This is a genomic window from Protofrankia symbiont of Coriaria ruscifolia (genome assembly GCF_900634745.1).
Lineage (GTDB): Bacteria > Actinomycetota > Actinomycetes > Frankiales > Frankiaceae > Protofrankia > Protofrankia californiensis.
Window position 1 is genome coordinate 1 of record NZ_CAAAFR010000169.1, and the last position, 57,671, is coordinate 57,671.

Annotated in this window: 43 protein-coding genes and 2 pseudogenes (1 of these 45 running past the window's edge); 24 read left to right on the forward strand and 21 right to left on the reverse strand. The window is 67.6% G+C overall.

The window, feature by feature from the left end; genetic code table 11:
- Window positions 1-234: pseudogene (locus CV1CTNOD_RS18490) on the forward strand (malic enzyme-like protein); the annotation flags it as partial.
- Between the two features lie 82 nt (window positions 235-316).
- Here CV1CTNOD_RS18490 and CV1CTNOD_RS18495 read toward each other — a convergent pair.
- The 3 genes from CV1CTNOD_RS18495 to CV1CTNOD_RS18505 all read right to left on the reverse strand — a co-directional run bounded on the left by CV1CTNOD_RS18495 (window position 317) and on the right by CV1CTNOD_RS18505 (window position 3,650).
- A complete protein-coding gene (locus tag CV1CTNOD_RS18495; RefSeq protein WP_131787279.1) occupies window positions 317-1,819 on the reverse strand; it encodes a DHA2 family efflux MFS transporter permease subunit in 1,503 nt (500 codons plus the stop codon).
- A 153-nt stretch (window positions 1,820-1,972) separates the two neighbouring features.
- Window positions 1,973-2,461, reverse strand: a complete 489-nt coding sequence (locus tag CV1CTNOD_RS18500) for a MarR family winged helix-turn-helix transcriptional regulator (RefSeq protein ID WP_131787280.1) — start codon at window positions 2,459-2,461, stop codon at window positions 1,973-1,975.
- Window positions 2,462-2,588: 127 nt separating this feature from the next.
- Entirely contained in the window at window positions 2,589-3,650 is a 1,062-nt protein-coding gene (locus tag CV1CTNOD_RS18505) for a substrate-binding domain-containing protein (RefSeq protein WP_165485617.1), read from the reverse strand.
- Window positions 3,651-4,054: 404 nt separating this feature from the next.
- On the opposite strand from CV1CTNOD_RS18505, the gene pstS reads away from it, so the two are divergent.
- Window positions 4,055-5,242, forward strand: a complete 1,188-nt coding sequence (pstS, locus tag CV1CTNOD_RS18510; protein ID WP_165485618.1) for a phosphate ABC transporter substrate-binding protein PstS — start codon at window positions 4,055-4,057, stop codon at window positions 5,240-5,242.
- 74 nt (window positions 5,243-5,316) lie between these two features.
- Here pstS and CV1CTNOD_RS18515 read toward each other — a convergent pair whose 3' ends face one another.
- Window positions 5,317-5,889, reverse strand: a complete 573-nt coding sequence (locus CV1CTNOD_RS18515) for a TetR/AcrR family transcriptional regulator (protein ID WP_131787283.1) — start codon at window positions 5,887-5,889, stop codon at window positions 5,317-5,319.
- 8 nt (window positions 5,890-5,897) lie between these two features.
- On the opposite strand from CV1CTNOD_RS18515, the pseudogene CV1CTNOD_RS27950 reads away from it, so the two are divergent.
- Window positions 5,898-6,189: pseudogene (locus tag CV1CTNOD_RS27950) on the forward strand (DoxX family protein); the annotation flags it as partial.
- A gap of 34 nt (window positions 6,190-6,223) precedes the next feature.
- Here the strand turns inward: CV1CTNOD_RS27950 and CV1CTNOD_RS18525 are convergent.
- Together CV1CTNOD_RS18525 and CV1CTNOD_RS18530 are read right to left on the reverse strand one after the other, a co-directional pair.
- A complete protein-coding gene (locus CV1CTNOD_RS18525; RefSeq protein ID WP_131768173.1) occupies window positions 6,224-6,460 on the reverse strand; it encodes a hypothetical protein in 237 nt (78 codons plus the stop codon).
- A gap of 76 nt (window positions 6,461-6,536) precedes the next feature.
- Window positions 6,537-9,017, reverse strand: a complete 2,481-nt coding sequence (locus CV1CTNOD_RS18530; RefSeq protein WP_131787284.1) for a SpoIIE family protein phosphatase — start codon at window positions 9,015-9,017, stop codon at window positions 6,537-6,539.
- A gap of 252 nt (window positions 9,018-9,269) precedes the next feature.
- On the opposite strand from CV1CTNOD_RS18530, the gene hrpA reads away from it, so the two are divergent.
- From hrpA to CV1CTNOD_RS18595, 13 genes are all read left to right on the forward strand, one after another.
- Window positions 9,270-13,442, forward strand: a complete 4,173-nt coding sequence (gene hrpA / locus CV1CTNOD_RS18535) for an ATP-dependent RNA helicase HrpA (protein WP_431607139.1) — start codon at window positions 9,270-9,272, stop codon at window positions 13,440-13,442.
- Between the two features lie 170 nt (window positions 13,443-13,612).
- Window positions 13,613-14,653: an aldo/keto reductase gene (locus CV1CTNOD_RS18540; protein WP_131787286.1), complete on the forward strand. Its 1,041-nt coding sequence runs from the start codon at window positions 13,613-13,615 to the stop codon at window positions 14,651-14,653.
- Window positions 14,654-14,918: 265 nt separating this feature from the next.
- Entirely contained in the window at window positions 14,919-15,860 is a 942-nt protein-coding gene (locus CV1CTNOD_RS18545; protein ID WP_131787287.1) for an SPFH domain-containing protein, read from the forward strand.
- A 114-nt stretch (window positions 15,861-15,974) separates the two neighbouring features.
- Entirely contained in the window at window positions 15,975-16,295 is a 321-nt protein-coding gene (locus tag CV1CTNOD_RS26950; protein ID WP_242606818.1) for a hypothetical protein, read from the forward strand.
- Between the two features lie 89 nt (window positions 16,296-16,384).
- The gene (locus CV1CTNOD_RS24995; protein WP_165485619.1) at window positions 16,385-16,915 is read left to right on the forward strand and encodes a GOLPH3/VPS74 family protein; all 531 of its coding nucleotides are present in this window, start codon (window positions 16,385-16,387) and stop codon (window positions 16,913-16,915) included.
- A 230-nt stretch (window positions 16,916-17,145) separates the two neighbouring features.
- Window positions 17,146-17,712 carry a metallophosphoesterase family protein gene (locus tag CV1CTNOD_RS18560; protein ID WP_131787289.1) on the forward strand — a complete coding sequence of 189 codons (567 nt, stop codon included), beginning with the start codon at window positions 17,146-17,148 and terminating at the stop codon, window positions 17,710-17,712.
- A 114-nt stretch (window positions 17,713-17,826) separates the two neighbouring features.
- Window positions 17,827-21,414 carry a DEAD/DEAH box helicase family protein gene (locus CV1CTNOD_RS18565; protein ID WP_131787290.1) on the forward strand — a complete coding sequence of 1,196 codons (3,588 nt, stop codon included), beginning with the start codon at window positions 17,827-17,829 and terminating at the stop codon, window positions 21,412-21,414.
- Window positions 21,411-22,838: a restriction endonuclease subunit S gene (locus CV1CTNOD_RS18570; RefSeq protein ID WP_131787291.1), complete on the forward strand. Its 1,428-nt coding sequence runs from the start codon at window positions 21,411-21,413 to the stop codon at window positions 22,836-22,838. The genes CV1CTNOD_RS18565 and CV1CTNOD_RS18570 overlap by 4 nt, the downstream gene beginning before the upstream one ends.
- Window positions 22,835-24,481, forward strand: a complete 1,647-nt coding sequence (locus tag CV1CTNOD_RS18575) for an HsdM family class I SAM-dependent methyltransferase (protein WP_131787292.1) — start codon at window positions 22,835-22,837, stop codon at window positions 24,479-24,481. The genes CV1CTNOD_RS18570 and CV1CTNOD_RS18575 overlap by 4 nt, the downstream gene beginning before the upstream one ends.
- 77 nt (window positions 24,482-24,558) lie before the next feature.
- Window positions 24,559-25,203, forward strand: coding sequence for a hypothetical protein (locus CV1CTNOD_RS18580; protein WP_207386545.1), 645 nt, complete (start codon window positions 24,559-24,561; stop codon window positions 25,201-25,203).
- Window positions 25,204-25,450: 247 nt separating this feature from the next.
- On the forward strand, window positions 25,451-25,681 hold the full coding sequence (locus tag CV1CTNOD_RS18585) for a hypothetical protein (RefSeq protein WP_131787294.1): 231 nt from the start codon (window positions 25,451-25,453) through the stop codon (window positions 25,679-25,681).
- Window positions 25,678-26,796, forward strand: coding sequence for an MBL fold metallo-hydrolase (locus CV1CTNOD_RS18590; protein ID WP_131787295.1), 1,119 nt, complete (start codon window positions 25,678-25,680; stop codon window positions 26,794-26,796). Before CV1CTNOD_RS18585 ends, CV1CTNOD_RS18590 begins: the two co-directional genes overlap by 4 nt.
- A 135-nt stretch (window positions 26,797-26,931) precedes the next feature.
- A complete protein-coding gene (locus CV1CTNOD_RS18595) occupies window positions 26,932-27,126 on the forward strand; it encodes a hypothetical protein (RefSeq protein WP_207386546.1) in 195 nt (64 codons plus the stop codon).
- Window positions 27,127-27,157: 31 nt separating this feature from the next.
- Here the strand turns inward: CV1CTNOD_RS18595 and CV1CTNOD_RS18600 are convergent, their stop codons facing one another.
- The 8 genes from CV1CTNOD_RS18600 to CV1CTNOD_RS18635 form a co-directional block, all read right to left on the reverse strand.
- The gene (locus CV1CTNOD_RS18600; protein ID WP_131787297.1) at window positions 27,158-27,814 is read right to left on the reverse strand and encodes a TIGR03085 family metal-binding protein; all 657 of its coding nucleotides are present in this window, start codon (window positions 27,812-27,814) and stop codon (window positions 27,158-27,160) included.
- Window positions 27,815-27,950: 136 nt separating this feature from the next.
- Window positions 27,951-29,189 carry a PP2C family protein-serine/threonine phosphatase gene (locus CV1CTNOD_RS18605; protein ID WP_131787298.1) on the reverse strand — a complete coding sequence of 413 codons (1,239 nt, stop codon included), beginning with the start codon at window positions 29,187-29,189 and terminating at the stop codon, window positions 27,951-27,953.
- Window positions 29,190-29,398: 209 nt separating this feature from the next.
- Window positions 29,399-30,601 (reverse strand): fatty acid desaturase family protein, encoded by a 1,203-nt coding sequence (locus CV1CTNOD_RS18610; RefSeq protein ID WP_131787299.1) that lies wholly within the window; start codon window positions 30,599-30,601, stop codon window positions 29,399-29,401.
- 70 nt (window positions 30,602-30,671) lie between these two features.
- Window positions 30,672-31,817 carry a ferredoxin reductase gene (locus CV1CTNOD_RS18615; protein ID WP_131787300.1) on the reverse strand — a complete coding sequence of 382 codons (1,146 nt, stop codon included), beginning with the start codon at window positions 31,815-31,817 and terminating at the stop codon, window positions 30,672-30,674.
- 563 nt (window positions 31,818-32,380) lie between these two features.
- Window positions 32,381-32,932 (reverse strand): AMIN-like domain-containing (lipo)protein, encoded by a 552-nt coding sequence (locus CV1CTNOD_RS18620; RefSeq protein ID WP_207386547.1) that lies wholly within the window; start codon window positions 32,930-32,932, stop codon window positions 32,381-32,383.
- 295 nt (window positions 32,933-33,227) lie between these two features.
- A complete protein-coding gene (locus CV1CTNOD_RS18625) occupies window positions 33,228-33,929 on the reverse strand; it encodes a VIT1/CCC1 transporter family protein (protein WP_131787302.1) in 702 nt (233 codons plus the stop codon).
- Window positions 33,930-34,122: 193 nt separating this feature from the next.
- Window positions 34,123-34,644 carry a VOC family protein gene (locus tag CV1CTNOD_RS18630; protein WP_131768188.1) on the reverse strand — a complete coding sequence of 174 codons (522 nt, stop codon included), beginning with the start codon at window positions 34,642-34,644 and terminating at the stop codon, window positions 34,123-34,125.
- Between the two features lie 160 nt (window positions 34,645-34,804).
- On the reverse strand, window positions 34,805-35,914 hold the full coding sequence (locus tag CV1CTNOD_RS18635; RefSeq protein WP_131787303.1) for an amidohydrolase family protein: 1,110 nt from the start codon (window positions 35,912-35,914) through the stop codon (window positions 34,805-34,807).
- A gap of 47 nt (window positions 35,915-35,961) precedes the next feature.
- Between CV1CTNOD_RS18635 and CV1CTNOD_RS18640 the strand changes: the two genes are divergently transcribed.
- Window positions 35,962-36,723, forward strand: a complete 762-nt coding sequence (locus CV1CTNOD_RS18640; protein ID WP_131787304.1) for a sulfite exporter TauE/SafE family protein — start codon at window positions 35,962-35,964, stop codon at window positions 36,721-36,723.
- A gap of 14 nt (window positions 36,724-36,737) precedes the next feature.
- Here the strand turns inward: CV1CTNOD_RS18640 and CV1CTNOD_RS18645 are convergent, their stop codons facing one another.
- Entirely contained in the window at window positions 36,738-37,517 is a 780-nt protein-coding gene (locus CV1CTNOD_RS18645; RefSeq protein ID WP_131787305.1) for an SDR family NAD(P)-dependent oxidoreductase, read from the reverse strand.
- Between the two features lie 141 nt (window positions 37,518-37,658).
- Here CV1CTNOD_RS18645 and CV1CTNOD_RS18650 point away from each other — a divergent pair, with 141 nt between their 5' ends.
- Window positions 37,659-38,075: a J domain-containing protein gene (locus tag CV1CTNOD_RS18650; protein ID WP_347402958.1), complete on the forward strand. Its 417-nt coding sequence runs from the start codon at window positions 37,659-37,661 to the stop codon at window positions 38,073-38,075.
- A gap of 84 nt (window positions 38,076-38,159) precedes the next feature.
- On the opposite strand, the gene CV1CTNOD_RS18655 is transcribed toward CV1CTNOD_RS18650, so the two are convergent.
- The 6 genes from CV1CTNOD_RS18655 to CV1CTNOD_RS18680 all read right to left on the reverse strand — a co-directional run bounded on the left by CV1CTNOD_RS18655 (window position 38,160) and on the right by CV1CTNOD_RS18680 (window position 50,416).
- Window positions 38,160-39,149 carry a ketopantoate reductase family protein gene (locus CV1CTNOD_RS18655; RefSeq protein WP_131787307.1) on the reverse strand — a complete coding sequence of 330 codons (990 nt, stop codon included), beginning with the start codon at window positions 39,147-39,149 and terminating at the stop codon, window positions 38,160-38,162.
- Between the two features lie 192 nt (window positions 39,150-39,341).
- Entirely contained in the window at window positions 39,342-41,291 is a 1,950-nt protein-coding gene (locus CV1CTNOD_RS18660) for a hypothetical protein (RefSeq protein WP_131787308.1), read from the reverse strand.
- A 137-nt stretch (window positions 41,292-41,428) separates the two neighbouring features.
- Window positions 41,429-44,008, reverse strand: coding sequence for a bifunctional SulP family inorganic anion transporter/carbonic anhydrase (locus CV1CTNOD_RS18665; protein WP_131787309.1), 2,580 nt, complete (start codon window positions 44,006-44,008; stop codon window positions 41,429-41,431).
- Between the two features lie 392 nt (window positions 44,009-44,400).
- Window positions 44,401-47,076 (reverse strand): alanine--tRNA ligase, encoded by a 2,676-nt coding sequence (gene alaS, locus CV1CTNOD_RS18670; RefSeq protein ID WP_131787310.1) that lies wholly within the window; start codon window positions 47,074-47,076, stop codon window positions 44,401-44,403.
- Window positions 47,077-47,336: 260 nt separating this feature from the next.
- Window positions 47,337-48,338: a hypothetical protein gene (locus tag CV1CTNOD_RS18675; protein ID WP_131787311.1), complete on the reverse strand. Its 1,002-nt coding sequence runs from the start codon at window positions 48,336-48,338 to the stop codon at window positions 47,337-47,339.
- A gap of 242 nt (window positions 48,339-48,580) precedes the next feature.
- Window positions 48,581-50,416, reverse strand: a complete 1,836-nt coding sequence (locus tag CV1CTNOD_RS18680; protein ID WP_131787312.1) for a polysaccharide biosynthesis tyrosine autokinase — start codon at window positions 50,414-50,416, stop codon at window positions 48,581-48,583.
- Window positions 50,417-50,535: 119 nt separating this feature from the next.
- Between CV1CTNOD_RS18680 and CV1CTNOD_RS18685 the strand changes: the two genes are divergently transcribed.
- The 6 genes from CV1CTNOD_RS18685 to CV1CTNOD_RS18710 all read left to right on the forward strand — a co-directional run.
- Window positions 50,536-52,476 carry a nucleoside-diphosphate sugar epimerase/dehydratase gene (locus CV1CTNOD_RS18685; protein WP_131787313.1) on the forward strand — a complete coding sequence of 647 codons (1,941 nt, stop codon included), beginning with the start codon at window positions 50,536-50,538 and terminating at the stop codon, window positions 52,474-52,476.
- Window positions 52,477-52,593: 117 nt separating this feature from the next.
- The gene (locus CV1CTNOD_RS18690; RefSeq protein ID WP_131787314.1) at window positions 52,594-53,349 is read left to right on the forward strand and encodes a tyrosine-protein phosphatase; all 756 of its coding nucleotides are present in this window, start codon (window positions 52,594-52,596) and stop codon (window positions 53,347-53,349) included.
- 202 nt (window positions 53,350-53,551) lie between these two features.
- A complete protein-coding gene (locus CV1CTNOD_RS18695) occupies window positions 53,552-54,052 on the forward strand; it encodes a lytic transglycosylase domain-containing protein (RefSeq protein WP_431607137.1) in 501 nt (166 codons plus the stop codon).
- 158 nt (window positions 54,053-54,210) lie between these two features.
- Entirely contained in the window at window positions 54,211-55,542 is a 1,332-nt protein-coding gene (locus CV1CTNOD_RS18700; protein WP_431607138.1) for a PucR family transcriptional regulator, read from the forward strand.
- A gap of 290 nt (window positions 55,543-55,832) precedes the next feature.
- On the forward strand, window positions 55,833-56,831 hold the full coding sequence (locus CV1CTNOD_RS18705) for an ACP S-malonyltransferase (RefSeq protein WP_131787315.1): 999 nt from the start codon (window positions 55,833-55,835) through the stop codon (window positions 56,829-56,831).
- On the forward strand, window positions 56,828-57,671 hold the 5' portion of the coding sequence (locus tag CV1CTNOD_RS18710; RefSeq protein ID WP_131768202.1) for a beta-ketoacyl-ACP synthase III. Its footprint extends 95 nt past the window's final position; only the first 844 of its 939 coding nucleotides appear in the window; it begins with the start codon at window positions 56,828-56,830; its stop codon lies off the right edge, out of view. The genes CV1CTNOD_RS18705 and CV1CTNOD_RS18710 overlap by 4 nt, the downstream gene beginning before the upstream one ends.

Below are 57,671 nucleotides of genomic sequence, written 5' to 3' on the forward strand. Positions count from 1 at the left end.
CCACCACCCCTCGCCGCCGCCACGACGGCTCCCCGTCCCCTGCACGCCCTCCCCGGCCTGCTCACCGCGGCGATCGCCACCCAACAGCAGATCACCCCCGCGGCACGCCTGGCCGCCGTGGAAGCGCTGACCGCACACACCCAGCCCGGGGCCCTCCTGCCTCCACTTGACCACCCAGGCCTCACCCCGGCCGTGGCCGCCGCCGCCTCCCGCGCTCTGACCGGGGCTGTATAGCCGCGTAAGAGCGCCCCGGGACAGGGCCTTAATAGAGCTTTTACAGGGCTTTATAGAGGGGACGGGGACCTTCGATCGCTGGCTACTCGGCGGCGGTCACACCCTCGAAGTAGGTGATGTCCGTGGTCGGCGGCTCGCTGGCAACCACGGGTTCGCGTGCTGCCGTGGCCTGCGGGCGCAGCACGGTGACCGCGATGAGGACGGCGACGGCGAGGAAAACGGCAGAGACGCCGAACGCGAGGTGGTAGCCACCGGTCAGGGCCGAGGCGGTGCTGTCTCCATCCGCGACCAGGTGGTCGGTGCGCGATGCCGACAGCGTCGCCAGAATCGCGAGGCCGAGCGCACCGCCGGCCTGGAGCGTCGTGTTGACCAGGCCGGAGGCGAGCCCGGAGTCGGCGGGTGTGGCATCGGACATGGCGAGTGTCATCAGTGCTGGGAAGGACAGGCCGGCGCCGATGCCGAGCAGCAGCATCGCCGGAAGGACGTTCGCGAGGTAGCTACCGTCCACGGGCACACGAGTGATCAACGCGAGCCCGCCCACGCCGAGAGCCAGACCCGGCAACAGTACGGCACGCGCGCCGAAACGCATGTTCAGCCGTGCGGAGAAACCGAGTGAGAGCATCCCGATCCCCAACGAGACCGGCAGGAACGCCAGGCCTGTCTGCACCGGGTCGTAGCCGAGCACCCGCTGCAGGTACAGGGCGCCCAGGAAGAACATCCCGAACATGCCGGCCACCATCAGGATCTGGATGAGGTTGGCCCCCAGGACGTTGCGTGACCGGAAGATGCGCAGCGGCAGGAGGGGGTTACTCGCGTTCGCCTGACGCACGACGAACGCGGCGAGCAGGGCGATCGCGACGGCGCCGAAACCGAGTGTGTGCGCCGAGGCCCAACCGTGGTCGGCCGCCGCGACAATCGTGTAGACACCGAGCATCAGCGCCGAGGTGACGAGAAAGGCGCCCGCGATGTCGGCTCCCGCGCGCAGCCCGATCCCGCGTTCGGCCTCGAGCAGGCGGACGGCCAGCACGGCGGTCACGATCCCCAGGGGTACGTTCACGAAGAAGATCCAGTGCCAGTTGATGGCCTGGGTGAGAACACCGCCGACGAGCAGGCCGATCGAGGCGCCGGCAGAAGCGACGAAGCTGTAGACGCCGATGGCCTTGGCCTGCTCCCGCGGCTCCGGGAACATCGTCACGATCATGCCCAGGATCACGGCGGAGGCCATGGCGCCGCCGACGCCCTGGACGAACCGCGCGACGATCAGCATCTCCCGGCTCCCGGACACGCCGCACAGCAGGGATGCCACGGTGAACATGCTCAGGCCGGCCATGAAGACGCGCTTGCGGCCGATCAGGTCGCCGAGCCGGCCGGCCAGGAGCAACAGGCCCGCGAAGGCGATCAGATAGGCGTTGACGACCCAGGCAAGGCTTGACTGGGAGAAGCCGAGGTCGTTCTGGATGGCCGGCAACGCCACGTTCACGATCGTCCCGTCCAGAATGATCATTAGCATCCCGATACAGAGGACGACAAGCGCCGGCCAGCGCGAGTCGCTGGCCCGGGTGGCCGATGCAGTGGGCTCGGTCATGTGGTCGCCTCCTAGTGACCTGGGGACTTGGGCCTCCGGCAGCGCGCAAAAAGCATGATCGCGCTGCCTTCGACGCGCTGGGCTCGTGAGCATCAGACGCGACCGTACCAGATAGTTTTGTTCGAGAAGATTTATTTCGTAACGAAACCAGGGCTAGGGAACTCGGGGCGCGCGCCGCCGTACCGGCCGCTCACAGTGCACCGGAGTGGACAGCCGGCCCTGGACAAGCCGCACGAGCCCGTCGACGAAGGCCTCGCGCTCACGGGCCGGGAGCGCCGCGAGCACGTCGTCGCAGATGCGGGCCACGATCTCGTGGGCCTGGGCGACCGTCCGCTTACCCTCCTCGGTGACCCAGACGATGCGGGCCCGGCGGTCCGTGCTCGACGGCCGTCGCTGCACGAACCCCGCCTTCTCAAGCTCGTCGATCGTCACGACCATCGTGGTCTTGTCGAGGGCGCACAGCTCGGCCACCTGGCTCTGGGTCAGATCACACGACATCGCCCTGGACAGGACGCAATGGCCGCGCGGTGAGATACCGAGCTCAGTCAGACCGGCTGTCATCTCGGTGGTCAGCGCGTGGCTTGCCTGTGACAGGAGGAAGGCGAGGTCCGCGACAGACGCTGCCCGCGTGCTGGTGGCCATGGAGCAAGCGTAGCAATATACATCCACAACAAGATCATTTTTTTGCTGGAACGGCTGGCCGTGCCGGCCTCACGCCAACCTCACAGCAACCTCCCATCGATCCGCGAGACATGGCCGTCGCATGCGATCATCGAGCGGGTAACGGCATGGAGTTCCAGACCTGGGTGAGCCGGCTGAGGGTGGCACCGTCCGTCGCCGGCAGGAGGTCGGTGACGCCGTCCGGTCGCAACCCGTTGGCGGGGACGAACGGAGCACCCTCGGTCCCCAGACCCGAGCGGAACGCCTGGCTGACCAGCCATGTCTGCGAGTCCGGCTCGCGCAGAAAGCGGAGAAAGCCCGCGGCGGCCGCGCGCGACCCGGCCGGAGCGTCCCCCGGGTGCAACAGCAGGTATGGATGGTCCGACACGGGTGTTCCGTCCGCAGGGTAGACGGCGGTCAGCGGGATCGCCGGTTTGCCCTGGTTGTACCGCCAGACCTCCTGCTCGCTCATGACGAACATCGACGGGTGGCCGACCGCGGCGGAGGACTGATCCGCCTCCCCTGCCCTCGGCAGGCTCTGGAGCAACGACACGGTGTCCGATCCCGTCCGGCTGACTCGTGAGCGTAGCTTCCGCAGGGCGCTCACCACCGACGGCTGGTTCACCACGGCAGCGGGCAGGTAGTCCTCCTGGCCGAGGCCACGGGTGGCGCCTGTCCAGGCGATGAGCGCCTCGAGCGCAGGGGTGGAACGGGCCGGGTCGGCAACCGCGAGCCGTATCGGCCCCCACTCCGGGTGCCCGAAGGCAGCCCACCCCCGATCATCGCCCAGCACATGCAGAACATCCGCCCAACTGAGCGGATGCTGCGACCAGTGGAGAGCATCGACCATGCGGGCAGGCAGGGCGAGGACCAGCGGCGAGTAGGCCAGCGGTGGTCCGGTGCGCGCGGCAACGTCACCGAGCCCGCTATCCGGCCGGGTAGCATCTGGCGGCGCGGCGTCGAGAAGCCGCGACCACAGCGAACTGTCGGGAATCCACACGTCCGGGCGCAGCCCGTAACGTACGCTGTCCCACCCGGCGGCCAGGGCCACGGCTACGGTCGCCGGCTCGCGCGCCTGGACCCGGATGGCCGTGCACCCCCGGCCGGGACCGGCGGCGTAGCGGCTGGCGAGGGTGGAGACCGCCTCGGCGATGTCGCCGGAAGCGACCACGAGGAGCCGATCCGCCGAACACGCCGTATCGGCCGGTTTCGATCGCAGGTTGCCTACCAGCAAACCGCCCAAAGCCACCAGCACGGTAACCAGTGGGACAGCCAGTATTCGATACGAAAGCCGACCGGCCCACTGATGAGCGTGGCGAGTCCCGTCGGTGTGGATCCCTTGAGCGTGGTGAGCGGGTCGGACGCAGTGGGATGATGTGCGCCGCATGCCGCGAACAATAACCGCTCCCGACGACAGCTCCCCACTCAGCCACGTGTACTCCGCTGCGCTTCACTCGCGTTCACTTCCAATTTGCCGGCTGTCCACACGGACGGCGACGTCAGGTTTCCAGACCGCTGCAACCATCCACATTCGCGTATCCCATATACAGGAGAATGAAAGCCGGGGGGCGGGACGTGTCCACAGCGCGGCGCACGCAGCCGCGGCGCACGCAGCGTCGCCTGCCCACGTGCAGACGACGGTCGCCGCTACGGGTGATAGTCGCTCAGTTTCTCGCCGTGGTCTGCCTGAGCCTGGCAGCCTGCTCAGCAGGCGGGCCGGACAATGCCGCCGACATCAGCCCGGACTCGCAGTGCGCCACGGGGAAGCTGACAGGTGCGGGCGCCACCTTCCAGAAGAACCTCCAAGCTCGGTGGATCAATGACTTCACCACCCGCTGCTACGACGCCCATGTGACGTACGACTCGATCGGATCGGGCGAGGGCATTCAACGGTTCATCGCCGGCAGCGTGGATTTCGCCGGTTCCGACACCGTCATGACAGAACAGGAACAACAAACGGCCAACAAACGCTGCACCACGCCGGGAGCGGGCACGGCGGCCGGTTCGGCCCCGCCCGGCCGGGCGTTGCACATTCCCGCCGCGGGCGGCGCTCTCGTGTTCGTCTACAATCTGCCGGACGTGAATACCCTGCGCCTGTCTCCGTCGACGACCGCGGGCATCTTCCAGGGCGAGATAACCAGTTGGAACGACCGGCGGATAGCGGCGGACAATCCCGGCGCCACCCTCCCCGTGATGCCGATACGCCCCGTGCACCGCCAGGACTCCTCAGGATCGACCGACGTCTTCTCCCGGTACCTCAGTGCGGCGGCGGGAGCGTCATGGCACCTCGGGATCGGCAAGGAACTGCCCTGGCCGGGCGGAACCGCAGCCAAGGGCTCGGACGCGGTGACGGCCAGCGTCATGCGCGACCCGGGCAGCATCACCTACGTGGAACTGTCCTTCGCCGCCGAGCAGGGTCTGCCGACGGCGGCGCTGCGGACCACCTCCGGTACATACGTCAAGGCCAACGGCATCAGCGTCGCCGCGGCGCTGGCCTCGGCCACCTCCTCACCGAGGCAACCGGGCTACGGGGACCTTCGACTCCAGATCAACTACACGCCGGACGACCCACTCGCCTACCCGGCATCCGCGGTCACATACACGATCGTCTGCGCGCAGGGGAACGGCAACGCCGAGCTCCTGCGCAGCTACCTCGCCTACACCCTTACCCAGGGGCAGTTGAGCACCCGGACGATCGGCTACGCTCCCCTGCCCGACCTGGTCCTATCGGAGGCCCGTCGGCTCACGGCGGCCCTTGGCTGACCGTGGCTGGCATGCGTCCGCACCGCCGCTGCCCCACCCGGTCGCTCCCACCCGCAACCGGCGCGGGTGTCGGGTCAGCCCGTTTCGAACAGCAGGCGCAGCACGGGCCGGGCTGCTGCCTCGAGGTCATCCCCCACCTCTTCCGGGAGAGCACCGCCGAGCCACAGGGTCGCGAAGCCGTGCGCGATCGACCAGGCCGCCAGTCCTGCCTGGCGGGGAATGTCTCCCGTAGTGGCGCCGGGCAGCATGGCAAGCCCTGATCGCAGGGAGTCACCAGCGTGTTGTCGCGCCTGCAGGAGCCGCGGGTCCGCCGGGTGGTAGAGCTCCGGACGAAACATCACCTCGAAGTAGGCACGGTGGTCGACCGCGAAACGGACATACGCCACACCGATCTCCAACAGGTCCCCGGTACGCCCCTCAGCCGCGACGAGTGCGTCGGCGAGCAGGTCGAAGCCCTCGGTCGCGACAGCTGTGAGCAACCCCGCCTTGTCCCGGAAGTGATGGACGGGCGCTGCGTGGGAGACACCCGCGCGGCGGGCCAGGTCACGCAGGCTCAGCTTCGCCGGCCCGGCCTCCGTCAGCGCCTGCACCGCCGCCGTCAACAGCACCCTGCGCAGATCCCCATGGTGGTAGGGCTTACCAGACATGATCTTCATCTCTGGTCGCGATGGTCCCTCCCACCCTGCCCAGACCCGATCTTCTGGTCACCGTCATCGGAGTGCTCGAGCTGGCCGGCGCCGCGGGACTGCTGATACCGGCCACCGCCCCCCCTGGCGGCCACGGGCCTCGCCCTGCTCATGGTGGCGATGTTCCCGGCCAACCACTCGGCCGCCCGGCGCGGGCTGACCCTCGGCGGAAAGCCGGTCACGCCCCTGCCGCTGCGCACCGTGCTTCAGGTTCTCTTCGTCACCGCCGCGCTCAGCGTCGCCGCCGGCGGGTTCTCCTAGGACGGCCCCGTCCGCAGGCAGGGTTCGTCAGGATTCACCGGCGCCGCCCCGGGTTGTTCACCCACCGGTCGGGGTCGACTCCGCCGAGCCAGCGGTCGATGTCGGCGCGCCACCAGACACGGGTGCCACCCCAGGTCGCGGTACGGTTCACCACCGCGGCCGGAGCAGGCGCGCGAGGGTCGGTCCGTAGCCGATGGTCGACAGCCTGACGGGTCACGCCCAGTGCGGCTGCGATGTCGGAGGAACCCACGAGCTGCGGTGAATCGCACACGGAAACGGACGATAACCCGTCAGGTGGGCCGCGCGACAGAGCCCGGGACCGGGCGCTACAGACCACAACCCATCCGCTAGACGGGAGCGTCCCAGCCGTCGTCCCGGCTCGGAAGGGCCATGCCGAACGAACGCAGGGGCTGCTCAGCCCATATGGTCTTGCCTCTGGGCGTGTACCTGGCACCCCACCGTTGGGTGAACTGCGCCACGAGGAACAGGCCCCGGCCCCCTTCGTCGGTGGTACGGGAGTGCCGCAGGCGCGGAGACGTGCTGCTGCCGTCGGACACCTCGCAGATCAGCGTGCGGTCACGGATGAGGCGCAGCCGGATCGGTTCGGTGGCGTATCGGATCGCGTTCGTGACCAGCTCGCTGACGATGAGTTCAGTGGTCAGCACCTCCTCGTCACAGCCCCATGTGACCAGCTGCCGTGCCGCGTAGGCGCGGGCAAGCGCCACCACGGCCGGATCGACGGGCAGGTCCCAGGAGGCGACCCGCTCCGCCCGCAGGGCATGGGTACGCGCGAGCAGGAAGGCGACGTCGTCCTCGGGACGGTCGGGCAGCAGAGCCTGGATCACCCTGTCCCGGATCTCCTCCAACGGCCGGTCCGCGCGGCCCAGCGCCACACGCAGCCGGCTGAGGCCGGCGTCGACGTCGCTGTCACGGCCCTCGACCAGGCCGTCGGTGTACAAGGCCAGCAGGCTGCCCTCCACCAGTTCCAGCTCGACGGACTCGAACGGCAGGCCGCCCAGGCCCAGCGGCGGGCCCCCGGGCAGGTCGAGGAAGTCCACCGTCCCACCGGGACTGACGACCGCGGGCGGGGGATGGCCGGCCCGGGCCAGTGTGCAGCGCCGGCTGACCGGGTCGTACACCGCGAAGATGCAGGTGGCTCCCAGCACGGCGGCACCGACGTTGCCCGCGGCGCTCTCCTCCTCCTCGTCGGCGAGCCGGATGACCAGATCATCCAGGTGCGCCAGCAACTCGTCGGGAGGAAGATCGAGACCCGCCAGGGTGTGCACGGCGGTACGCAGCCGCCCCATGGTCGCCGCCGCGTGCAGCCCGTGGCCCACGACGTCCCCGACGACCAGGCCCACGCGGGCACCCGACAGCGGGATCACGTCGAACCAGTCCCCGCCCACGCCCGCGCTCTCGTCCGCGGGCCGGTAGTGTGACGCCACCTCCACGGCGGTCTGTCCGGGCAGACTGTGCGGCAGGAGGCTGCGCTGCAAGGCCAGGGCCGCGGCATGTTCCCGGGTGTAGCGGCGGGCGTTGTCGACCCACACTGCGGCCCGGGAGACGAATTCCTCCGCGATCAGCAGGTCGTCCTCCTCGAACGGATCCGGACGCATCTGCCGGACGAACGTGGCCACCCCCATGATGACGCCGCGGGTACGGATCGGAACCACCATCAGCGAGCGGAGCCCGAACTCACGGATCTTCGCGAGACGGAGCTTGTCCTGCGTGATCCACGGGTTCGTCGCGAAATCCAGCACCGGTTCCAGAATGGACTTGCCGTCGATCAGACAGCGAGCGGCGAGAAACGACGGCTGGACGACGTCCCCGGTTTCCGCGATCGACTCCGGGCATCCCGGTGTCACCGACTGCTGCCCCGCCCGTCGAATACGGGACGTGTCGGTGACGGGTTGCGCCGGTTCCTCACCCCACAGAATCGACTCCAGCAGATCGACGACGACGAAGTCGGCGAGGCGCGGCACCGCCACATCCGCCAGGTCCTGAGCGATACGCATGACGTCGAGGCTGCCGCCGATGCGTGCGCTGGCGTCGTTGAGCAGAGCCAGCCGCTGCTGCGCACGCCAGCGGTCGGTGACGTCGACGACGATGTAGCACACCCCCAGGACCTGCCCGGCCGAGTCGTCCAGCCGGAAAAAAGACGTGGAGTAGGCATGCTCCCGATAGGGATCAGCAGCGGTCCGGCCGCGGTACTCGAAATTCATCACCGGTACCCCGGTCTTGAGTACCTCGCGCATCCGTTCTTCGATCCGCTCGGCGGGCAAGCCCGGCAGCAGATCGCTCAGCCGCCGGCCGAGGCGCTTGTCCCGGGGCACGCCGCCGGAACGCGCCAGCGCGTTGTTCAGCCACATGTACCGCAGATCTTCGTCCAGCAGGGCCATGCCGATCGGCGACTGGGCGAGCATGCCTGCCAGCATCGACTGATCCGCCATCCACCAGGGCATCTGCGCATCGTCGGAAGCGAGCACGAGCCAGCTCGAACCGTTGTCCGGGTCGAGCATGGGGCAGATTCGCGCGTGCAGGTCCACGCGGTGACCGTCCGCGTGGACGGTTGGCAGCCGCCCGCCCCAACTGCCGTCGGCACGGCATCGCTCGACCTCGGCACGTACCGCCGCAGCATCCGCCGACCGGTGGAGCAGGGACGTGGCCGGACGGCCGAGCACGTCCCCGGCGGCATAGCCGATCATCAGCTCGGCGACCCGGCTCCACCTGACCACCGTGCCCCGCCGATCGAGGACCGCGCTGGCCACCGGCGGCAGCCCGAACGAGTCGATGCGAGCCGTGACGTCCGTTGTCCCGCGTATATCCATCGCCCGACGTCCTACCCACGCCGGACCGTCTTATTTGGCCCCTCCGGGTGATCCGGGGATGGGGCCTCCGGCAGCGCGTCGACGACGATCGCGCCGCCTTCGGCCCTGCGTGACCAAGCAGCGCCACCGGAACCGATCTGCGTGATAGTAGGTCATGACACCGGGAATGCCCGGCGGCCGGCGGACGCTTGACCTTCCGGCTGGTACCCGTGCCCCCTTGCCCGCTCTCCGTACTCTGTTGGACGCTGCCTTCTGATGCCTCCGCTCGCTGACCTGGCCGAACGCCTGCCCTATCTGATGGTTCGTGACCAGCACCGCCTGCAACGCCGTGTCGACGGCGCGCGCAGGATACCCAATCCCCAGGCTCGTGCGGCGGTGGTCGCCGAGATCGCCGCCGATGTCGAAGCGGCCGCGCTGCGCGTACAGCGGCGGCTCGCGACCATGCCGCAGATCACCTATCCCCCGGACCTGCCGGTCAGTCAGAAGAAGGACGAGATCCTCACCGCGATCCGTGACCACCAGGTCGTGATCCTCGCCGGCGAGACCGGTTCCGGAAAGACGACGCAACTGCCGAAGATCTGCCTGGAGCTCGGCCGGGGTGTGCGCGGGCTGATCGGTCACACCCAACCGCGACGCCTGGCCGCACGCGCGGTGGCCGAACGCATCGCCCAGGAACTCGACGGTCCGGACGGCCGGCCGGGCGCCGCCGTCGGCTACAAGGTGCGGTTCACCGACGAGGTCGGCGGCAACAGCCTGATCAAGCTGATGACGGACGGCATCCTGCTGGCCGAGATCCAGACCGATCGGCTGCTGTGCCAGTACGACACGCTGATCATCGACGAAGCCCACGAACGCAGCCTCAACATCGACTTCATCCTCGGCTACCTGCGACAGCTCCTGCCACGCCGGCCCGACCTGAAGGTGATCATCACCTCGGCGACGATCGACCCACAGCGCTTCTCCCGCCATTTCGGGGACACGCCGGTGATCGAGGTCACTGGCCGCACCTTTCCGGTGGAGGTCCGCTATCGGCCGCTGGTCGTGGAAGCCGGCACCAATCTCGAAGCCGGCATCGACACCGGTCTTGAGACAGGCACCGGGACCGGCACCGACAGCACTCCGGGCACGGTGATCGAACGCGACCTGCCGGAAGCGATCACATCCGCGGTGGACGAGCTGTGTGCGGCGGGGCCCGGCGACATCCTGGTTTTCCTCAGCGGTGAGCGGGAGATCCGGGACACCGCCGACCTCCTGGCGAAGAAGCAACTGCCGGGCACCGAGATCGTGCCGTTGTACGCGCGGCTGTCAGCCGCCGAACAGCACCGGGTGTTCCAGCCCCACACCGGACGCCGAATCGTGCTCGCCACCAACGTCGCAGAGACGTCGTTGACGGTTCCGGGCATCAGGTATGTGGTCGACCCGGGTCTGGCGCGCATTTCCCGTTACAGCAACCGGACAAAGGTCCAGCGGCTGCCGATCGAGGCTGTCTCGCAGGCGTCCGCGAACCAGCGTAAGGGACGTTGCGGGCGGGTCGCCGACGGCATCTGCATCCGGCTGTACTCCGAGGACGACTTCACCGCGCGCCCGGAATTCACCGATCCGGAGATCCTGCGTACCAACCTCGCCTCGGTCATCCTGCAGATGACCGCGCTGGGTCTGGGCGACATAGGGGACTTTCCCTTCATCGACCCCCCCGACTCGCGCAGTGTCTCCGACGGTGTGCTCCTGCTGCAGGAGCTCGGCGCCTTCGAGACGGGACCGCCGGGAAAGACCGGCAAAACCGGTAAGGCGGCCGGGAACGGTAAGGCTGACAGGAACGGTAGGGCAGCCGGGAAGGATGATGCCGACGAGAACGGTGAGAACGGCGCTGGCGGCGGGGCTGGCGGAACCGGTCGGGTCGCCGGACCCGCGCGCACCGATGGGCGTACGTGGCTGACACCGCTGGGACGCAAACTGGCGCAGCTGCCCCTCGACCCCCGGCTGGCTCGCATGGTGCTGGCGGCCGACGGCAACGGGTGCGTCCGCGAGGTCATGGTCATCACGGCCGCGCTGTCCATCCAGGATCCGCGGGAACGTCCCGTCGACGCCCAGCAGGCCGCCGCGGAGAAACACGGGCGCTTCACCGACAAGCAGTCCGACTTCCTCACCTATCTCAACCTGTGGGAATATCTGCGGGAACAGCAGAAGCAGTTGTCGGGCAACCAGTTCCGCAAGCTGTGCCGGGCCGACTTCCTGAACTACCTGCGGGTACGGGAGTGGCAGGACGTCTACAGCCAGTTGCACCAGGTCGTGAAAAGTCTCGGGATATCCGTCAACAGCACACCGGGTGACCCGCGGAACATTCACGTGTCGCTGCTCGCAGGCCTGCTGTCCCACATCGGCCTCAAGGATGCCGACAAGCAGGAGTACCAGGGGGCGCGAAACACCCGGTTCGCGGTCTTCCCGGGGTCGGCGCTGTTCAGGAAGCCGCCGCGCTGGCTGGTGGCCGCCGAGCTCGTCGAAACGTCCCGATTGTGGGCACGGACCGTCGCGCGTATCGAACCGGAATGGGCCGAGGTGCTCGCGCCGCACCTGGTGAAGCGCACCTACAGTGAACCGCACTGGGAGAAGAACCGGGCCGCCGTGGTCGCCTTCGAGAAGGTGACGCTGTACGGGCTGCCGCTGGTGGCCTCCCGCCGGGTCAACTATTCCGCGGTCGACCCCGCCCTGTGCCGGGATCTGTTCATCCGCCACGCCCTGGTGGAGGGCGACTGGCAGACGCACCACGCGTTCTTCCACGACAACCGCAGGCTGCTCGACGACGTCGAGGAACTCGAACACCGGGCGCGTCGGCGCGACATCCTCGTCGACGACGAAACCCTGTTCGATTTCTACGACCAGCGGATCCCGGCCGACGTCGTCTCCGGCCGTCATTTCGACAGCTGGTGGAAGAAGGCCCGCCGGTCCCGGCCGGACCTGCTCGCGTTCTCCGCGTCCATGCTCGTCAAAGCCGGCGCGGACGGTGTCGACGAGCGCGACTACCCCGACGTCTGGCAGCACGGAGAGCTTGCGCTGGCGCTGTCCTACCAGTTCGAGCCCGGCACGGACGCCGACGGTGTGACCGTGCGCATCCCGCTGCCCCTGCTCAACCAGGTGACCGGTGAGGGCTTCGACTGGCAGGTGCCGGGCCTGCGGGCGGAACTGGTGACCGCGCTGATCCGCTCGCTGCCCAAGCAGGTGCGGCGCAGCTTCGTGCCCGCGCCCGACTACGCCGCGCGGGTACTGGAGACGGTGACCCCGGCGGATGGGCCGCTGCTCGCCGTGCTGGAACGCGAACTCGACCATCTCACCGGCGTGGCGGTGCCGCGGGAGTCCTGGCAGCTCGACCGGGTACCCGACCATCTGAAGATCACATTTCGGGTGGTGGACGAGGAGCAGGACACCCTCGCCGAAGGCAAGGACCTGGCCGCGCTCACCCGCCAGCTGGCGCCGACGATGCGCGAGGCGGTCTGCGTCGTGGCCGACGGTGTCGAGCGCGAGGGCCTGCTGACCTGGGACTTCGGGCCGCTCGCGCAGATCGTGGAACAGCAGCGACCGGGCCGGCCGGTACGGGCGTATCCCGCGCTGGTGGACCAGACGCGCAGCGTGGCGATCCGCGTGTTCACCACCGAGGCCGAAGCACGGCACGCCATGTGGCTTGGTACCCGGCGCCTGCTGCTGCTGAACGCGCCGTCCCCGATCAAACAGATCAACGCGCGCCTGAACAACAAGGCCAAGCTGACGCTCAGCCATCACCCGTACCGCGACGTCGCGGATCTGCTCGACGACTGCGTCGCCTGCGCCGCCGACAAGCTGATTTCGCAGTGCGGCGGGCCTGTGTGGGATCCCGACGGGTTCGCCAAGCTGCGTGGAATCGTCCACGCCGACCTGGACGAGACCGCGCTCGACGTGGTGACAAAGGTGGAGCGCATCCTCGCCACGGCGCACACGGTCTCCGGACAGCTGGCCGAACGGCAACCGCAATCCCAATCACGGACAGCGGAACGACGACTGAAGACAACCGCCGGCCTCGCGCTGGTACCGGCGTTGAGCGACATCCGCTCCCAGCTGTCGGGGCTGGTGTATCAGGGCTTCGTCAGCGCCAGCGGCTGGCAGCGGCTACCCGACGTCGCCCGCTATCTCAGCGCGATCGAGCGTCGGCTGGAGAAACTCCCGCTCGATCCGGACCGCGACCGGGAACGCATGCGCCAGGTCGAGCAGGTGACGCTGGAATACCAGCGGATGCTCGACCGGACGCCGCCGGGCAGCCCGCACGGCGAGGAACTCGAGCGGATCCGCTGGATGATCGAGGAACTGCGCGTCGGCCTGTTCGCCCAGACCCTGCGCACGGCGTACCCGGTGTCGGTGGAGCGGATCTTCCGTGCGATGGACCAGCTGACCCTCTGATCGCGGTCGGGCAGGCCAGGAATTACCGACCTACTCGACCGGTTGGCTGCAGATGGGGTGGGGTCTGCCGCGTCCGCAGGACACCGGAGCCGGTGCCGCGAGGGCCGGTGCCGCACCGTCTCGATCTCAGCCGTCCCGATCTCACTCGATCTCACAGGAGAGTGGAGCAAGTGACACTTCGCGCTTTCGGACGGACCGGAGTCCAGGTCAGTCCACTGACGCTCGGGGCCATGATGTTCGGCGCCTGGGGAAATCCCGACCATGACGAGAGCATCGCGATCATTCACCATGCGCTGGACGCGGGCATCAATGTCGTCGATACCGCGGACATCTACTCGCAGGGTGAGTCCGAGGAGATCGTCGGCAAGGCCCTCGCCGGTGGTCTCCGTGACGAGGTGGTGCTCGCGACGAAGTTCCACGCGGCCATGAGCGACAACCCCAACCACCGCGGCAACTCCCGGCGGTGGATCGCCCGCGAGGTCGAAAACAGCCTGCGCCGGCTGCAGACCGACTGGATCGACCTTTACCAGGTCCATCGCCCCGAACCGGGCACCGACTTCGACGAGACCCTCGGCGCTCTCAGCGACCTCGTCCACCAGGGCAAGATCCGCTACATCGGGACGTCGACCTTCGAGCCGTCGGACATCGTCGAAGGGCAGTGGATCGCCGAGCGCCGCGGGCGCGAACGCGTCGTGTCCGAGCAGCCGCCATACTCGATCCTGGCACGGGGTATCGAGCGGGAGGTCCTGCCCGTCGCGCAGCGTTACAACCTGGCGGTGATCCCGTGGAGCCCGCTGGCCGGCGGGTGGCTGTCCGGGCGCTACCGCAAGGGCGCCGAACTGCCGGTGTCGAGCCGCAGCGCCCGCGTTCCAGGCCGGTTCGACCTGGCCCGACCCGTGAACATCGCCAAGCTCGAGGCGGTCGAGCAGCTGACCCTGCTCGCCCAGGAGGCGGGGCTGCCCCTCGTCCACCTGGCCCTCGCCTTCGTCCTCGAGCACCCCGCCATCACCTCGGCGATCATCGGCCCGCGGACCCTCGAGCAGCTCGAGTCACAGCTCGAGGCCGTCAAGGTGACGCTCTCACCGGACGTGCTGGACCGTATCGACGAGATCGTGCCGCCGGGAACAACGATCAATCCCGAGGACGCCGGCTACCAGCCGCCGTCCCTGACCGATCCCACGTTGCGCCGCAGCAGCAGCACGGGCCGCTGACCAACCGCTGAGATCCACCGCCTGCACGACTGCGGGGTGCCGCACGCACTGACAGGTGCTGCCGCGCATGCGGCACCCCGCAGACCCGGATAGATCGTGGCGCAATGTCGATCTCTGGGACTCCGTACCGCACGAACTCCTCCTTCGACGCTGCCGGGTGTCACTTCCCGCCGTCTCCCGTTCTGCGTCTTTCGCAGCCGCAAAAAAGTGATATCACTATGATAGTCTTCACTCCAGCGGTGGACGTATACGAGGGGGATCGGTCATGGTCACTTATGGTTCCGAAGCGGGCGCGGAGACGCCCGCGCCGCAGATCCGGGAGCTGACCAGGAACGGGGCGTCCGGCTGGGCCGCGCTCGGTCTGAGCCTCGCGGCGGTGTTACTTCTCGGGCCCGGCGTCATCGCGGGCGGGGGCCTGCTGGCCGGCTCCGACGCCAATCCCGCCCCGGGCGCGATCCTGATCGTGATCGGCAGCCTGCTCATCCTCGGCGGCCTGGTGGCGCTGGGCGGCCTGACCCCGGTCTCACCCGGTAAGGCGCGCGTGGTGTCACTGTTCGGCCGTTACACCGGGACGATCCGCACGACCGGTCTGCGCTGGGTGAACCCGCTGTCCAGACGGCTCAAGGTCTCGACCAGGATCCGTAACCACGAGACCCAGCCGATCAAGGTCAATGACGCGGATGGCAACCCGATCGAGATCGCGGCCGTGGTGGTCTGGCAGGTGCAGGACACCGCACGAGCCGTTTACGAGGTCGAGGATTTCATCGAGTTCGTCGGCATCCAGACCGAAACCGCGGTGCGGCACATCGCCACCAGCTATCCGTACGACAACCACGGTGACGCCACTCTCTCGCTGCGAGACAACGCCGACGAGATCACGGGAAGGCTCTCCGGTGAGATCGCCGTGAGGGTGGCATCCGCCGGGGTGCGAATCGTCGAGTCGCGCATCACTCGCCTGGCCTACGCCCCCGAGATCGCCCAGGCCATGCTGCGCCGCCAGCAGGCCGGTGCCATGGTGGCCGCCCGTCAGCGAATCGTCGAAGGGGCGGTCGGCATGGTCGAGCTCGCTCTCGCCCGCCTCGAGGCGCAGGACGTCGTGGAGCTGGACGAGGAACGCAAGGCGACCATGGTCAGCAACCTGCTGGTCGTGCTGTGCAGCGAACAATCCACCCAGCCGGTGGTGAACGCAGGCTCGCTCTATCACTAGGGGCCACAGGCGTAGGGGCCTCCGGCGACGCGATGATGTTTCTTTCGCGCCGCCGGAGGCCTAGGCCCTCAGATCACTAAGAGCTGATGTTCGAATGACTGGTGGCGGGAGCACGTGACGGAACGGAAGAAGATCCTGCTGCGGCTGGACCCTGCCGTACACGACGCGCTCGCCCGATGGGCCACCGCCGAGCTACGCAGCACCAACGCCCAGATCGAGTTCCTGCTGCGCCGGGCGCTGTCGGACGCCGGACGGCTGCCCGGAAACGTCGGGCGCATACCGCGCCGCGGGCGACCCTCGAAGCCCGACCAAGCTCCCGGCAACAGGCCCAAGTCCGGTTCCGAACTCAGTCCCGGACCGGATTCCAGACCGGATTTCGCCGGCGGACCCGGCTCCGACCAGCCCGAATCCCCCGATCACGGAATCGATTCCTGAAACCGGCACCGGACGCCGACAATCCACACCGAAATCCGGGGTGTTCACGGCGCGACCGGCGAAGGACGGACCAGACGAAGGACGGACCAGTGGAACTCCCCGAATCCCTGCCGGCACGGCTCTACCTGGTTTCCTATGATCTCGACAGGCAGCGGCCGACCGGTCGCGCCTACCTCTGCTACCTGCTGCGCGCCGCGGCACTCACCGACCTGTTCCTTGCCGGTCACCTCGCCGACGTGAAGGGCAAGGTGCAGGTGAAGAACCCTCCTACGACCCGGACGACCACTCCGACAGCAGCTCGGATGATTCAATCGGTTCCGGCGACGGGTCGCACCCGGGCTATGGATCCGCTGCTCGAAGACGTCCTGAAGCAGATCGCCGGATCGTCACGGCCACGTTCGTGGAAATACTGGGTCCGTAAGAACAGCCGCCCGGCCGTGCGAGCCGTGCGGGATCAGCTGGAGACGGCCGGTTGGATTCGCGTGGAGCCACACCGGATACTCCACCTGTTCCCGGCGGACACAATCACCATACGGGATCCGCGCGTCGTCCCGGATCACGCGACTGACCGAGCTGTGCGGTCCACCGCCAATTGCGCTGCGCAAAATAATCGCCGCTGACGAAGCGTCGGCCGCGTCCTGAAATCTTAGGACGACCGTCAGCGGCCCGTCACGCGTCGCCGGACAACCCATGGTCACGCCGACTGGCGTTCGCTATGATCGACCGATGCCCGGCGAAAACGCCGGTTGCCCACAGCGTACGGCCGGCGGACGGACGACCCGGGGAAACCGCCGGTCCCGGAACAAGGGAATTGACTCCGATAATACAAACAGCATGGAAGAGGAAAGCTGTGACAACGTGGTACACGGCTGATCTCCACTTCGGCCACGCGAACATTCTGACCTACGCCTCCCGCCCCTGGCCTGACGTCGAGGCGATGAACGCCGGCCTCGTGCAACGGTGGAATGCCGTCGTGGCACCCGAGGACACGGTGTGGGTGCTCGGGGACGTCTCCCTGACACCGGCGAAACTCGCCCCGGTCGCCGAGTTGAACGGCCGCAAGATTCTCGTCGCGGGAAATCACGACTCATGCTGGTCCGGGCACCGCCGGCACGCCGGCCAGGTCCAGCGTTACGTCGATGCGGGTTTTGCCCACGTCCACTCCTCCGGAGTCGTGCGGGACCACCGCATCGGCGACCATCTCGTCACGCTGGCACACTTTCCCTACCACGGTGACCACACGGCCCAGGACCGCTACGCCGACCGCCGCCCCGAGGACGACGGCCGACCGTTGCTGTGCGGGCACGTGCACGACGCCTGGCAGGTCCACGACCGGCAGATCAACGTGGGCGTGGACGTCTGGGACTGGACCCCCGTCCCGGAGGAGACCGTCCTGAAACTGGTCGAGGTGCGCTGAACGCACTCCACCCGTTCACTCCACCCGTTCGGGAGGGCTTCGTCCGTCAGACTCCGACGTAGGGCTACATTCTGGGACTACACAGTCACCAGTGGGGGCGGGGCTGACAGGCTGATGGACGCGCGGATCGAAGAGCTGGCACGCCGGTCGGGGAACTTCGGCCTGCTGCTCCCCCACGAACCCCTCCTGGTCTTCTACGGCGCGGGCGCGGAGTCCTACGCCCACTCCGACCCGAACGCGGCACTGGTCAAGACCCGCCAGTTCGGGGAGACGCTGGCGGCTGTCCTGATCGAGCGGGCCGGCCTGCCCGTCCGCGGGGACAGGCAGGTCGACCGCCTCGCCGCGCTCGCCCGCGCCGGGGTACTCGACAGGCGCATCCGCACAGCTTTCGATACCGTCCGCACTGAGGGTAATCGGGCTGTTCACGGCCACTACGGCTCCGTCCGGACGGCGGTGCGTGCTGTCCGCGCCTGCTTCGAGCTGGGCGTGTGGTTCCACCGGCTGTTGACCGATGACCGTACGGTCATCGCCTTCGTCCCACCGCCGGAACCCGACGGCAGCCTGCAGCCGGCTGCCGCGTCCGCGGCTGACAACGCCGAGCTGGCGGCGCTGCGCGACGAGCTGGCCGAGTACCGCAACAAGCTCGCCGAGGCGAAGCTGCGCCTGGACGGCGGCAGCCGACTGGACGCCGAACGCCAGGCCCGGCGCGAGGCTGAGGATGCGCTCACCCGCGCGCTGGCTGATGCGGAAAGTCTGCGCAGCGTCCTGGCGGAACAGGTTGTGGAACAGGTTGTGGAACAGGGTGCGCAGGCCGGGCAGCCGACCGGCCAAGCGGGCAGCAGGCAGCCGGCCGGGCGCCCGACCGAGGGCAGGCGGCCGGCCAGGAAGGTGTCCGCGGCCGAGCGGGAGTCGTTCGTCGCCCGGGCCCACGCCGCCGCCCAGGAGCCTCGTACCGAGCTGGAGGTGCGGCACGAGGTCGACCGGATGCTGGCGGCGGCCGGCTGGTCGGTGCAGAACCCTTCCCGGATCAACCTGTTCGACCGGGCAGGTGTCGCCGTCCGCGAGGCCCGGACCGCCAGTGGCCCCGCCGACTACCTGCTGTACGTCGACCGCAAGATCGTCGGCGTGGTCGAGGCGAAGCGGGAGGGCACCGTCCTCACGCCGGTGGAGTGGCAGTCCGGCCGGTACGCCCGGTCGCTGACCAGGGAGCAGCAGGACCAGGCGTGGACGTGGCCGCTGCCGTTCCGGTACGAGACGACCGCGGCCGAAACACATTTCACGAACACCCTCGACCCTCGCGGGGGCCGCGCCCGGTCGGTGTTCTCCTTTCACCGGCCGGAGACGCTGGCCCGGTGGATGCGGGAAGCCGACGACAACGCCGTCCATCCGACCCTTCGCCACCGTTTACAGCACCTGCCGCCGCTGGCGGCGGGGAATCTCCGGCCGGCACAGCTCGACGCCGTTCGCGGGCTGGAGAAGTCGTTGGCGCAGGACCGGCCGCGTGCTCTGATCCAGATGGCCACCGGGGCGGGAAAGACGTATGCGGCGGTCACCTCGGCGTACCGTCTGCTCGCGCACGCGAAAGCGCATCGCATCCTGTTCCTGGTGGACCGTAACAATCTCGGCCGGCAGGCTCGGGAGGAGTTCTCCACCTACGTCACCGCCGACGACGGCCGCAAGTTCACCGAGCTGTACAACGTGGAGCCGCTGACCGGGGCCGGGCTGCTCGGGTCGACACATGTGGTGATCTCCACGGTCCAGCGGCTGTACGCGATGCTGCGCGGCCAGACCCTGCCCGACCCAGCCGTCGACGACCAGGCGTTCGACGCGGACACGTCCGAGAACGCCGACGGCGACGGCGAGCCGATCGAGATCGCCTACAGCCCGGACATCCCGCCGGAGACGTTCGACCTGATCGTCGTGGACGAATGCCACCGGTCGATCTACGGCCGCTGGCGGGCGGTGCTGGAGTATTTCGACGCCTACCTGCTGGGTCTGACCGCGACCCCGGTGAAGCAGACGTTCGGTTTCTTCCACCAGAACCTGGTCAGCGAGTACACCTATCCGCAGGCGGTCGCCGACGGGGTGAACGTCGACTTCGACGTCTACCGCATCCGCACCGAGCTGACGACGCAGGGCGCGACCATAGATGCCGGGATCACCGTCCCGAAACGGGACCGGCGCACCCGCCGTCAACGCTACGAGGAACTCGACGACGACTTCTCCTGGACGCCGGAGCAGCTCGGCAGATCGGTCGTCAGCCCGAACCAGATCGAAATGGTGCTGCGGACATTCAGGGAACGACTGTTCACGGAGATTTTCCCGGGCCGGACGCACGTCCCCAAGACACTGATTTTCGCGAAGGACGACAACCACGCCGAGGACATCGTGATGAAGGTCCGGGAGGTCTTCGGCCAGGGCAACGAGTTCGCCGCCAAAATCACCTACTCGGTGCGGGACACCGACAGCCTGCTGAAATCTTTTCGCAACAGCGCCGAGCTGCGGATAGTCGTCACCGTCGACATGATCGCGACCGGTACGGACGTCCGGCCGCTGGAGTGCCTGCTGTTCCTGCGCAACCCGAAGAGCGCGGTGCTGTTCGAGCAGATGAAAGGCCGGGGTTCCCGGACGATCGACGCCGACGACTTTCAGGCGGTGACCCCGGACTCGTCCGCCAAGGACCGGTTCGTGCTGGTGGACGCGGTCGGCGTGCTCGACAGCGACCGGGTGGACGCGGCTCCGCTCGGGCAGCACACCGAGCAGCAGATCAGTCTGGAGCAGCTGCTCCGCAAGACCGGGACGTTGACGATCAATGCCGAGGAGGCGTCGACGCTCGCCTCCCGGCTGGCCCGCCTCGGCCAGCAGATCACCGCGGACGAGCGGGCCGAGCTGGAACATCTCGCCGGAGCGCCGCTCGCGTCCATCGTGTCGAGCCTTGCCCGCTGCGCCGATGTGGATGCGCTGGACGCCGTGTGCCAGGCTGGTCCGGCCGCGGAACGGGCGCTGGTGGAGGATGCCGTCCGTCCCCTGGCGGCAAATCCCGGGCTGCGTGCCCGTCTGCTGGAGATCCGCCGCGCCCACGACATCACCTACGACGAGGTCAATCCCGACAGGTTGTTGGAGGCGGCCGGCGTCGACCGCAGGGAGCTGGCGCAGCGCACCGTGAAATCCTGGCGGGCCTACCTCCGGGAACATCAGGAGGAGATCACCACGATCCAGCTCGGCTACGAGCGTGGCACCGGTCAGCAGCCGGTGTACGCGGCGCTCAAGGAACTCGCCGGACGGATCGCCCGGCCACCCCACCAGTGGACGCCGGAACGGCTGTGGGACGCCTACGCTCAGCTCGAGATCGCAGCCGGGGTACCGAAGGTGAAGTACGGTGCGTTGGACCTGATCGGGCTGATCCGCTTCGAGCTGGGCGTGGACGAAACGCCCCGCCCGCACCGGGCTATGGTGCATGAACGCTTCGAGGGCTGGATCGCGCGCCAGCGGCAGGCGAGCAGGCGGGAGTTCACCGCGGACGAGCAGTGGTGGCTGGAGAGGATCAGGGACATCGTCGTGACATCGGCCGCGTTCGCAGTGACCGACCTGGACGGCCCCCCGTTCACCGAACGTGGCGGCACCGACGGCTTCCTCACCGCCTTCGGCGAGGACCGCGCCCCCGTCATCCTCGACGACCTCACCCAAGGCCTCACCGCATGACCGACCTTCCTCCCGGCTGGGTACGAACGACTCTCGGTGAGATTGCGGAGACCTCGCTCGGGAAGATGCTCGATCGAGGAAAATCCTCGGGCAAACATCTCGTCCCCTACCTCAGGAACATCAACGTCCAATGGGGATCAATCAGTCTTCACGATGTTCTGACCATGGATATCACTCCCGAGGATCAGGAATTCTTTCGACTCAGAACTGGCGATCTGCTGATCTGCGAGGGCGGCGAGATCGGCCGATGCGCGATCTGGCATGACACCTCGGAGTACATGGCATTTCAGAAGGCGCTACACCGCGTCCGCCCTTATGGTCAAATTGACTCTCGCTTTCTTTATTACCTGTTCGAGCATCTGCAAAGCGGAGATACCCTCAGCCGACTGGCGACAGGCAGCACGATCAAGCACCTACCACAACAACAGCTACGAAGGATCCCAGTCCCTCTTCCACCACTGGCCGAGCAGCACCGCGTCGTCACCGCCCTCGACGAGTACCTCACTCGGCTGGGTGTCGCCGACCGGCTGATCCAGTCAGCGGTCCGAAGAAGTGAAGCACTTCGGCGACGACTGGCCGAGAGCGTCAGCAGCGGCGGCCTTGACATCGCTACCGACCGAATGGCATTTCCACCACCTCCGGTCGAGGCCATCGATGGAGATCTTCCTGCGATTCCGTCGTCCTGGAGATGGTTCCGACTTGGCGATATAGCCGACGTGGTAGGTGGAGTGACCAAGGACAGTAAGAAACAGAGCGATGGATCGCTGCCCGAGGTCCCATATCTCCGAGTGGCGAATGTCCAGCGTGGCCGACTGGACCTGCGAAACATATCGAGAATCAGAGTTCCCGAAAATACTGTCACAAAACTGTCCTTACAGCCCGGAGATGTACTGCTCAACGAAGGCGGCGACCGCGACAAACTCGGCCGCGGATGGGTCTGGGAGGGTCAGATTCCAGGGTGCATCCATCAGAACCACGTCTTCCGCGCTCGAATCCGAGACGGAGTTCTGGATCCGAAGCTGCTTGCGTGGCATGCCAACGGCTTCGGACAGGGATGGTGCGAAAGAAACGGGAAGCAGAGCGTAAATCTGGCATCCATCAGCCTATCGAAGATCAAAATGATGCCGGTCCCTGTACCACCCGCCGATATACAGGCGCTCATCGTCCAGGAAATCGACGGCTACCTCACAGACCTCGAACATGGCGAGGCCCAGGTACGTCGGGCTCTCGGAAGTGCCTCCCACCTTCGACGGGCTGTCCTGGCGGAGGCTTTTGCGGGGCGGTTGGTGGAGCAGGATCCGGGGGACGAGCCGGCGTCGGTGTTGTTGGAGCGGATCCAGGCGGAGCGGGCAGCCGCCGGGGCGAGTGTTCCGCGGGGCAGAGGTCAGGCCAGGAAGCCGACCAGCGAGGATGTGCTGCTGTGAGTGCCGAGTCGCGGCGGCTGGTCGCCAAGCTGTGGAACTACTGTGACGTCCTGCGGGACGACGGCGTGTCCACGATCGACTATGTCGAGCAGCTGACCTATCTGCTGTTCCTGAAGATGGCGCACGAGAGGGCAAACCGTCCGCTCAACCCCGACACGGCTCTCGCTCATGTCGCCAACCGCTGGCAGGCTCTGCTCGACTACGACGGCGAAACCCTGGAAAAGGAATACCGCCGGACGCTGGAGGACCTGTCCTCCGAGCACGGCACCCTCGGGGTCATCTTCCGCAAGGCCCAGAACAAGATCCAGGATCCGGCGAAGCTGAAGAAGCTGATCGTCGACCTCATCGGCAAGGAGAAATGGTCGGCCTCCGGCGTTGACGTGAAAGGCGACGCCTACGAGGAGCTGCTGGCAAAAAGCGCGGAGGACGTCAAGTCCGGCGCCGGCCAGTACTTCACCCCGCGGGCGCTCATCACCGCGATGGTCGACTGCCTGCGGCCGGGGCCGGACGACACCGTGCACGACCCGGCCTGCGGCACCGGCGGTTTCCTCCTCGCCGCGTACGAGCACATTCAGGCCCGCCACGGCTCCGAGTTGACCCCGGAACAACGCCGGGCGCTGGGCCGCAGCGCCATCACCGGCACGGAACTGGTCGACGGCACCGCCCGGCTCGCCGCCATGAACATGCTGCTGCACGGCATCGGCCAGCCGAACGGGCCGTCCCCGATCGAGGTGCAGGACGCGCTCGCCCGGCCGTCCGGCCTGCACCCGAGCGTGATCCTGGCGAATCCGCCGTTCGGCAAGAAGTCGTCCATAACCGTCATCGCGGACGACGGCCGTACCGGCCGGGACGACATCTCCTACAACCGCCAGGATTTCTGGGTGACGACCACGAACAAGCAGCTCAACTTCGTCCAGCACATCGCCACCGCGCTCGGGATGAACGGGCGGGCCGCGGTCGTCGTCCCCGACAACGTGCTGTTCGAGGGCGGCGCCGGGGAAACCGTGCGGCGGCGGCTGCTGACCCAGTTCGACGTCCATACCCTGCTGCGCCTGCCGACCGGCATCTTCTACGCCGGCGGGGTCAAGGCCAACGTGCTGTTCTTCGACAAGCGGGAGGCCCGGCCGGGCAAACCCTGGACGTCGAACCTGTGGGTGTACGACTTCCGTACCGGCGAGCACTTCACGCTCAAGCAGAATCCGCTGCGCCGTGAACATCTCGACGACTTCGTCGCCTGCTACCGGCCGGGCGAACCCCGCGCGAACCGGGTGGAAACCGAACGGTTCCGACCGTTCAGCTATGCGGAACTCACCGCCCGGGACAAGGCCAACCTCGACATCACCTGGCTGAAGGACCCCGGCCTCGACGACACCGACAGCCTGCTGCCACCCGAGGTCATCGCCCGCGAGATCGTCGAGGACCTCCAGGCCGCCCTCGCCGAGTTCGCCGCCATCGCCGACTCCCTCGCCACCCGCTCACACTCCCCCACCACCGGCCCCGACGACATCCCCGCCACCGACCCTCCGGAGCCCTCGCTCGAGGCAGGATCCCCCGCAGCTGCGCGAATCACCACTTCGCTCCCCCATAACGCCTCTGAAGTGGACCACTCCGGACCACCTGTCCAACAGCCTCGGGAGCGCTAGGGTAGAGGTATGTCGAGGATAGTTGATCATAAACGTCGATCATGAGCGTCGACCTACCCCGGGCCGAACTCGACAGTATGAGCATCGTCCTTGTAGGGGCATTTAATCCTCGGATCTTCCACCCCGCATGGCTGGTCGCCCATGGACTTGTCCCCGAAGGCGACGCAGATACGGCAGAAATTAATATCATCAATAATAATGTTTCATTATTTACATTTGATTGGTGCCGAATCGAAGTACTTGAGAATAGATTTCTAATCGGTTCACATACTGCATCAAATGTCGATATTGTGCGCGACCTGATCCTGGGAATGCTTCGGACCATTCAATATACACCGATCGAACGAATGGGCCTCAACCGTCAATGTCATTTTCGACTGCCGAACGAGATGCTTTGGCATGATTTTGGTCATCGAATAGCCCCGAAGGCCGTCTGGGAACCTATACTTAAAAACCCCGGAATGCGGAGTATCAACATCGAGGGAGCCAGGGAGGACGGACTACCGGGCCACACCAGAGTCGTCGTAGAACCGTCAAAAAGATCTGATCATGGGATCTATGTCGATATAAACGACGAATTTGTGACAGATGACGAGAATGATACCGAATGGGCATGTCAAATACTTGAGGAAAACTGGGAACCCCATCGCCGAACATCAGAGAGGATATTTGATCATCTTCTACGAATAGCTGTTGGAGGAGTGGACAATGAGCCCGCCTGACATCATGAACGGTACAGCGACCAACTCTACCGGCACAGTGACCTCGGAGCCAATTGTGCTGTATTGGTCGAGGGTCGGATCCGGCTTGTACGGGAACCGACCAAGAGACGAGTTCGAGACCAACTACTCACCGACAACCTTGCCCGACAAACAAGAAGAGGATCGTCGCCCGGTCCTAACCGCCCCGCCACCCTCACTCAACCCAGGACGAGCGCGATTCCTTCCGACCGCTCAATGGGAAGGGGCGGTGACCGAACTCTATGCCTCCTATTTTCGTGCACAGATAATCGACCTCAAGACCGATGAAGTTTCCGTCGTCGAGTTCTACCTGGACGACGTCTCGAAAGATGATCTACCCTTGTGCAAACCGGGCGCGCTTTTCTACTGGACGATAGGAAAGGTAACTCGCCCGAGTGGCCAGGTGGAGAATACTTCTGTTATCCGCTTCCGACGTCTCGGCAAATCAAGGCGCCAATGAGGGAACTGGTCTCCGAAACGCCCTCCATGACCCCTCCCGATCCCGACGAGTTCGAGCTGTCTGTATTCGGGCCGGGGTACGGTGAATGCCTGGTGATCCACCTCGGTAACCGGCGCTGGATGGTGATCGATTCGTGTGTTCGCAAAAGGACTGAGGTCAGCGTCGCGGTCGAGTATTTGGATGCACTGGACGTCAAGATAGAAAAATCAGTACAAGCCGTTGTAGCTACCCACTGGCATGACGATCATGTCCGCGGGCTCCACGCGGTGGTCAGAAGAGCAGAGAATGCCATCTTCTACTGCTCGTCCGCATTTCGCTCGAACGAGTTTCTCGCTTTAGTCGACCGCACGCCCGCTTTACCATCAAAGCACAGTTCCGGAACATCCGAACTACGAATGATCAGCAGAGAGATCGATGCTCGGAGAAGGAGCGGAGGGCGCGCTCTTTCGCCGATCAGAAGCTCAACCCGTTTGTTCATGTGCGATGATTCTCCGGTGGTTGCGGTTTGGGCCCTGAGCCCTTCGGATGAGGACATCGCACGGGGCGTAGAGCATATCGCTTCTCTTATTCCCCTAGGAAACGATCCTGGCCTCCACCGCGTTCCCAGTCTTCACCCCAACGACACGAGTATCGCACTTCTGATCGAACTCAGCGACGGTTGCGGTGTTCTTCTCGGCGCCGACCTGGAGCACTTTCCTTCTGATCGCATGCGCGGCTGGCATGCGGCTCTCGACAACCCCGGGCGACCGAATATTCGAAGTGTTGTTTTTAAGGTTCCGCATCATGGTGCCGTGAGCAGCCACTGTCCGGAGGTCTGGGAGCATCTACTCGAAGCCGATCCTCTTTGCGTCCTCTCTCCATTCCAGCTCGGCTCGCGGAACCTTCCGACCCCCGAAGATCTGGCGCGTCTACAGAAATTGAGCAGCCTGGTGTTGATCTCCGCCGGGAACACGGAGATCCATGCACGCAGGGAAAGAAGCGTGGAGAAGAAAATCCTGTCCTCAGTAAAGTCTATTCGGTCGATCGGCCAGGAGATCGGCCATATTCAGCTTCGGCGGCGTGAAGGCAAGTGGTCTGCCCGGCTAAGTCGGGAAGCAGCCTGTTTCTCACAGTAGCGTGCTGGTGGAGACGGAGGCCGGCCACACCGTGTCCCGCGGAACACAGCCCGGGAACTGCGACGCATGCGGGAGAACCCTGATAGTGAGGACTACACTTTGATGAAGTATGCTCGTCGCCTTCGGGGTGAGCTCATGGGCGTCCGGCAGGTCGAACGTCTGCGCCGAGCCAGCGATCTGTTGGCCGCCAGAGGATTCGACACCCGGGATACAGTGATCGCCTGCTACAGCGGCGCCGGCTTCGATCCCGAACTACGCAACACCGCCGACCGGATACTGGCCATTGGTCCTGATGACCTCTACCCAGGCACCGCCGACCCGTCCGGATAACTCCTGTTCGGGCGCCCAGGCGGGAATTGCTTCACAGCCCCGCGGGGGCCGCCAGAAAGTCGGCCACAGCCGTCTGGTTACCACGGACGTCGACGACTGCCTGCTCCCGCCGGTTGAAAGCGTAGAGCAGCAGCTCGGGGGCCGCACCGGCGAGGACCACCTGCCCGGTACCGGATCGCAGCACCAGCCGCCCTACCCCGTCGGTGCGCTCCGCCACAACACCGACCGGGGACTTGCGGAAGCCTCGATTCCCGATCAGTCTCAACGGCCGCCACAGTTTGTCCCGCGTGGCAGCGTCGAGATCCCGCGGCTTCCAGGCCGGCTGCGCACGCCGGACGTCCTCGTGATGGATGAAGTACTCGACATGGTTGATTGCCTCGTCCACCGCGGGGATGCGGGCCGGATGCCACACCGGCGCGCCCGCGCGGACCAACGCGACAAGATCTTCGTAGGAGTGGGCATCCCTGGTGGCTCGTTCGACACGCTCGGTGATGCCGTGCAGTCGTGGCACCGCGAGTCCGGGCAACGCCTGTGGCTTGCGGTCCCGGGCGACCAGATGGGCAGCCAGATCACGGGTCGTCCAACCGGTGCACAGCGTCGGCTGGTCCGGGCCGAGCTCAAGCAGAAGGTCACACAGCGCCTGCCGTTCCCGCTGTGCATACCGTTCCCACTGTGTCCGTCGCGCCATAGCTGAACCTTAGCTGCGCATCAGCGTGGCTGCGCCGTCCAACCTGGCCACCCCAGCGGACGTCGGCGGCTTCGCCGGGCGGTGTTGCGGGCACGGTGTTGCGGGCTCGGGCACGGTGTTCCGGGCACGGTGTTGATCACATTTCCAGGTTGGCGAGGTGGTCGGCGCTGCCCCCGCGCCACTCGACCAGGAAGAGGGTCGCGTCGTCGGTGGTGATCCCGCCCCGTTCCTGCATCAGGGTACGGGACAGACTCCGCGTGATCTCCTGCACGTCTCTACCCAGGGCGCGCTCAACAAAGTCGATCATGCGTTCCTCGCCGAACTGCTCCCCGCCGCTTTCATGCTCCTCGATGAGACCGTCGGTGAAGAACAGCACCCGGTCACCGCGCCGGAGCTCCTGCTCGCTGATCTGCGGGATGTCACCACCGAAGCCGACGGGCAGGGTTCCCGGGCTCTCCAGCGCCTGGATGACCCGGTGGTCACGGATCAGTAACGGTGCCGGGTGGCCGGCGTTGACCCACTGCAGGTGGCCAGTTCCGACATTCAGGCGCACCATCTGCGCTGTGACGAAGTGATCGGGCCCGAACTGTTTGTCGATGGCCTCGTCCATGAACATGTACAGGTCCGCGAGCCCGACGGCGGCACGCCTGGCGTGCCGGTAGGCGCCGATGGCGACCGTCGCCAGCACGGCGGCATCCAGGTTGTGGCCCATCGCGTCGATGATGGCCACGTGCAGGATGTCGTCGTTGAGGGCGTAGTCGAAGCTGTCGCCGGCGATGTCGTAGGCGGGCTCGAGGATGCCGGCTACCGCGACCTGCGGGGTAACCATGGTCAGCGGGGGCAGCAGCGACCACTGGATCTCCGCGGCCACGCTCATCGGTCGGCGGCGCCGGGCCTGGAAGAACTGGTCGGTGTAGTTGTTCTTGGTGACCAGCATGTCGGCGACCAGGCCGGCGAGTCGCCGCAGCAACCGCCGGTCATCGTCATCGACGGTGTCGAGGGTGAGGGCCAGCACCCCCACTTCGTCGCTCCCGTCCAGTAGCGGCAGGAACATCCGTACACCGTCGGCCTGCGGCTGTTCGACGATCATCGCATGGAGAAAAGCCCGCCCGGCCGGGGAGTCGTCGATCGGCTCGGCCTCCCCGATCATGAGTCTCCTGCCCGGCAGCGGCGTCAGCGTCAACTGCTCATAGTCCTGCAGGAGGATCGAGACGTCCCGGCCACCGATCCTGCTCACCTCCTCCGCGACCAGCGGGGCGATCAGCTGCGGCGGCATCTCGTGAGCGCGGTCCAGCAGCACACCCAGCAGTCGCTCGCCGAACCCCTCCGAGCGATCCACCATGACCTTGCGGGATCCCCAAGCGCCTGCCGTCATAGCCACCTCCTTTCCCCACAGCGGCCTTTCGTACCTGCTACCTGATCCCTGATCCGCCAGCGGCTCGCCGGCACCGTGTCTCCATCCCGGCGTCGCGATCCCGAGATAGAGATCCCGAGATCGCGCCAAACCCGCAGCCCGGGCCCGATCAGAGCTTTAAGATCATCCAATGGCGCTTCGGTGCTTACCGCCGGACCCCGTTCACCGGCTCACCTGTTGGCGTGCTCCTGAACCCTCGCGTGGTCGGCGGGACTGCCTACGCGGCGGCGCGGCATGGGTACGGGCTTCCAGCCACGGTCAGGCGCGGCGGACACGGGCTCGGGCTGCGACGAGGCCGCGTCCGCGGATCGTGGCGTCGGCCCGGGGAGCGCCAGTCGGAAGATGCGCTTCCACACGCGTGTGCTTTGGCGCATCAGTGGCCCGGTGGTGTAGGCAAGCCCGAACCGTTCACACAGATCACGCACCCGCGGCGCAACCTCGGCGTACCGATTGCTCGGCAGGTCGGGGAACAGGTGATGCTCGATCTGGAAGCTCAGGTTGCCGCTCATGATGTGGAGCAGCGGGCCGCCGTCGATGTTGGCCGAGCCCAGCAGCTGCCTCCGGTACCACTCGCCGCGGGTCTCCCCCTCGATCTGCTGTTCGGTGAAGACCTCGGTCCCGTCGGGGAAATGGCCGCAAAAGATAATCATATGCGCCCAGATGTTACGGGCCGCGTTGGCCGTGAGGTTGCCGAGCAGTACGGGCACAAAGGCGGGTCCGGCGAGCAACGGAAATGCCAGATAGTCCTTGACTATCTGGCGTCGCGCTTTGCGCCAGACGCCCCGCAGCTGCCCCAACACCTCGTCCCAGCTCTTCTCACCGCGCAACGCCCGTTCGAGCTCGGCGTCGTAGATCGCGATTCCCCACTCGAAGAACACCGCAAGTACCGCGTTGTAGAGCGGCTGGGCGAGGTAGATCGGATGCCACGGCTGCTCCGGGACGACCCGCATGGCGCTGAAGCCGATGTCGCGGTCCTTGCCGAGAACGTTGGTATAGGTGTGATGCACATAGTTGTGCGAGTGCTTCCACTGCTCGGCGGGGCTGGCCGAGTCCCACTCCCAGGTGGTGGAGTGGATCTCGGGATCGCGCATCCAGTCCCACTGCCCGTGCAGTACGTTATGACCGATTTCCATGTTTTCCAGGATTTTGGCGGTGACCAGCATCGCGGTGCCCGCCGCCCAAGCCGGTGGTAGGAGGGAGGCGAACAGTACAGTTCGGCCACCCGCCTCCAGGCCCCGCTGAATCGCGATCACCCGGCGGATGTAGCGCGCATCGTCCTCGCCCCGGCTCGCGATCACCTCGTCGCGGATCCGGTCCAGCTCATGGCCGAACTCCTCGATGTCACCCTCGCTGAGACGCGCGATCGTCGTCATCACTTCTGCCCCCGGTCTCCTCGGGCGACCGGCGGCGCGAGGAGAGCCACGATCGCGCCGCCTTCGGTCGCTACAGGTCGATCTCGACATCGCCGGCCGCGGCCGACACGCACATCTGGATACGTTCTCCCTCGTCGCCGTGTTCCCTTCCGGTGCGCAGATCCCGTACACGACCCGACGCCAGCCGTGCCACGCAGCTGTAACAGATGCCCATCCGGCAGCCGCTCGGGACGAGGACACCCGCGTCCTCACCGACGGCCAGCAGCGGTGTGCCGCCGTCAGCGTCTGCCTCCCGCCTGCTCCTGGCGAAGCGGACCCGTCCACCGGCACCTCCACCCGAGACCACCGCGGGACGGAAATGCTCAAGGTGCAGCCGGTTCGCGATCCCGGCCTGTCGCCAGTGCTCCTCGGCGTCGTCGAGCATCTCAGGGGGTCCGCAGGCCCAGACTTCCCGTGCGTACCAGTCGGGGCAGATCACAGGCAGTTCCGCCGTTGTGAACCGGCCGCGCGAACCGGTGCAGCCCACGCGCGTGTGGCGCTCGAACAGTCGCAGGCTCGGGAACCGTACTGCCATCTGCCGCAGCTCGACGCCGAAGATGACCTCGTCACGTGTGGGCGCGGAGTGCACCAGGACCACGTCCGGCATCTCGCCGCGCGCGGCGAGGCTGCGCAGCATCCCCATCACCGGAGTGATCCCGCTGCCGGCGGTGAGGAACAGCAGCCGTGACCCGAGGAGCGTCCGCGGCAGAACGAAGTCGCCCTCCGGCTGAGCCAGGCGGACGGTCATGCCCGGTGTGGCCCGACGTGCCAGGTATGAGGAGACAACTCCCTCCGGCACCGCTTTGACCGTGATCGTGATGTACCCGTCCGCGCGTTCCGGTGCCGAGGAGAGCGAGTAGCTGCGCCAGTGCCGTACGCCGTCGATGTCGACCCCGATCCGGACGTACTGACCCGCCCGATGCCCCCTCCAGCCCGAGCCGGGGCGAATCACGAGGGTCGTCGCGTTTCTGGTTTCTGCCTGTACAGCCTTGACCCGGCCACGCAGCTCCCGGGTCGACCATAACGGATTGACCAGTCCGAGGTAGTCATCGGGCAACAGCGGCGTCGTCAGCCAGGCCGCAGTCTCCAACAGGCGCCGTCGGACACTTGACCTGCGTTTTTCTACGAATTCGTCGACGCCGACTCTGGTGACGACCCCGGCGGGTGGAGCGGTCATGGAACCGGCCTTCTTCGACATAATTCATCTCTTTACAGCCGTGTAGGAAGCTACGATGCACAACCAGGAGAGTCACCGTCCAATAATGCAGGAAAACTCGGATCGGCGACCACCAGGCCAGCTAAAGTCAGCCACGACGAAACTGGAGGAATTCCCGCCTCTCGACCTCGGGATCACTCCGTCTCATTCCCGGCCACCACGAACTGGCCCGCCTCCGTTCTCGGTCGAGTTTCTTCCACCGAGAATGAAGACTAGATGACCATCTCACTTCGCGCAACCGGACAGCTACTCGGTCGGCGGGCCGCACAGTGGTTCCGCGGGAAGGAGCGGGGAAGGTGCCCGCGGCAGCCGGGGCAGCCTCGAACCCGTCACCGTCCTGGAGGAGCGCTACTTCCGGTAGCCACCACCACCGCCCGCGCCGGGCGAGCATCGGACATCGCGGCGACAGGTGTCGATCAACCATCTGCCGGCACGGTCACCGCAGGTGGTCGAGTCGTGTGCTCGGCATCCACGCCAACCTGGACACATGCCCTGCCGGTCTGCCTACGAACCCGCCGGCCTGCCTATGACCAGAAGTGTGCGACATCGAGCACCACCCGGTTGTCCAGCTTGAAGACCCGGAAGGGCAGCCGAGCACGAATTCCGAGCCCAATCGTGGTTTGTCCTTCAAAACTACCGGCGAACTTGGCGTCCCGGAAGGTCTGATAACCGGCGAGATTCACACCGGGCAGCTTCTGACCGACGATCCCGGAATAGGTGGACTGGAAGGTCTGATCGTAGGCGGGAGCCTTCAGGACGACCTGGAGCTTCGCCCCACCGTTCAGCGGTATGAGCCGGCCGGATCCGTCGGCGTGGACGCTGTCCACATAGCGGACGTCATAGCCGGCGGCAGGCCCGTTCACATCCAGCACCATACGGTCCCAGCAGCGATCTCTACCAGTTCGTATGTTGGTCAGCGGGTTCTGGCTGTACGGCTCCGCGGTCTTCGGCAGACTACCCCATGAAATACCGCAGAAACCTTGTGTCGCCTGCGCCTGGCCGGCAACAAGAATTGCGCCCGTGGTCGCGAGCAGCACACCGACGAGAAGGACTACCAGCATTCTTGCTCTTGCCATCTCGACCCCTCCAAAAACCTGCCGGGTACCGGCCCGGCGCAGCCGATACCCGGCATGCGCGCAGGCATCCTACCCACACCGATCATGACACAAACTGATTACCGAAGGTAAACCTCGGCTTCGGGGTACGGCAGTGGATTGACCGGCTGCACGGAGTGATCCGGGGACTCCGACAGCAGAAGAATTCGCTTGTTTTGTGGAGAAGGCCCGACCCGGCGCTGGGTTCGGCCGCGGGATCGTGAAAGGTGCGCGGGTCACCGGCTCGGGGCAGCCCACGCGATTATCCGACGCAGGATTATCCGACGGTGGTGCCGACGAGTGCGCCGACCGCGGCCGTCACGGCCATGGCAACCGATCCACCGAGAACGACGCGAACCGCCGCCCGCACCCGATTCGCGCCACCGAGTGCGGCGCCGACGGCGCCGAGCAGACCCAGCCCCACCTCGGTAACCGCGATCAGCAGCACGACCCTGTCCGTGCCGGAACCGGCGAGCATCGCCACCAGCGGAAGCACGGCACCCGCGGCGAAACTCAGCGCCGAAGCCCCGGCCGCCTGCACCGGACGGGCGGCGTTGTCGGGCGAGTGACCGAGCTCATCCCGGGCATGCGCGGCAAGAGGATCGGTACGGCTGAACTCCACGGCCACCTCCCGGGCGAGCCGGGGGTTCAGACCGCGCCCGATGTAGATACCAGTCAGCTCGTCCAGCTCGGCATCGGGATCGGTCGCGAGCTCCGCAGCCTCGACGGAAAGATCCTCCAACTCGGCGTCCTTCTGGGAGCTCACCGAGACGAATTCCCCGGCAGCCATCGACGTCGCCCCGGCGACGAGCCCGGCAAGACCCGCGGTCAGCACGGCCGCCCGGGATGCCGACGACGCGGCCACCCCGAGCATCAGGCTCGCTGTCGACACCAGGCCGTCGTCCGCGCCCAGCACCGCGGCACGCAGCCAGCCCGACCGCCCGCCATAGTGCCTTTCCCTATGCCCCGATCTCACCATGTGCCCTCATACGATGCGCGCTCATGCGATGTGCCCTCATACGATGTGCCCTCGTACGGGACGCTCCCATGCTCCCCCATCTGTCGTCCCGCCCGCTTCACCTTAGTGGCCTGGGAGAGCCGGGCCTCCGGCAGCACGAAAGAAGCATGATCGTGCTGCCTTTGGCTCTTGGGGACGATCGAACGCTGCAGGCTCACCTGGCGCCATTGCGCGCGATCGGCGGGTGAGAATCGTCCCTGGGAGGACTCGCCCATCCCGACGTACCGCGCCGGCCGGACGGGCCCCACAGCTCGCGGATGGTCTGGAACACCCTCTGGTTGTGGCTGAACTCGATCACGTTCCCGTCCGGGTCTGTCACCGCGCAGATGTAGCCGACCGGGTCGGGCATGTCCTGCGGTTCCCAGTGCAGGCATCCCGCGGCCCTCGCCCGGCCGGCGACCGCGTCCACCTCAGCGCGGTCCGCCACCTCGATCCCGATATGCGCGAATGGCGTCATCGTCGGCTGACGGTGCCCACGCTCGGCGGTGAACTCGGCGAGGACCAGCACAAACGGATCCTGCCACTGCTGGTCGTTGGACAGCCACGCGCTCCGGCCCGCCTCGTCCTTGCGGGTCGCGACCACCACGAGCGGGGTCATCGTCGTGTAGAAGTCGATCGAGGCGTCGATGTCGCTGGAAGGAAGGGCCACGTGCGTCCACCGGGCATGTGTGAGCATCAGACAACTCCTTGTTTCCCGCCTCGTCCGCTCGGCGTGGTTCGCTCCGGACTTCTTCCCGACGTTGTTCCCGGGGACAGGGCTTTGCTCACGTCGACGGGCCGACCGCGGAAACGAATTTTTTGTCACTACCCCGACACCGGCATTATGTGACAGCGGGTCAAGGACCGTTACGTACAACCACCCGGCCGCGCATGACAACCAGCAACGGCGCGGCCAGCACCCGGACGTCCACCCGCGGGTCCTCGGAATAGACGACGAAATCCGCCGGCGCCCCCTCAGTCAGCCCGGCAAAGCCCAGCCACGCACGCGCGGCCCAGGTTGTCGCCGACAGGGCCGCCACCGGAGGCAGCCCCGCCCGCACCAACTCGACGACCTCGTCCGCGACGAGACCGTGCGCCAGCGACCCACCGGCATCCGTGCCAACGTAGATCGCGATTCCCGCCTCGTAGGCGGAGCGGACGGTGTCGTACCGGCGGGCGTGCAACGCCCGCATGTGCGCGCTGTAGGCGGGGAACTTCTCCTGCGCCGCGGCGGCGATGCCGTCGAAGGTGGCGATGTTGATCAATGTCGGCACGATGGCGACGCCGCGCTCGGCGAAGAGTGGGATCGTCTCGTCGGTGAGCCCACTCGCATGCTCGACGCAGTCGATCCCGGCCTCGACCAGGTCGGTGAGAGAGTCCTCGGCGAAGCAGTGCGCGGTGACCCGGGCGCCGGCGGCATGGGCCGCCGCGATCGCGGCCCGGACGGCCTCCCGCGGCCAGCAGGCGGAAAGATCCCCGGTGTCCCGGTCGATCCAGTCTCCAACGATCTTGACCCAGCCGTCGGCCCGGCGGGCCTGCTCGGTGACGTTGGCGGCCAGCTCGTCAGGCTCGATCTCCAGAGCGAAGTTGCGGATATACCGTTTTGTCCGGGCGAGGTGACGGCCGGCTCGGACCAGGCGGGGAAGGTCCTCACGTTCATCCACCCACCGGGTGTCCGCGGGCGAGCCCGCATCCCGGATCAGCAACGCGCCCGCGTCCCGGTCGATGCGGATCTGCCGCTCGGCGGTGTCCCGGCCGACCGCGCCGTGGGCGTCCAGCCCCACGTGGCAGTGCGCGTCCACCAGACCGGGCAGCACCCACCCCGACACCGTGTGCGCGTCGACTGCACGGGCACCGGCGGGACACTCAAACGTGATCTTCCCGTCCACGACCCACAGCCCGTCCCGGACCTCCTCGGGCCCGACCAGCACCCGGCCTGTGATCCTCAACGTCTCGGAACCAGCCACTCCACCTGTCTACTCGCACCGGGCCGCTCCGGTGAATATTGGACGCCATGGGAGTGCCAGACGCCGCGCTCGTGGCGGTTGCCGGCCTGCTGGCCGGAGCGGTGAACGCCGTGGCCGGAGGAGGAACCCTGATCGTCTTCCCGGCGCTGCTCGCCACCGGGATGCCCGCACTCACCGCGAACATCACCTCCTCGGTCGGGCTGATCACCGGATATGCCGGCGGCGCGTTCGGCTACCGCCGGGAGCTGACCGGCCAGACCGCCCGGCTGCGGGCGCTGGCCGTCCCGGCGCTGCTCGGCGGGCTGAGCGGGGCAGTCATCCTGCTGACCACCCCCGCGGGCTCCTTCCGGGTGGTCGTTCCCTACCTGGTGCTGGTGGCCTGCCTCCTGCTTGGCGTCCAACCGTGGCTGGCCACCTGGGTGACCCGCCGCCGTGCCGCCGTAACCGGCGGATCCGTGACCTGGCCGACCCGCACCGGGGTGTTCCTGGCCGGGGCCTACGGCTCCTACTTCGGTGCGGGCCTCGGCGTGCTCCTGCTCGGCGTCCTGGGCATCCTGATGCCGGACGACATCCAGCGCACGAACGCCTCCAAGACGCTGCTCTCGCTCGGAGTCAACGCGGTGGGCATCGCCGTGTTCGTCGTGAGCGCGCAGGTCTCCTGGGGGTTTGCGGCGATCCTGCTGCTGACCTCCTGCGCCGGGGGGATCCTCGGCGCGCGGGTCGCCCGGCTGCTGCCGGCCACCGCACTACGCGCGACTGTGATCACCCTTGGTGTAGTCGTCGCCGCCGTGCTCATCGCCTCCGGCTGAAAACCGGACAGGCGTCATACCACCGGTGACAGGCCACCGTCGACGTTGAGCGCGGTTCCGGTCACATAGGAGCTGCGGGGCGAGAGCAGAAAGGTCACGACGTCGGCGAACTCCTCCGCCCGGCCGACGCGGCCCAACGGTATCCGCGCGTCATGAGCCATCCGTTCGTACAACGTCCGGGTGGACGTACCGGCGGCGGTAGCCCGCCGTTCCCACTGGCCGCTTTCGACCAGACCGACCAGCAGCGCGTTGACCCGGATCCCGTGCGGGCCCCATTCGCCGGCGAGCGCCTTGGTCAGCGCCATCCCGGCAGCCCGTGACACCGAGGACGGCATCGAAGCTGCCGGAGGCGCCTTCGCCGCCGTCGCGAGCACGTTGACCACCGCCGCGGCGTCCGAGGCACGCAGATGGTCGAACACCAGCCGCGACAGCCGGATCGCCGCGAACACCTTGAGCTGCAGGTCGTCCTGCCACTCCTGGTCGGTCACGGACGCCAGCTCCCCAGCTGCGGACCTGCCGGCGTTGTTGACGATCGCGTCCACCCGGCCCCACCGACTGTGTGCCGCCTTGACGAAGCGGTCCAGCGCGGCGACGTCGGTGACGTCCGCCGGTACGGCGAGGACGTCCCCACCTGCGGCGCGCAGCTCGTCCGCGGTGAGTTTGAGCCGGGCCTCGTCCCGGGCGCAGATCGCGACCCGCGCCTGCTCGGCGGTGAGGGCGCGCGCGACGGCCGCGCCCAGCCCGTCGGAACCTCCGGTAACGAGGACGACCCGCCCGGCAAGCTGCAGATCCATGTGACCTCCGGGACCGGGTGCGAGGCGGGGTGGCTGCGGGTGGTGACCGGGTAACGGGCCGGGTAGCCCGCCTGAGTGACCTGGCCGACTGAGTGACCTGGCTGGGTAACGCCTGACCCACCGGGTATGGGATGACTTGTGGTGCCGCTATCACTCTACGACGTCCTGGGCGTGCCACCGACCGCCTCCCACGCCCAGATCGTGACCGCCTACCGGCGGGCGGCGCGACGCACCCATCCGGATGCGGGCGGTTCCGAAAGCGCCTTCCGCCTGGTCAGCATGGCATATGAGGTCCTGGGGGATACCGACCGGCGGCGTGACTACGACCGGCGCATACCCCTCAGCCCGGCCGGTGGCGTGGCGGACCGGACGGCAGATGGCGTGACGAGCCGGGCGGTCCGCCGCCGGTACCTGACGATGATGGCCGTCTGTGTCACGCTGTTCGTGCTCGCGGGCAGTGTGATCCGGTTCGTGTCGGTACCCGCGGCGCTGGCGATGATGCTCGTCGCCGCGGTCATCCCGCCCGTCGCCGCCATCATCGCCAACCGGTCCCGGTAGTGAGCTGAGAATCTGATTTACTGAGCTGAGAATCTGTTTTTCGGCTCTGAAACCACTGCGGAAAATCGGCGAAAAATTCGCTGGTCACAGGCTCGGGGCGAGTTCCACCATCCGTTCCACGTCACCCCGGTAGGACAGCAGAGAGGGCATGGGGACGTCGAGCCGCTCACCCGTGCGGACGAGATCGTCATAGATCTCGTACAGGTCCACCGGAGCATACCGGCCGTGATTCACCGAGATTCGCTGGGGCAGCTCGCCGCGGAGCATGAGCCGGACCGCCGGGGTAATGGTCGACGGTGGCAGCAGGAACGGTCGAGCATCCTGTGCTGTCCGCACGTCGGCCCCGCGCACAGCACAGATCTGCATGGCCTCACGACCGGCATGCAGGGCGTCATAAACCGCTCGATTACTACGCGTGAATGATTCGAAGCCGCAGGCGCGGGCAGCACCGCATATCCACGCGCTGATGCTCGCAAAATGCACCCACAGCCAGTGTTCCATGTTGGGATGAATCTCCGGCCGGAAACCGGCCTCCGCGAACAGCGCCACGAGACGGCCCAGGTTCTGCTCGGCGGTGTCGGTCACCGGGCTGTACAACGTGTGCCCGGACACGCTCGACCCGAGCATGATCCCGCCTTCGAGCGCACCGTCCAGGACGTTGTCGATAATGCCGCCACCGGCCCGCGGGGCGCCCAACACGTACTGATCCTTGTCCAGGTAGGCGTCTATGAAGTCAAGGCCGCGCCAGTTGTTGTTCAGAAACAACACAACCGCGGAACCGAGGTTGCGCGCCAGCGCCGGCAGGACATCCGGTGCCTGGGTGTGCCGGACCGCAAGCACGACCAGGTTGACACCGTCCGTAGGGCGCAACTCGGTGACAACGCGAGGGCGGAACCGCTCGGCGACCTCCCGACGGCGCCTGCCCCGCACGTCGAGAATCCGCAGACCGATCCCGTCGGACCAACGGGTCAGCTGTTCCGGGCGGACCAGCATGCTGACGTCATGCCCAGCCCGTGACAGCGCCCAGGCGTGCAGCGTTCCTATCGCTCCGCTGCCGAACACCACAATACGCATGCCATCCAGTATCGAGACGGGCCGGGACGTTCGTCAGAGTCGACGGCCCACCCGAAACCGGTACAAGGGCCCACCCGGACGGCGGCCTTCCCGCGAAAGACGGCCCTCCCAGCGACCGCGGCCTTCCCGCGCAAGGCCGCATGCCTTACCTCGATTTCACCGTGCTTTACCTCGATTTCACCGTGCTCTCTTTCACCCTGCCCTCAACGCGGCCTTACGAGCCGTCCGGGCAACCTTCGGATCCTGATGGTGACGGGCGATCGCCGTCAGCACGGCCGGCGCCTTGGGATGCCCGCAGCGTCCCATGTCCTCCAGCGCCGCCCGCTGCACGTCGGCGTCACCCATACTCGTGAACACGTCGACCACCTGTTCGTCCCCGGCGAGAAGGACGGTGGCGAGTTGTTCGGCGAGCATGACGGCGACATCGGTGTCCCCCAGCTCAGCCTGATCGACGACCCCGTGCTGGGCCAGCACCAACGTCGGGTACGGGCGGAACCTGTCGTCATCGCGAAGCCCCATGACCACCTCGATTCCGGCTGCCCCCATCTCCACCAGGGCGTCGAGGGTGACAACCCACTGCTGGACGTCGTCGGAACGCCGCAGCAGGGCCGTCAGCTCCGCGATGGCCTGTTGTTCCCCACGCGCGTCCGACCAGGCGCGCAGCAGGGCGTCGGCGTCTTCTTCGGAGGCTGCCGCCCCTGCCACGTGCACGACGACCTCTGCCTCCTCCCCCGCGATGTCGGCCATCACCGGGGCCTCGAAACCGGCGTCCTGGAGCATGCGGCGGGTGCCCCACCTCCCCAACGCAGTGAGCTCGGCCACCCTGTCGGCCGTTGTTTCGTCCGCCGCTTCACCGCCGGCCGTGCCACCAGCGGCCTCACCCGTGGCGGTACCACCAGCCTCACCGGCGATCATGCGGAGTGCGCCCAGTATCTCCAGCCACTGCAACATGCGCCGCAGGTCGTGCTCGACCAGCTTCTGCCAGGTTTTCCGATGCTGCTGCTGCGGGGCTTCGTCGGTCTCGTATCTCTCGCTGGCCAGATCCCAGACCAGCTCGTGGAGGTCAGCCAGCGCAACGTCGCCCCCCAGGGTGTACGCGGCGGTGAGGACGGCGCAGGCGCCCTCGTCGAACTGGTACCGCAGCATGGACTCCGTCCATCCGGACGAGCAGATGGCCAGGCCGAGCCGCGGAAAGGCCGCGAACGCCAGGCCCCACAGTTCCAGCGGACGGTCCAGCGTGGCTACGTTCTTCTTCACCGGCAGCAGCCGGCCCTTGGCGGTCCGCACCAGCCGGGCGGCCTTTGCCCACTCGACCGTGACGTTGAGGCCGTACAGCTCCTCGCTGCTCTTGGTGCGGTACACCCGATCGTGGACGACCGGGTCGACCACGTCACCGGTCCCGAGCAGCTCCACGAGCTCGCGGGCGTCGGCGAGGGTGATCCGGCCGGTCTGGGTGAGCCTGCGGCCGTCCCCCACCCAGCTCAGCAGGACGCGCAGTCGCCGCAACACTTCGCTGCCCGCTGCCGCGGCGGCCAGTTCCTCGTCGGCGGGTAGCGCGACTGCTGCCAGGCGTCGGCGCCTGGGACGCATCTGTTCCTGCCCGGTGAGGATGGCCGCCTGCAGAGCCTGCTCGGGGTCGTAGAAGACCTCCCCCGCCTGCACGTCGGTGACGAAGCACCCCACCTGCTCCTCGTTCCCGATGTCGACGCCCCGGCGTAGCATCATCATCGCCCAGTGCTTGGCCACGCCATATCGGCTCTCGTCCCCCATCGCGGCGTTGAACTCGCCGGCCAGCTCTTCCAGCGCGGCGGGCAATCCCGGATCACACCGGGGGTCGGCGAGCCCGGTCCGGGTGAGGAAGTCGAAGAACACGCGCAGTGTGGGCAGGACCGTGGCCCACTGCTCCTCCATCATTGCAATCTTCAGCGGCATCCAGCCCAGCAGGAGCTCGCGCAGGTCCGCGACCGTCCAACGGCTCAGTATCCCGTCGCCCACGGCCCACTTGTGCTCAAGGGCAACCTCGACCGCGAACGGATCAACCTCCAGGCCGCGTTCACCGGCCCATTCGTCGAACCGCCCGACGAGCCGGTCGCATGCATCACGAAAGACCAGCTCGTCCGCATCGGAGAACACCATGCGCATGCCGTCCGACCCCCTTCCGAGCCTGGCGGACGCCAGTATCCCGAATCTATTCGGGTGGACAGCTCATGACGAATCCCAGCCTGTTGACAACCACGGACTGTGCATGCTCGGTCGGCCCATGCTCGGTCGGGCTGCCTTCAGGCCGGGGTTCCGCGGCGGCGGCGGGCACGATGACCGTCGCCGAGCGTCTTGCCGGGACCCCTGGTGTGCGGCGCAGACGGCGGATGCACCGTGGCCGGGCCTGTCGTCGAGGCTGTCGGGGTCGACGTGTCCCACCTGCGGGGTGCACGGCGGCGATGCGGCGCGACCGCGGTCAACGCCTCCGACGGATCGACGAAGTAACCCGTCGTCTCGTCGAGCACCCAGGTGTACGCGGCGGAGATGTCGAAGTAGAGGCCGACGAGTTCCAGCCGGCCCTGCTCCAGTGCCCCCCGGACGGCAGGATGGCCACGCAGGTGTTCCAGCTGCTGTACGACATTCGCCCGACCCAGCTGTTCCAGGGGGGGCAGTGCCTCCGTGCCGGGCAGCGGCATACGTGACAACGCCCCGCGGGCATGGGTCAACCAACCTGCCAGCGCGGAGTCCGGATCATTGTCGATGTGACCGGACAGCAGCGCCTGCATAGCGCCGCACCCGGAGTGCCCACATACCACGATCGAGGGAACTCTCAGGACGTTGACGGCGTAGTCCAGCGCGGCCGCCACGGACAGGTCGCTGCCCCGCTCGCCGCGAACAGTCTCTCCGGACGCACCGAGCGGGACGAGATTGCCGATGTTGCGGATGGTGAAGAGGTCTCCTGGGCCGCTGCTGGTAATGATGTTCGGAACCACCCGAGAATCGGCACACGTCAGGAACAGGGCGCTGGGACGTTGCGCCTCGGCGAGCCCCCCGAGGGTGCCGCGCAGCAGCGGAGCGGCCCGGCGGTGGAACTCGGCCACACCGACCAGCATCGTGCCGACGGGATGCGCGTGATCGTCCGCGGGGCCGGCCCCGTCCGCACCTGTTCCGACCGGCTCCTGGGGATCAACCTGTGAGTCGGTGCGTGGGGCGTCGGTGTGCGCGGCGGTCAGCTCCTGCCACTGCGACCAGGGGGCGAACCAGCGGGGCAGGTGTGGGATGACGGTACGGCGTCGCTGGACCTGGCCGTTCTGGGAATGCCGGAACCAGGCGTGACCGATCTCGTCGACCGTCACGCTCCCACCGGCCCGCTCGTGTTCAGTGCACCAGGCATGCAGATGGTCGAATGCGGCGTGGTCGAGATAGTCCACCACAAGCTCGATCGACACAGGCACGCCTGAGGGGACCCTGCCGAGGACCCTCGACAGTCGGGGCAGGGACACGAAACTCAACGTTCCCTCGACCTCCACCTGCCAGATCTCACCGGAACGGACGAGGTGGATGTTGGACCACAACACCCGGCGCAGGATCAGGCCGAGCGCGGTGACCAGGCCGAGCGCGACGCCCTGAAGCAGGTCGAGAGCGACGACACCGACCAGCGTGACGACGTACACGGGCAGTTCACCGTGCCGACGCACATGGCGGAGATGGGAAATGTCGACCAACCGGATCCCCACGACCACCAGCAAACCGGCCAGGGCGGACAGTGGGATCCATTCGACCACGCCGCCGAGGAACACGGCGAACAGCAGCACCCACACACCGTGCAGGATTGCCGATGCTCGCGTTCTCGCCCCGGCGGCGACATTGGTGGAACTGCGGACGATGACACCGGTCACCGGCAGCCCGCCGGCGAGACCCGACAGGATGTTGGCCGATCCCTGACCGAACAGCTCACGGTCGAGGCTGACCGGGCGTTGCCCGGGACTGCGCGCACCGGGGAGTTTTTCCACGGCAACCGCCGACAGCAGGGATTCGACGCTCGCGACGACGGCGACGGTGAAGACAGCGACCACGATCCCGGTCCAGTCGCCTTCCGGAAACCTCGGTAGCGACACCGAGTCGAGGATCGCCCCGGGCAGATCGACACGGGGCAGGTCGAGGTGGAGCGCGGCAGCGACGGCGGTCCCGAAGGTAACCGCGGCCAGCGGCGCGGGAATCGCTCGCAGATGCCTGGGCAGCATCCTGACCAGCCGGGGCCACAACAGAATGATCGTAATCGTCACGACACCGACCAGCGTCGCGGCGTCATGGTTGTTGATGATCCGTTCGGGCAGAGTCGCGATATTGTCCAGAGCGTGACTTTCCGGCTCACCTCCGAGCACGACGTGCAGCTGCCCGAAGACGATGGTCAGCCCGATACCACCGAGCATGCCGTGCACGATCGCGGGTGAGACGGCGACCGCCGCACGAGCGATGCGGCTCACCGCGAACAGGATCTGCACCACACCCGCGGCAGCGGTCACCGCGCAGGTGACCCGCCATCCGTAGCTGGAGACCAGGCCCGCGATGATGACCGTCAGCCCCGCCGCGGGCCCGCTGACCTGCAACGGCGCACCGCCCAACGAGCCGGCGACGATCCCACCGACCACGGCGGCGATGAGACCGGCGGCGATCGGCGCGCCGGAGGCGACCGCGATACCCAGCGACAGGGGCATCGCAACCAGGAACACCACCAGGGACGCCTGCAGGTCGGGCCGGAAGGCCGCGAGCGGGCGTCGGCGGGCCCGATCGCGAGCGGCACCGTCCGGTGCGCCGGGCGGCGAGTGGCTGTGCTGTGACGACGAAGGTACTGGTGATGGGACGTGTGGGACTGCCACACCGTGCTCCTCGGGGTCGGATCGGCACCGGACAGGGTGTCGCGATGGAGACGCTTCGCAGGGGTCGCGAAAGACGACCGTGCCTATAACGAAGCCGACCCATAGGCGTTGTCCGCCCGCATCCGACCGCCAGTCCGAGTCCTGTTGGTGATGGGTCCTGCCGCCAGCAGGGCCCATCACGTGCAGTAACTATGTGAACCATCCTGAAGAACGAAGGAGGCTCGATCCGAGTTTCCGGGTGTGACCTTTAGCTCAGAAGGGACAAACCGCCCGGCAGCCGCAAAGCGGATGGTTGGCCGCGAGGCGCCGCCGGGACGTTGCAAGCCGAGCGGTCCCGCACCTGGGCTGCCAGCCCGCCGCGTCAAGCCGGGCGTGTCAGGCTGCCTGACGCCTCAGGCAGCCGCCCGCTGCGCCACTGTTCGCCGGACGGAGACGAGCGCGTCCGCGATCGCGTCCGGGTTGGCGCCACCGCCCTGAGCAAGATCGTCCTTGCCGCCGCCCCCACCACCGAGAATCTTCGCGGCGCCACGGACGAGCTCCCCGGCCCTGACTCCTCGGTCCCGCGCCGGGCCACTCGTGGCCACCACGATGACCGGGCGTCCGCTCACCGCGGCCGCGACCGCGACGACAACCGGGCGCTCCACCGGAAGCCGGCCGCGGATGTCGAGGACGAGTTTGCGCAGGTCGTCCGCTGAGGTGCCGTCAGGAGCCCGATGGGTGACCAGCGCAACCCCACCGACGTCCTCGGCGGCCTGGGCGAGATCGCCCGCCACGGCCAGCACCTCCGCGGCCCGCAGCTTCTCCAGTTCCTTCTCGACCTCCCGAAGCCGGCCCAGCACCTGGGACAGCCGCTCGGGCACGTCGGCCCGCGGAGCCTTGAGCACATCGGTGACCTGCGAGACGAGCACGGCCTCCCGGGCCAGGTAGCGGTAGGCGTCCAGGCCGACAAGGGCCTCCACCCGCCGCACTCCCGCCCCGACCGAGGACTCCCCCAGCAGCTTGACCAGGCCGAGCTGCCCCGAACGGCGCACATGCGTGCCACCGCAGAGCTCGCGGGAGTAGTCACCGATCGAGACGACCCGGACCCGGTCGCCGTACTTCTCGCCGAACATGGCGATCGCGCCGGTCCGGCGCGCCTGGTCGATGTCCATGACCTCGGCGTGGACGTCGAGATCCTCGATCAGCACCTGGTTGATCGTCTCCTCCACGTCGGCGAGTACCGAAACCGGCACCGCAGCCGTGGAGGAGAAGTCGAAGCGGAACCGGCCGGGGGAGTTCTCCGAACCGGCCTGCGCGGCAGTCGGGCCGAGCGCGTCCCGCAGGGCCTGGTGGGTCAGGTGCGTGGCGCTGTGGGAGCGCGAGATCGCCGCTCGCCGGGCCGGATCGATCTCCGCCTGGACGCCCGCGCCGGGGGTGACTCCCCCCGTCCGCACCCGACCGCGGTGGACGATCAGCTCGGGCAGTGGCTTCTGCACATCGAAGATCTCGATTTCGGTACCGTCGGCGAGCCGGACGACGCCAGCGTCGGCGAGCTGACCACCGCCCTCGGCGTAAAACGGCGTCCGGTCGAGCACGATCTCGACATCGTCACCCTGGGTGGCTTCGCGAGCCAGCGCGCCACCGACCAGCAACCCACGCACGCGCGCTTCCTCGACGGTGCTGTCGTATCCGGTGAACACCGACGGACCGGCCGCCTCCAGCACGTCCCGGTATGCCGAGGTGTCGACGTGCCCGGTCTTCTTGGCGCGGGCGTCGGCCTTGGCGCGTTGCCGCTGCTCCCCCATGAGCCGGCGAAAACCCTCCTCGTCGACGGTCAGGCCCGCTTCGGCCGCCATCTCCAGGGTGAGGTCGACCGGGAAACCATAGGTGTCGTGGAGCTGGAACACCCGCGCACCGGCAAGGACGCTCCCGCCGGCCTTCTTCGTCTCGCTCGCGGCCAGGTCGAAGATGGACGTCCCGGTGCGCAGCGTCTGGAGGAACGCCGCCTCCTCGGCGGTGGCGACCGAGTCGATCCGGACGCGGTCGGTGACAAGCTCCGGATACTGCGGGCCCATCGCCTCGATGGTGGCCGCAACCATCTCGTGCATGGTCGCGTCATGGGCACCGAGCAGGCGCATGTTGCGGATAGCGCGGCGCATCATCCGGCGCAGCACGTAGCCGCGTCCCTCGTTGCTGGGAAGCACACCGTCACCGATGAGCATCACCGAGGTACGCACATGGTCGGCGACCACCCGCAGTGACACGTCCGAGCGGTGCTCGGCACCGTAGCGGGCACCGGTCAGCGCGGACGCCCGGTCGAGGACCAGCCGCGAGGTGTCGATCTCGTAGAGGTTGTCGACGCCCTGCAGGATGGCCGCGAGCCGCTCCAGCCCGAGCCCGGTGTCGATGTTCTTCGACGGCAGGTCGCCGAGGATCGGGTAATCCTTCTTCGAGGAACCCTCCCCGCGGATGTACTGCATGAAGACGAGATTCCAGATTTCCAGGTAACGCTCGCCGTTCACCGCGGGGCCGCCTTCGGCACCGAATTCCGGCCCGCGGTCGTAGTTGATTTCGGAACAGGGCCCGCACGGACCCGGCACGCCCATCGACCAGAAGTTGTCCTCCATGCCCAGGCGCTGGATACGCCCGGCGGGCACGCCGACCTTGGACTGCCAGATGTCGGCCGTCTCGTCGTCGTCGAGGTACACGGTCACCCACAGCCGGCTGTCGTCCAGGCCGTATCCGCCGTCCGCCACGGGGGTGGTGAGCAGTTCCCACGCCAGCGGGATCACGGTCTCCTTGAAATAGTCCCCGAAGGAGAAGTTCCCGCACATCTGAAAGAAGGAACCGTGCCGGGTCGTGCGGCCGACCTCTTCGATGTCGGTGGTCCGCACACACTTCTGGATACTGGCGGCACGGGTGTACGGCGGACGGACCTCGCCGAGGAAATACGGCTTGAACGGGACCATCCCGGCGTTCACAAGCAGCAGGGTGGGGTCGTCCGCAATGAGGGAAGCCGACGGAACAACCGTGTGACCCCGGTCGGCAAAATAGCGGAGCCAACGGCTCGCGATCTCAGCGGACTTCATTCCAGCCTTCCTGCCCGGCAGACGACGGTCCATCAGCGCATGATGCGGATGCCAGGGAGGGCAGCCGTGCGCCGATGGCCCATCGTAGCCAGCCGACCGGACAGGACACGATCCGTCGGTCCGCCCGCGCCCGCCGAGATCAGCTGCGGAAGAAGACCGAAGGCAGCGCAATCATGCTTCTTTCGCGCTGCCGGGGCCCCAGGTCCCCAGGTCACTATGAGAGCCACCTGGCACATCCGCGCGCAGGAAGCCCCACTCGGTCAGAGCTCCTCGGGTGTCGCTCCCGACCTGCGGCGACGAGCCGCGACCCGCAGGATCACACCACCGCCGACGAGAGCCACGGCGATCGCAGCCATCGCGCCGGTCTCGGCGCCGGTGAAGGGCAGCCCATCGGTCTCGGGATACTCCTGGTCAGCCTTTTGGGGACCCTCCTGGTCAACGCCCCCGGGATCATTCCCGCCACCGGGCTGCACACCGGTCACAGGCTGCCCCACGAGGGAGCCGCCATCACCGCCAGTACCGCCGTCACCACCAGTACCGCCGCCGCCAGTACCGCCGCCAGTACCGCCGCCGCCGGTGTCGCCACCGCCAGTACCGCCGCCGCCGGTGTCGCCACCGCCGGTGTCGCCGTCACCACCGGCACCGTTGATACCGCTTATACCGAAGCCGACGCCGATACCGCCGCCGGCACCGCCTTCGCCGGTAGCACCAGCGCTGGCACCACCGTCGCCGCTCCAACCGCCGACGGCTATGCCGACACCCGTGCCGCTGCGGTCACCATCAGTGGACGGATCGGTCACGGTCACGGCCACGGCCACCGTGCGCTGCGCCACTTTGCCGGACACGGCTGCGGCATCCTGCGCCCCTGCGGGGAGAGCCGTTCCGATCGAACCGGTGCTGGCCGCCGACCCGGGCGCTGTCACCGGCACGAGCCGCGGGCCCGAGCCGGTAAGGGCATAGATGCCGGGCGCGGTGAAAGACGGCAGCTGCAGACTGAAGTTCCCCTGATCGTCAGCTGTGACCGTACCGGCTGTGTTGCCGTTCACCCGTATGGTGACGATGCCACCCGGCGCGAAACCGCATCCGCCGAGGAGCACCGACTGGCCAACAGGTATCGACGTCGCGCTGATCGTGGCTGTGCCGACCGGCCCAAAGCGGTCGACCGGTGGATTGGCCTGGGCGGCGACCACCGGGCCCAACGTCATGCCCAGCGCCAGCCCGCCCCCTACGAGCAGCGCGACTCCGAACGTGCGAAACCTCATGGAAGCACTCCCCCTGCCCGGATTCCGGACAAGCTTGTTGACACGCGAATACGAAGAGTATACGAAATATCGCTCTCCGTGTCTACGACATTGGGTGTCCAGTCGGTTTCTTCCGCCGAGCAGCGTCACGACCACAGGTAGCGGACATTTCTCGACGGACGGGTCCGCTCATCACAGGTCCACCCACCACCGTCCGAGGCCGAGCACGGCCGGACGCCGGCAGACCCATCGCGACACCGGTGTCATCGACCGCGCTTACGCCGGTGGGAACCGGCTGTCCTCGCGTTGAACGTCAACGGCGTTGTCATGTCGTTCGCCCGTCCGTCGGCAAGGTCCGCGGCAAACTCGGCGGTCGGATCGGTTTCGGCCGCAGCCGCGGTCGAACTGCCGGCGCGGGAACCGCTGTGGCGCGCATCCGCGCGGTCGACGCCGCCATCGCGATGGACACCGCCGGGTTCGCCCTGCGAATCCTGCGAACTTATCGTGGCGTTGTCGCGCTCACCGGTGAATTCACTGTCGAACTCACCGTCGTACGGTTGATGCTGGGCCGCGATCGTGACACCGCCGCCAGCGGAACCGGTAATCCCGCCGGCGGAGCCGGAGCCCCGCGACCCAGCCGTGAGTTCGACCTGCGAACGGTCGGACCGGGCCGTGGCCGGGGTGAGCACCGAATGGTCCGCAAGGGCCCAGGGCAGGGCCGTCCTGTCGGTCTGGGCATAGTCGCCATAGGCACGATAGCCGTAGTAGGCGGCGTCCGATCCCTTGATCGGAATCATGTTGAGAGCCGTTCCCAGCATCCGGGCCTCGACCAGCCGCAGCGAGTCGGCTGCCTTGACCAGCTGCTCGCGCCGGGTCCGACCGGCACGGACGACCAGTACGGTGCCGTCGACCTGCGCGGCGAGCACGGCCGCGTCAGTCACCGGGAGCAGTGGTGGCGCGTCGATCAGGACGAAGTCGAAACGGCTGGACAGCTCGCCGAGCAGATCGCTCATCCCCCGGGATCCGAGCAGCTCACTGGGATTCGGTGGCAGTGGCCCGCTGGGCAGCACATGGAGCCGGCCGCTCTCGTCGCCCCAGGGCAGGAGCACGTCCTCGAGATCGGCAGAGCCGATCAGTACGGAGGTGAGACCGGCCGCCGTCTCGATCCCGAGATACTCCCCGAAGGACGGTCTGCGCAGGTCGCCCTCGACCAGCGCCACCCGGGCGCCGGTCTGCGCGAGGGTGATGGCCAGACGACAGATCGTCGTCGTCTTGCCCTCGGCAGGCATCGAGCTGGAGACCAGGATGGAACGCGGCGGCGCGTCCACGTCGACGAAGCGCAGGTTGGTCCTCAGCTGCCGGAACGCCTCGGCGCTTGCCGACTGCCCGCCCATATCCACGACCAGGGGATGCTGTGCGCTGGTCGTGTCGAAAGCGATCGTGCCCAGGGTCGCCAGCCCGGTCGCCGCTGTGATGTCGGCAGCGGTCACGACCCTGGTGTCGAGTCGATGTCGCACCACCGCCACGGCGACGCTGACGATCAGGCCGAACAGCACGCCGAACGCGACAGCCCGCACGGGCTGCGGCGATACCGGCCTGGTCGGCATCTTCGCCTTCTCCCACACGTTCACCCGAACCAGGGGTGCCTTGTCGGGAGACGGGGTCTCGATCTGCGCGATGGCCTGGGAGAAGACCTCACCGACCGTGTCGGCGATCAACTGGGCGCGGCGGGGATCGGTGTCGGTGACCACGGCGCGCAGCAGGACGGTATCAGGGACGGTCTGGGTCTGGATGTGGCCGCGCAGGATCTGTGGACTCTCGTTGAGGCCGAGCTTGTCGACGACAGCCGCGGCGACCCGTTCACTGGCCACCAGATCGGCGTAGGACTTGACTCGCTGTTGGGACAGCAGGCCGCCTTGGTAGGCCGCTGCGGCGCTGTCGGTGGTGTCGGACGACGAGACGACCATGGTCGTGACGGCGGCGAAGGCCGGCGTCTGGCGCCATGAGATGGCCGCCGCGAACAAGCCACCGAGCAGGACGCAAACCACAATGAGCGGCCATCCTCGGCGTAGTGCCTTGACATACTCCCGAAGTTCCACCAGTAGACCAACCCTCCCCCGGGGGATGCATCCCGGTCACCATATCAGCACTCTGCGCAACCAACATACTCGATGTACATCTGTACACTCACCATCTGTAGTTATTACTCTATGGAGTCATGCATGAGCAGAAGGTTGCTGACGGGCAAGGACCCGCGCAGTTGATATCGGGCAGCCGACCGGCGTCAGGCGGCCGGCTGTCGCGGATGGAGCTCCGGCGGCACGTCGGCCTGCAGATCGGGATCGACGCGGTCTGCCTGGCGATCGGACTCGGCGCCGCCTACCTCGGCCGCTTCAGCCTCTCCCCGTTAACCGACACCGGATTCTGGATGATCACGGTAGTTGCGGTCTGCCTGCTGTACTTCGTCGGCACGGCCCTGCACCTCTACCTGGGCCGCTACCGTTTCGGCGGCTTCGACGAGGTGCTGGCGCTGCTCTGCTCGGTCGTGCTCACGACGATCGGGACCATCGTCGTCGACGTCACCTTCGGCCGTTCCGGACGGATGCCGGCGGGCATGCTCCCGCTGGCGGGCGCGGTCGGACTCGTCCTGATGTTCGGCGTCCGATACCTGTGGCGGCTGACCGGGGAACGCCGCCGGCGGCAGCAGCGCACCGGCAGCGAACCGATCATCGTCTTCGGCGCGGGTGAGGGCGCTGACCGGGTACTGGCATCGATGCTGCGCACCCCGGACAGCCCCTATGCGCCCGTGGCTCTGCTCGACGACGATCCACACACCTGGAACCTGGCCCTGGGCGGCGTGCGGGTACGCGGTGGTCGCGAGGCCATCGCCACGGTCGCCCGCCAGACCGGCGCGCGCACCCTGCTGGTGGCGATCCCCAGCGCCGACGCCGCACTGCTGCGGGAGATCACCACTGTCGCCGAGAACGCCGGCCTCCTCGTCAAGGTGCTCCCCCGCGTCGTGGACCTCATCGACGGGCGGGTCGACGTCCGTGACATCCGTGACCTCGACCTCACCGACCTGCTGGGACGCTGCCAGATCCAGACCGACGTCGGGTCGGTGGCCGGCTACGTCACCGGCCGGCGGGTGCTGGTCACCGGGGCCGGCGGCTCGATCGGTTCGGAGCTGTGCCGGCAGCTGTATCGCTACCACCCCCAAGAACTGATCATGCTGGACCGGGACGAGTCCGCGTTGCGGGCCGTCCAGATATCCATCCACGGTCAGGCGATCGCCGACGACGAAACGGTGGTGCTGTGCGACATCCGGGACGTCGAGGGCGTCAACGCCGTGTTCACCCGGTACCGGCCACAGGTGGTCTTCCATGCTGCCGCGCTGAAACATCTGCCCCTGCTGGAACGCTTCCCCGGCGAGTCCGTCAAGACCAACGTGTGGGGGACGATGACCGTCCTGGACGCCGCCGTGTCGGTGGGCGTCGAACGGTTCGTCAACATCTCCACGGACAAGGCTGCGAACCCGACCAGCGTCCTGGGCTATTCCAAGCGGATCACCGAGCGCCTGACCGCCAGCGTGCCCGCGGACGCCCGGCGCGGGGTCTTCGTCAGCGTGCGGTTCGGCAACGTCCTGGGCAGCCAGGGCTCCGTGCTGAGGGTGTTCGCCAGCCAGCTGGCCGCGGGCGGGCCGCTGACGGTCACGCACCCGGACGTCACCCGCTACTTCATGACCGTCGAAGAGGCGGTGGAACTCGTCGTCCAGGCCGGGGCGCTGGGCGGGAACGGGGACGTTCTCGTCCTCGACATGGGCCAACCGGTGCGGATCGCCGACGTTGCCAGACGGCTCGCGACCCGCGGCTCACGGCCCGTCGAAGTGGTCTACACCGGGCTCAGCCCCGGGGAGAAACTGCACGAGGATCTCTTCGACGACGACGAGCGCGACATCCGCCGCCACCATCCCCTGATCTCCTACGTGTCCGCGCCGGCGATCGATCGGCAGCACGTCCTCGCCCTCGCTCCCTGGGGAGATCCCGAGACGACCCGCGCAGCGCTGTGTCGGCTCGCCCAGCCGCACACGGCCCGGCCGCGCCCGGCGGCAGCCCGGATAGGAGCGGCGGAAGCACCGAGCGTGGTCGGCAACGACCACTGACCAGCACCAGCCGGCGGGCACCAGCCGCGTCCACCCGGACGGGTACCAGACGGCCGCGGCAGGGCGGATGAGGCATTCACCACTCCGGGGGACGCCTCCAGTGGCTATGGTCAGCGGGTGGATCGCTGGTTCAACCTCGTCGGCGCCGACAATGTCCGGGATCTCGGCGGGCTCCCGACCACGAACGGACGGCTGACCCGGTCGGGACGGCTGCTGCGCAGCGACACCGTCCAGGAGCTGACCAAGGACGATGTCGTCGCGTTACGTAACGACTATGGCCTGCGCACAGTCATCGATCTTCGCACCGGGGCGGAAATCGCCCGGGAGGGCCGCGGCCTGCTGGCGAACGAGGACATCGTCTACCACAATCTGTCGTTCATCCCCGGCGAGTTCGTGATGGCCGACGACCCGCGGTACCCCCTCATCGTCGCCGACCGCGCCTCGCAGGACCGGGTCGAGCACTACCTCGACTACCTGCGCAAGGCGCCCGACGCGGTGGCCGGCGCCCTGCGGCTGCTCGCGGGCCCCGGCTGCCTGCCGGCGCTGTTCCACTGTGCCGCGGGCAAGGACCGCACGGGTGTGCTGGCCGCTGTCGTACTCGACATCGCCGGGGTCGAACGGGATGCGGTCATCGCCGACTACGTCGCGAGCAACGAGCGGATCGACCGGGTGGATCTCCGGCTGGCCAGGCGGCCCACCTACGACCGGGCCCGAAGTATGGCCAGGACGGACGGCATGAGCTGCCGGCCGGAAGTCATCAGCCGCTTCCTCATCGCGATCGACGACACGTGGGGCGGCGCGGCCGGATGGGCCCGCCACGCCGGCGTGTCCGACGTCGCACTTCGGTCGCTGCGCGCCAACCTGATCGACTGAGCCGGGTACCGGATATCCCGTGCGAACCGCTGACACCAGCCGATGTGACCGGGTCCATACGGTTGCCTACGCTACCCAGCACAATGGGGTGGTGGACGCGACACCGCCTCGTCGACCCGCCCGACCCGCCCGGCCCGGGCGCACACACGGGGCGTCCCGGCAGCATCCGTCACAGGGCGTCACGCCGATACTGATCTTGTTTGTGGCCACGGCCTTCCTGACCACGACCCTCACCGGCTGCGGGGACGGCATTTCCCGGTCGGCGTCGAAAGTCCCGCCCAACCTGATCCCCCTCTTCCAGAATGCCGCCACGGTCTACGGCGTCCTCAGCGCGGCCCAGCTCGCGGCCCAGGCACGGGTGGAGAGCAAGTTCAACCGTGATGCGGTGTCCCGTGCGGGTGCCCGCGGCATGATGCAGTTCCTGCCCGACACCTGGAAACAGTTCGGTGTGGACGGCAATGCCGACGGCGCGGTCAACCCGCTGGACCCGGCGGACGCTATCCTGTCCGCCGCGCGCTATGACGCTCATCTGGCCCAACTCGTCCAGAAACTGCCCGGCGACCGCGTCTCGCTGATCCTTGCCGCCTATAATGCAGGGCCCGCGGCCGTCCGCGATGCCGGCGGAGTTCCCGACTTCGCCGAGACGCGGGCATATGTCGCAAACGTCCACAACTGGACCAGCCGATTCAACAACCAGTTCTAGACACGCGACGGCAGCTCCTTTCGCGTTGTCCGGAGCCCCGAGAAACCCGATGGAGAAGAAGACATGACCGACGATGGTGGACGGCGGCCGAGCGTTGGCCCAGCGGCCGAGCATCGGCCGCTGTGCGACGCGGCCGGGGTTCGGCCGCTACACAACCGGTGACGCGACCGCTGTCGGGCGTCGACGCCGGCGTCACCTCGAACCCGGCGGCTGACTCCCCGGCCGAGCGACACCTGGGTCCGGCGACAAGCCCCGCGGTGGGTCCGGCGGTGAGTCCGGCCGCTGTCGACCCGGCGACCGAGGAGGCCATCCGGCGGATCGAACGATCCAGCGGAATGCTCGCCAGCCGCGCGGTGACACGCATGCACGACGTCCTGCCCTGGTTCGCGCCCATGTCGGCCCGCCATCGGGCCGACATCCAGCTGGTGGTGCAGGCCGGGATCTCCTCGTTCGTGGAGTGGTGCCGGCGTCCCCAGCACGCCCGGGAACTGTCCGGGGACGTGTTCAGGGTCGCCCCCCGCGATCTCGTCCGGGCCGTCACCTTCCGCCGTCTGGTCGAACTGGTGCGGGTGGCGGTCGAGGCGATCGAGGCCGAGGTACCCGCCCTGGCCGGTCCCGACCACGAACAACGGCTCCTCGCCGACGTGCTGCGCTATTCCCGCGACATCGCCTTCGCCGGGGCGGTCGTCTACGCCCGCGCCGCCGAGGAGCGGGGCGCATGGGACGCCCGCCTTGAGGCGCTCGTGGTGGACCATGTCGTACGCGGCGAGGTCGAGCGGGCGCTGCCGTCACGGGCTGCGGCGCTGGGATGGCGCAACCCGCCCGCCGTCGCGGTGATCGTCGGAGACACCCCGGACCACTCCCCCGAAGTGGTCGTCGACCAGGTTCACCGCCTCGGGCGCGGGGCCGGTCTGGAAGTGCTCACCGGCGTCCACCACGAACGGCTGGTCGTCATCGTCGGTGGGGACTTCGCGACCGAGCCGGCGCCGCGGTCGACCCGGCCCGGCGCCGCCGGGTCCGGGCGCGCCCTGCTCGACGCCGTCGAAGCCCTGCTGCCGGCCTGCGGACCCGGGCCAGTCGTCATCGGCCCGGTCGCCTCCGACCTGGCCGCGGCTGCGGCCTCGGCACACGCGGCGCTGGCGGCCGCCGACGTCGTCGCGGCGTGGCCAACTGCTCCGCGTCCGGTGACCGCGCAGGCGCTCCTGCCGGAACGGGCGCTCGCCGGTGACATCGGGGCACGCCGCGCCCTGATCGAGGACGTGTACACGCCCCTGCGGGAGGCGGGGACACCGCTGCTGGCGACGGTGGGCGCCTACCTCGACTTCGGCGCCTCGCTGGAGGCCACGGCCCGGGCCCTGTACCTGCATCCCAACACGGTCCGTTACCGACTTCGCAAGGCTGCCGACGCCTGCGGGCTCGATCCGACCGACCATCGTGAACGGTTCACCCTGCACGTGGCGCTCATCCTGGGCCGGCTCGCCACGGTGTGATCGCCCGCGCGACCATTTGACTGATCGCTTTTATGATCGTCGACTGATCGCTTTTATGATCGATCACGACCACCATCGATCACGACCACCGCGGGTTCACCCGCTCCGGCCGGGCGGGACGTGTTGCCGCTACTTGTCGCCCCTGTCACTGGATTCCCCTCCGGCATGGTGATGGGCAATAAAGATGTGGGACGACCGAATCACTTTGTAGAGATCCCACAATGAGCCGACGACACAACGGTGAGTACTCGCCAGCGACAGCCAGCGGCTCGGAAGGGTTAAGTAGTCCGGTGCTCGCTATCCTCGCGCCAGGTCAAGGTGCCCAGACTCCAGGTCAACTGCAACCCTGGCTTGAGATCGGCGGTGTCGAGCCACGGTTGCGATGGTGGTCGGCGGCAGTCGGAATCGACCTTGTGGACGTCGGCTGCAACGGCTCCGCGGAGACGATCCGCGACACCGCCGTCGCCCAACCGCTGATCGTCGCGACCGGTCTTGTCGCCGCGGAACAGCTTCCCGTCCCCCGGACGGGAAATGTTCTCGTCGCCGGTCACAGTGTGGGTGAAATCACCGCTTCCGTACTGGCCGGTACCCTCGACGCCGAAAGCGCACTGGTGTTCGTCGCATTGCGCGGACGCGCAATGGCCGAAGCCGCGGGGCGTACCCCCACCGGTATGACCGCGGTTCTCGGTGGCGAGCCGGACGACGTCACCGAACATCTCCGGCGGCTGGACCTGACCGCCGCGAACCGCAACGGCGCCGGGCAGATCGTCGCGGCCGGTTCCCTCGAGTCACTGGCCCGTCTCGCCGAGGACCCGCCGCCCCGTACCCGGCTGCGCTCACTGTCCGTGGCGGGCGCCTTCCACACCCACTTCATGCAGCCCGCGCGCGAGCAGCTCGCCGGGATCGCCCCGGGACTGCGCCCGCGGACGCCCGCCGTGGCACAGCTGTCCAACGCGGATGGTACTGTCGTCCGCAGTGGCCCCGACCTGGTCCAGCGCCTCGTCGACCAGGTCGCCGCACCGGTCCGGTGGGACCTGTGCCTGGCACGGATGCGCGATCTCGGGGTAACCGCCGTTCTGGAGCTACCACCCGCTGGAACGCTGGCAGGCATAGCCAAAAGGGAGCTCACCGGCGTGCAGATCCTCGCTCTGAAGACACCGGATGACCTGCCCGCAGCCCGTGAACTGATCGCCCGCCACACGGACACGCCGACTGACGGCGGCCAGGAGGGCACTACCGACGCCCAGGCGGCGTCCACCGGTACCAGGCTTGTCGGAGTGACACGGTGAGCGGCTCCCGGCTGATGGGGATCGGAACCTACCGTCCCGCACGCCTGGTGACCAACGACGACCTGGCCAAGCGCGTCGCGACATCCGACGAATGGGTCCGGTCGCGGACCGGCATCGCCACCCGCCGCATCGCCGACGCCGACGAAACCATCGTCGCGATGGGATCCATGGCCGCGGAAAAGGCACTTGCCGCGGCCGGTATCGACCCCACCGACCTCGACATGGTGCTGCTCGCGACCTGCACGAACCCGTCCCAGATCCCGGGTTCCGGGCCGCAGATCGCACACCGTCTGGGCGCCGTGCACGCGGGCGCGCTCGACATCAACGCCGGCTGCGCCGGTTTCTCGTACGCCCTGTCGGTGGCATCGGACATGGTCCGGGTGGGAAGCGCCCGGCACGTCCTGGTGGTGGCCGCCGAGCGGCTTTCTGACTATACCGACTGGGACGACCGCACCACCTGCATACTGCTTGCCGACGGAGCCGGTGCCGCGGTGGTCGGGCCCGCCCCGAACCAGGAGATCGGACCGGCGGTCTGGGGACACGACGGTGGAAAGGCCGGCGCCATCCGGGTTCCCGGATATGGTGACAACCTGTTCCGCATGGAAGGCCAGACCGTGTTCCGTTGGGCCATCACCCTGACACCGACGGTCCGGCGCGCATGCGAACTCGCCGGTGTCGAGCCCGCCGAACTCGCCGCTGTCGTCCCGCACCAGGCCAATCTCCGGATAATCGACGTATTGGTGTCCGGCATCGGTGCCACAAACGCTGTGGTCGCCCGGGACGTGGTTGACTCCGGCAACACCTCGGCAGCCAGCATCCCGCTGGCATTCAGCCGGATTC

Bases quoted from the DNA above. Each gene is read 5' to 3' on its own strand.
- CV1CTNOD_RS18495 (WP_131787279.1), bottom strand. From the start codon at position 1,819: ATGACCGAGCCCACTGCATCGGCCACCCGGGCCAGCGACTCGCGCTGG.
- CV1CTNOD_RS18500 (WP_131787280.1), bottom strand. From the start codon at position 2,461: ATGGCCACCAGCACGCGGGCAGCGTCTGTCGCGGACCTCGCCTTCCTC.
- CV1CTNOD_RS18515 (WP_131787283.1), bottom strand. From the start codon at position 5,889: ATGTCTGGTAAGCCCTACCACCATGGGGATCTGCGCAGGGTGCTGTTG.
- CV1CTNOD_RS18530 (WP_131787284.1), bottom strand. From the start codon at position 9,017: ATGGATATACGCGGGACAACGGACGTCACGGCTCGCATCGACTCGTTC.
- CV1CTNOD_RS18545 (WP_131787287.1), top strand. From the start codon at position 14,919: ATGGTCACTTATGGTTCCGAAGCGGGCGCGGAGACGCCCGCGCCGCAG.
- CV1CTNOD_RS18565 (WP_131787290.1), top strand. From the start codon at position 17,827: ATGGACGCGCGGATCGAAGAGCTGGCACGCCGGTCGGGGAACTTCGGC.
- CV1CTNOD_RS18570 (WP_131787291.1), top strand. From the start codon at position 21,411: ATGACCGACCTTCCTCCCGGCTGGGTACGAACGACTCTCGGTGAGATT.
- CV1CTNOD_RS18580 (WP_207386545.1), top strand. From the start codon at position 24,559: ATGAGCATCGTCCTTGTAGGGGCATTTAATCCTCGGATCTTCCACCCC.
- CV1CTNOD_RS18590 (WP_131787295.1), top strand. From the start codon at position 25,678: ATGAGGGAACTGGTCTCCGAAACGCCCTCCATGACCCCTCCCGATCCC.
- CV1CTNOD_RS18595 (WP_207386546.1), top strand. From the start codon at position 26,932: ATGGGCGTCCGGCAGGTCGAACGTCTGCGCCGAGCCAGCGATCTGTTG.
- CV1CTNOD_RS18600 (WP_131787297.1), bottom strand. From the start codon at position 27,814: ATGGCGCGACGGACACAGTGGGAACGGTATGCACAGCGGGAACGGCAG.
- CV1CTNOD_RS18605 (WP_131787298.1), bottom strand. From the start codon at position 29,189: ATGACGGCAGGCGCTTGGGGATCCCGCAAGGTCATGGTGGATCGCTCG.
- CV1CTNOD_RS18610 (WP_131787299.1), bottom strand. From the start codon at position 30,601: ATGACGACGATCGCGCGTCTCAGCGAGGGTGACATCGAGGAGTTCGGC.
- CV1CTNOD_RS18615 (WP_131787300.1), bottom strand. From the start codon at position 31,817: ATGACCGCTCCACCCGCCGGGGTCGTCACCAGAGTCGGCGTCGACGAA.
- CV1CTNOD_RS18620 (WP_207386547.1), bottom strand. From the start codon at position 32,932: ATGGCAAGAGCAAGAATGCTGGTAGTCCTTCTCGTCGGTGTGCTGCTC.
- CV1CTNOD_RS18625 (WP_131787302.1), bottom strand. From the start codon at position 33,929: ATGGTGAGATCGGGGCATAGGGAAAGGCACTATGGCGGGCGGTCGGGC.
- CV1CTNOD_RS18630 (WP_131768188.1), bottom strand. From the start codon at position 34,644: ATGCTCACACATGCCCGGTGGACGCACGTGGCCCTTCCTTCCAGCGAC.
- CV1CTNOD_RS18640 (WP_131787304.1), top strand. From the start codon at position 35,962: ATGGGAGTGCCAGACGCCGCGCTCGTGGCGGTTGCCGGCCTGCTGGCC.
- CV1CTNOD_RS18645 (WP_131787305.1), bottom strand. From the start codon at position 37,517: ATGGATCTGCAGCTTGCCGGGCGGGTCGTCCTCGTTACCGGAGGTTCC.
- CV1CTNOD_RS18655 (WP_131787307.1), bottom strand. From the start codon at position 39,149: ATGCGTATTGTGGTGTTCGGCAGCGGAGCGATAGGAACGCTGCACGCC.
- CV1CTNOD_RS18660 (WP_131787308.1), bottom strand. From the start codon at position 41,291: ATGCGCATGGTGTTCTCCGATGCGGACGAGCTGGTCTTTCGTGATGCA.
- alaS (WP_131787310.1), bottom strand. From the start codon at position 47,076: ATGAAGTCCGCTGAGATCGCGAGCCGTTGGCTCCGCTATTTTGCCGAC.
- CV1CTNOD_RS18675 (WP_131787311.1), bottom strand. From the start codon at position 48,338: ATGAGGTTTCGCACGTTCGGAGTCGCGCTGCTCGTAGGGGGCGGGCTG.
- CV1CTNOD_RS18685 (WP_131787313.1), top strand. From the start codon at position 50,536: ATGCATGAGCAGAAGGTTGCTGACGGGCAAGGACCCGCGCAGTTGATA.